This is a genomic window from Pseudomaricurvus alkylphenolicus, assembly GCF_011683955.1.
Classification (GTDB): Bacteria; Pseudomonadota; Gammaproteobacteria; order Pseudomonadales; family Cellvibrionaceae; genus Pseudomaricurvus; species Pseudomaricurvus alkylphenolicus.
This window is the reverse complement of record NZ_JAAQPI010000024.1, coordinates 1-57,671: the sequence shown is the minus strand read 5'-3', so window position 1 is coordinate 57,671 and position 57,671 is coordinate 1. Positions and strand designations below refer to the sequence as shown.

At 55.3% G+C, this 57,671-nt stretch carries 51 protein-coding genes and 1 pseudogene (1 of these 52 running past the window's edge); 25 read left to right on the top strand and 27 right to left on the bottom strand.

Annotation, left to right across the window (positions count from 1 at the left end):
- The 3 genes and pseudogenes from HBA55_RS33540 to HBA55_RS33530 form a co-directional block, all read left to right on the top strand.
- Nucleotides 1-3,116: the 3' portion of an NAD-glutamate dehydrogenase domain-containing protein gene (locus HBA55_RS33540; RefSeq protein WP_167000110.1), read on the top strand. It extends 1,798 nt beyond the left edge of the window; 3,116 of the gene's 4,914 nt are visible here — the last part of the coding sequence; its start codon lies off the left edge, out of view; its stop codon occupies nt 3,114-3,116.
- Between the two features lie 79 nt (nt 3,117-3,195).
- A complete protein-coding gene (locus HBA55_RS33535; RefSeq protein WP_167000109.1) occupies nt 3,196-3,414 on the top strand; it encodes a DUF2835 family protein in 219 nt (72 codons plus the stop codon).
- A gap of 102 nt (nt 3,415-3,516) precedes the next feature.
- Nucleotides 3,517-4,527, top strand: a pseudogene (locus HBA55_RS33530) (quinone-dependent dihydroorotate dehydrogenase); the annotation flags it as partial.
- 431 nt (nt 4,528-4,958) lie between these two features.
- Here HBA55_RS33530 and rmf read toward each other — a convergent pair.
- Complete coding sequence (gene rmf / locus HBA55_RS33525) at nt 4,959-5,162, bottom strand: ribosome modulation factor (protein WP_167000107.1); 204 nt, start codon at nt 5,160-5,162, stop codon at nt 4,959-4,961.
- Between the two features lie 317 nt (nt 5,163-5,479).
- Between rmf and rlmKL the strand changes: the two genes are divergently transcribed.
- Nucleotides 5,480-7,639 (top strand): bifunctional 23S rRNA (guanine(2069)-N(7))-methyltransferase RlmK/23S rRNA (guanine(2445)-N(2))-methyltransferase RlmL, encoded by a 2,160-nt coding sequence (gene rlmKL / locus HBA55_RS33520; protein ID WP_167000106.1) that lies wholly within the window; start codon nt 5,480-5,482, stop codon nt 7,637-7,639.
- Between the two features lie 81 nt (nt 7,640-7,720).
- Nucleotides 7,721-9,718, top strand: coding sequence for an excinuclease ABC subunit UvrB (gene uvrB, locus HBA55_RS33515; protein ID WP_167000105.1), 1,998 nt, complete (start codon nt 7,721-7,723; stop codon nt 9,716-9,718).
- A 16-nt stretch (nt 9,719-9,734) separates the two neighbouring features.
- Here the strand turns inward: uvrB and HBA55_RS33510 are convergent, their stop codons facing one another.
- The gene (locus HBA55_RS33510) at nt 9,735-12,083 is read right to left on the bottom strand and encodes a bifunctional serine/threonine-protein kinase/formylglycine-generating enzyme family protein (protein ID WP_167000104.1); all 2,349 of its coding nucleotides are present in this window, start codon (nt 12,081-12,083) and stop codon (nt 9,735-9,737) included.
- 28 nt (nt 12,084-12,111) lie between these two features.
- Nucleotides 12,112-12,966 carry a PP2C family protein-serine/threonine phosphatase gene (locus tag HBA55_RS33505; protein WP_167000103.1) on the bottom strand — a complete coding sequence of 285 codons (855 nt, stop codon included), beginning with the start codon at nt 12,964-12,966 and terminating at the stop codon, nt 12,112-12,114.
- A 325-nt stretch (nt 12,967-13,291) separates the two neighbouring features.
- Between HBA55_RS33505 and HBA55_RS33500 the strand changes: the two genes are divergently transcribed.
- From HBA55_RS33500 to fldB, 3 genes are all read left to right on the top strand, one after another.
- Complete coding sequence (locus HBA55_RS33500) at nt 13,292-14,215, top strand: FHA domain-containing protein (protein ID WP_167000102.1); 924 nt, start codon at nt 13,292-13,294, stop codon at nt 14,213-14,215.
- A 96-nt stretch (nt 14,216-14,311) separates the two neighbouring features.
- Nucleotides 14,312-15,541, top strand: coding sequence for a DUF5610 domain-containing protein (locus tag HBA55_RS33495; protein WP_167000101.1), 1,230 nt, complete (start codon nt 14,312-14,314; stop codon nt 15,539-15,541).
- Between the two features lie 76 nt (nt 15,542-15,617).
- Nucleotides 15,618-16,160, top strand: a complete 543-nt coding sequence (fldB, locus tag HBA55_RS33490; RefSeq protein WP_167000100.1) for a flavodoxin FldB — start codon at nt 15,618-15,620, stop codon at nt 16,158-16,160.
- A gap of 74 nt (nt 16,161-16,234) precedes the next feature.
- On the opposite strand, the gene HBA55_RS33485 is transcribed toward fldB, so the two are convergent.
- From HBA55_RS33485 to cmoA, 3 genes are all read right to left on the bottom strand, one after another.
- Nucleotides 16,235-18,166: a TonB-dependent receptor plug domain-containing protein gene (locus HBA55_RS33485; RefSeq protein WP_167000099.1), complete on the bottom strand. Its 1,932-nt coding sequence runs from the start codon at nt 18,164-18,166 to the stop codon at nt 16,235-16,237.
- 62 nt (nt 18,167-18,228) lie between these two features.
- Complete coding sequence (gene cmoB, locus HBA55_RS33480; RefSeq protein ID WP_167000098.1) at nt 18,229-19,215, bottom strand: tRNA 5-methoxyuridine(34)/uridine 5-oxyacetic acid(34) synthase CmoB; 987 nt, start codon at nt 19,213-19,215, stop codon at nt 18,229-18,231.
- Between the two features lie 5 nt (nt 19,216-19,220).
- Nucleotides 19,221-19,985 (bottom strand): carboxy-S-adenosyl-L-methionine synthase CmoA, encoded by a 765-nt coding sequence (gene cmoA / locus HBA55_RS33475; RefSeq protein ID WP_167000097.1) that lies wholly within the window; start codon nt 19,983-19,985, stop codon nt 19,221-19,223.
- Between the two features lie 226 nt (nt 19,986-20,211).
- Between cmoA and HBA55_RS33470 the strand changes: the two genes are divergently transcribed.
- Together HBA55_RS33470 and HBA55_RS33465 are read left to right on the top strand one after the other, a co-directional pair.
- On the top strand, nt 20,212-21,825 hold the full coding sequence (locus tag HBA55_RS33470) for a response regulator (RefSeq protein ID WP_167000096.1): 1,614 nt from the start codon (nt 20,212-20,214) through the stop codon (nt 21,823-21,825).
- A 14-nt stretch (nt 21,826-21,839) separates the two neighbouring features.
- Nucleotides 21,840-22,562 carry a sensor histidine kinase gene (locus HBA55_RS33465; RefSeq protein ID WP_167000095.1) on the top strand — a complete coding sequence of 241 codons (723 nt, stop codon included), beginning with the start codon at nt 21,840-21,842 and terminating at the stop codon, nt 22,560-22,562.
- 438 nt (nt 22,563-23,000) lie between these two features.
- Here HBA55_RS33465 and HBA55_RS33460 read toward each other — a convergent pair whose 3' ends face one another.
- Nucleotides 23,001-23,309: a nucleoside triphosphate pyrophosphohydrolase family protein gene (locus HBA55_RS33460; protein ID WP_167000094.1), complete on the bottom strand. Its 309-nt coding sequence runs from the start codon at nt 23,307-23,309 to the stop codon at nt 23,001-23,003.
- Between the two features lie 351 nt (nt 23,310-23,660).
- Between HBA55_RS33460 and arfB the strand changes: the two genes are divergently transcribed.
- A complete protein-coding gene (gene arfB, locus HBA55_RS33455; RefSeq protein ID WP_167000093.1) occupies nt 23,661-24,071 on the top strand; it encodes an alternative ribosome rescue aminoacyl-tRNA hydrolase ArfB in 411 nt (136 codons plus the stop codon).
- A gap of 51 nt (nt 24,072-24,122) precedes the next feature.
- Here arfB and HBA55_RS33450 read toward each other — a convergent pair whose 3' ends face one another.
- The 3 genes from HBA55_RS33450 to HBA55_RS33440 form a co-directional block, all read right to left on the bottom strand.
- The gene (locus tag HBA55_RS33450; RefSeq protein ID WP_167000092.1) at nt 24,123-27,038 is read right to left on the bottom strand and encodes an insulinase family protein; all 2,916 of its coding nucleotides are present in this window, start codon (nt 27,036-27,038) and stop codon (nt 24,123-24,125) included.
- A 102-nt stretch (nt 27,039-27,140) separates the two neighbouring features.
- Nucleotides 27,141-27,758, bottom strand: coding sequence for a tRNA-uridine aminocarboxypropyltransferase (locus HBA55_RS33445; protein ID WP_167000091.1), 618 nt, complete (start codon nt 27,756-27,758; stop codon nt 27,141-27,143).
- Between the two features lie 46 nt (nt 27,759-27,804).
- Entirely contained in the window at nt 27,805-28,149 is a 345-nt protein-coding gene (locus tag HBA55_RS33440) for a GIY-YIG nuclease family protein (protein WP_240946431.1), read from the bottom strand.
- Nucleotides 28,150-28,227: 78 nt separating this feature from the next.
- On the opposite strand from HBA55_RS33440, the gene HBA55_RS33435 reads away from it, so the two are divergent.
- The gene (locus HBA55_RS33435) at nt 28,228-28,530 is read left to right on the top strand and encodes a nucleoside triphosphate pyrophosphohydrolase family protein (RefSeq protein WP_206020108.1); all 303 of its coding nucleotides are present in this window, start codon (nt 28,228-28,230) and stop codon (nt 28,528-28,530) included.
- On the top strand, nt 28,531-29,316 hold the full coding sequence (locus HBA55_RS33430; protein WP_167000089.1) for a methyltransferase domain-containing protein: 786 nt from the start codon (nt 28,531-28,533) through the stop codon (nt 29,314-29,316).
- A 458-nt stretch (nt 29,317-29,774) separates the two neighbouring features.
- On the opposite strand, the gene HBA55_RS33425 is transcribed toward HBA55_RS33430, so the two are convergent.
- A complete protein-coding gene (locus tag HBA55_RS33425; RefSeq protein WP_167000088.1) occupies nt 29,775-30,485 on the bottom strand; it encodes a DnaJ domain-containing protein in 711 nt (236 codons plus the stop codon).
- A gap of 89 nt (nt 30,486-30,574) precedes the next feature.
- Nucleotides 30,575-30,964, bottom strand: coding sequence for a hypothetical protein (locus HBA55_RS33420; RefSeq protein ID WP_167000087.1), 390 nt, complete (start codon nt 30,962-30,964; stop codon nt 30,575-30,577).
- A 94-nt stretch (nt 30,965-31,058) separates the two neighbouring features.
- On the opposite strand from HBA55_RS33420, the gene HBA55_RS38120 reads away from it, so the two are divergent.
- The gene (locus HBA55_RS38120) at nt 31,059-31,493 is read left to right on the top strand and encodes a helix-turn-helix domain-containing protein (protein WP_167000086.1); all 435 of its coding nucleotides are present in this window, start codon (nt 31,059-31,061) and stop codon (nt 31,491-31,493) included.
- A gap of 4 nt (nt 31,494-31,497) precedes the next feature.
- Here the strand turns inward: HBA55_RS38120 and HBA55_RS33410 are convergent, their stop codons facing one another.
- The 4 genes from HBA55_RS33410 to HBA55_RS33395 form a co-directional block, all read right to left on the bottom strand.
- The gene (locus HBA55_RS33410; protein ID WP_167000085.1) at nt 31,498-32,568 is read right to left on the bottom strand and encodes a GGDEF domain-containing protein; all 1,071 of its coding nucleotides are present in this window, start codon (nt 32,566-32,568) and stop codon (nt 31,498-31,500) included.
- A gap of 146 nt (nt 32,569-32,714) precedes the next feature.
- Nucleotides 32,715-33,005, bottom strand: a complete 291-nt coding sequence (locus HBA55_RS33405) for a hypothetical protein (protein ID WP_167000084.1) — start codon at nt 33,003-33,005, stop codon at nt 32,715-32,717.
- A gap of 158 nt (nt 33,006-33,163) precedes the next feature.
- Nucleotides 33,164-33,652: an NADAR family protein gene (locus HBA55_RS33400; protein WP_167000083.1), complete on the bottom strand. Its 489-nt coding sequence runs from the start codon at nt 33,650-33,652 to the stop codon at nt 33,164-33,166.
- Nucleotides 33,649-34,596 carry a Ppx/GppA phosphatase family protein gene (locus HBA55_RS33395; protein ID WP_167000082.1) on the bottom strand — a complete coding sequence of 316 codons (948 nt, stop codon included), beginning with the start codon at nt 34,594-34,596 and terminating at the stop codon, nt 33,649-33,651. The genes HBA55_RS33400 and HBA55_RS33395 overlap by 4 nt, the downstream gene beginning before the upstream one ends.
- A 78-nt stretch (nt 34,597-34,674) precedes the next feature.
- On the opposite strand from HBA55_RS33395, the gene msrA reads away from it, so the two are divergent.
- Nucleotides 34,675-35,316 (top strand): peptide-methionine (S)-S-oxide reductase MsrA, encoded by a 642-nt coding sequence (gene msrA, locus HBA55_RS33390; protein ID WP_167000081.1) that lies wholly within the window; start codon nt 34,675-34,677, stop codon nt 35,314-35,316.
- A 5-nt stretch (nt 35,317-35,321) separates the two neighbouring features.
- Here msrA and HBA55_RS33385 read toward each other — a convergent pair whose 3' ends face one another.
- From HBA55_RS33385 to fliK, 5 genes are all read right to left on the bottom strand, one after another.
- On the bottom strand, nt 35,322-36,194 hold the full coding sequence (locus HBA55_RS33385) for an acyl-CoA thioesterase domain-containing protein (RefSeq protein ID WP_167000080.1): 873 nt from the start codon (nt 36,192-36,194) through the stop codon (nt 35,322-35,324).
- 115 nt (nt 36,195-36,309) lie between these two features.
- Nucleotides 36,310-37,146: a sulfurtransferase gene (locus HBA55_RS33380; RefSeq protein ID WP_167000079.1), complete on the bottom strand. Its 837-nt coding sequence runs from the start codon at nt 37,144-37,146 to the stop codon at nt 36,310-36,312.
- A 14-nt stretch (nt 37,147-37,160) separates the two neighbouring features.
- Complete coding sequence (locus HBA55_RS33375; protein ID WP_206020100.1) at nt 37,161-37,955, bottom strand: TIM barrel protein; 795 nt, start codon at nt 37,953-37,955, stop codon at nt 37,161-37,163.
- Between the two features lie 93 nt (nt 37,956-38,048).
- Nucleotides 38,049-38,366: an EscU/YscU/HrcU family type III secretion system export apparatus switch protein gene (locus tag HBA55_RS33370; protein WP_167000078.1), complete on the bottom strand. Its 318-nt coding sequence runs from the start codon at nt 38,364-38,366 to the stop codon at nt 38,049-38,051.
- Nucleotides 38,363-40,693, bottom strand: a complete 2,331-nt coding sequence (gene fliK / locus HBA55_RS33365; RefSeq protein ID WP_167000077.1) for a flagellar hook-length control protein FliK — start codon at nt 40,691-40,693, stop codon at nt 38,363-38,365. The genes HBA55_RS33370 and fliK overlap by 4 nt, the downstream gene beginning before the upstream one ends.
- Before the next feature lie 189 nt (nt 40,694-40,882).
- Between fliK and ccmA the strand changes: the two genes are divergently transcribed.
- From ccmA to HBA55_RS33315, 10 genes are all read left to right on the top strand, one after another.
- Nucleotides 40,883-41,554 carry a cytochrome c biogenesis heme-transporting ATPase CcmA gene (gene ccmA, locus HBA55_RS33360; protein ID WP_167000076.1) on the top strand — a complete coding sequence of 224 codons (672 nt, stop codon included), beginning with the start codon at nt 40,883-40,885 and terminating at the stop codon, nt 41,552-41,554.
- A 71-nt stretch (nt 41,555-41,625) separates the two neighbouring features.
- The gene (gene ccmB, locus HBA55_RS33355; protein WP_420821519.1) at nt 41,626-42,282 is read left to right on the top strand and encodes a heme exporter protein CcmB; all 657 of its coding nucleotides are present in this window, start codon (nt 41,626-41,628) and stop codon (nt 42,280-42,282) included.
- Between the two features lie 18 nt (nt 42,283-42,300).
- Nucleotides 42,301-43,059: a heme ABC transporter permease CcmC gene (locus HBA55_RS33350; protein ID WP_167000075.1), complete on the top strand. Its 759-nt coding sequence runs from the start codon at nt 42,301-42,303 to the stop codon at nt 43,057-43,059.
- The gene (ccmD, locus tag HBA55_RS33345) at nt 43,059-43,280 is read left to right on the top strand and encodes a heme exporter protein CcmD (protein ID WP_240946429.1); all 222 of its coding nucleotides are present in this window, start codon (nt 43,059-43,061) and stop codon (nt 43,278-43,280) included. The genes HBA55_RS33350 and ccmD overlap by 1 nt, the downstream gene beginning before the upstream one ends.
- A gap of 14 nt (nt 43,281-43,294) precedes the next feature.
- A complete protein-coding gene (ccmE, locus tag HBA55_RS33340) occupies nt 43,295-43,759 on the top strand; it encodes a cytochrome c maturation protein CcmE (protein ID WP_167000074.1) in 465 nt (154 codons plus the stop codon).
- On the top strand, nt 43,749-45,722 hold the full coding sequence (locus tag HBA55_RS33335) for a heme lyase CcmF/NrfE family subunit (RefSeq protein ID WP_167000073.1): 1,974 nt from the start codon (nt 43,749-43,751) through the stop codon (nt 45,720-45,722). Before ccmE ends, HBA55_RS33335 begins: the two co-directional genes overlap by 11 nt.
- Nucleotides 45,723-45,753: 31 nt before the next feature.
- Complete coding sequence (locus tag HBA55_RS33330) at nt 45,754-46,284, top strand: DsbE family thiol:disulfide interchange protein (protein ID WP_167000072.1); 531 nt, start codon at nt 45,754-45,756, stop codon at nt 46,282-46,284.
- Entirely contained in the window at nt 46,284-46,505 is a 222-nt protein-coding gene (locus HBA55_RS33325) for a cysteine-rich CWC family protein (protein ID WP_167000071.1), read from the top strand. Before HBA55_RS33330 ends, HBA55_RS33325 begins: the two co-directional genes overlap by 1 nt.
- Nucleotides 46,506-46,581: 76 nt before the next feature.
- The gene (locus HBA55_RS33320; protein WP_167000070.1) at nt 46,582-47,190 is read left to right on the top strand and encodes a TetR/AcrR family transcriptional regulator; all 609 of its coding nucleotides are present in this window, start codon (nt 46,582-46,584) and stop codon (nt 47,188-47,190) included.
- A gap of 120 nt (nt 47,191-47,310) precedes the next feature.
- The gene (locus tag HBA55_RS33315; protein WP_167000069.1) at nt 47,311-48,219 is read left to right on the top strand and encodes a haloalkane dehalogenase; all 909 of its coding nucleotides are present in this window, start codon (nt 47,311-47,313) and stop codon (nt 48,217-48,219) included.
- On the opposite strand, the gene HBA55_RS33310 is transcribed toward HBA55_RS33315, so the two are convergent.
- The 6 genes from HBA55_RS33310 to imuA form a co-directional block, all read right to left on the bottom strand.
- Entirely contained in the window at nt 48,216-49,283 is a 1,068-nt protein-coding gene (locus HBA55_RS33310; protein WP_167000068.1) for a hypothetical protein, read from the bottom strand. The two genes, HBA55_RS33315 and HBA55_RS33310, sit on opposite strands and share 4 nt — an antisense overlap.
- A gap of 158 nt (nt 49,284-49,441) precedes the next feature.
- Nucleotides 49,442-50,899: a sensor histidine kinase gene (locus HBA55_RS33305; RefSeq protein WP_167000067.1), complete on the bottom strand. Its 1,458-nt coding sequence runs from the start codon at nt 50,897-50,899 to the stop codon at nt 49,442-49,444.
- A gap of 20 nt (nt 50,900-50,919) precedes the next feature.
- Nucleotides 50,920-51,633, bottom strand: a complete 714-nt coding sequence (locus HBA55_RS33300) for a response regulator transcription factor (RefSeq protein ID WP_167000066.1) — start codon at nt 51,631-51,633, stop codon at nt 50,920-50,922.
- Nucleotides 51,634-51,713: 80 nt separating this feature from the next.
- On the bottom strand, nt 51,714-54,821 hold the full coding sequence (locus HBA55_RS33295; RefSeq protein WP_167000065.1) for an error-prone DNA polymerase: 3,108 nt from the start codon (nt 54,819-54,821) through the stop codon (nt 51,714-51,716).
- A 21-nt stretch (nt 54,822-54,842) separates the two neighbouring features.
- Complete coding sequence (locus tag HBA55_RS33290) at nt 54,843-56,438, bottom strand: Y-family DNA polymerase (protein ID WP_167000064.1); 1,596 nt, start codon at nt 56,436-56,438, stop codon at nt 54,843-54,845.
- An 11-nt stretch (nt 56,439-56,449) separates the two neighbouring features.
- Nucleotides 56,450-57,232, bottom strand: a complete 783-nt coding sequence (imuA, locus tag HBA55_RS33285) for a translesion DNA synthesis-associated protein ImuA (protein WP_167000063.1) — start codon at nt 57,230-57,232, stop codon at nt 56,450-56,452.
- Nucleotides 57,233-57,671 lie beyond the last annotated feature (439 nt).

Genomic DNA, 57,671 nt, shown 5'->3' with positions numbered 1-57,671 from the left:
GGGTGGTCGGAGAGCATCCCTACATGATCAAGGCCAGCGATGGCGCCAAGGTCTGGATGCATGATTTCGATCTGCGCTTCGGCCTTAATACTGAGATTGATGTCCACTCAGCGAGACATAACTTTCAGGATGCATTTGCGGCGATCTGGAACAAGCAGTCTCACAGCGACGCTTTTAATCGTCTGGTGCTGGGGGCCAGGTTGAGCTGGCGCGAAGTGGCGGTGTTGCGGGCCTATGCCTGCTACATGAAGCAGACCATGTTTAACTTCAGCCAGACTTATATTGCCAATACCCTGGCCAATCACCTGGACATCACCCGCAATCTGGTGGCGTTGTTCAAGTCGACGTTTGACCCCCGCCTTAATCAGGGGTCCGACAAAGATCAGGAGCGTATTGATCGTCTGTCTCAGAAAATTATCGACAGCCTGGAACGGGTTGATAATCTTAACGAAGACCGAATCATTCGCCGCTACCTGGATTTTATCCGCGGTACCTTGCGCACCAACTTCTTCCAGCCGGGCGCCAATGGCGAAGTCAAGAGTTACATTTCCTTTAAGTTCAGTCCTCAGTCCATCGAGGATATCCCTGAGCCCCGCCCAATGTACGAGATCTTTGTCTATTCCCCCCGTATGGAAGGTGTGCACTTGCGCGGTGGTGCCGTTGCCCGAGGTGGGTTGCGCTGGTCGGATCGGTTGCAGGACTACCGCACCGAAGTGCTGGGGCTGGTCAAGGCCCAGCAGGTAAAGAATGCGGTGATTGTGCCCAGTGGCGCCAAGGGTGGATTCGTGGCCAAGCAGCCACCCACCGAAGGTGGGCGTGAAGCCTTTATTAAAGAAGGCATCGCTTGCTACCAGACTTTTATCCGGGGGTTGCTGGATATCACTGACAATATTGTCGATGGGGAAATTGTCGTGCCGAAACAGGTGGTGCGACGGGACGGCGACGATCCCTACCTGGTGGTGGCGGCCGATAAAGGCACGGCGACGTTTTCCGATATCGCCAACGAGATTTCAGCGGAGTATGGCCACTGGCTCGGGGATGCTTTTGCCTCGGGAGGCAGTGTGGGTTACGACCACAAGGGCATGGGCATTACCGCGCGTGGTGCCTGGGTGTCGGTCCAGCGCCACTTTAAAGAGAAGGGGCTGGATGTCCAGAAACAAGACTTTACCGTCATCGGCGTTGGCGATATGGCGGGGGATGTGTTCGGTAACGGCATGCTGATGTCCGAGCACATTCGCTTGACCGCCGCCTTCAACCATCTGCACATATTTATTGACCCGGACCCCGACGCCGCCAGCAGCTTTGTTGAGCGTCAGCGGATGTTCACCACCCCCGGCGTCAGCTGGGAGGACTACGACAAGAAGCTGATTTCCAAAGGCGGGGGTGTGTTTTCCCGGGCGGCCAAGTCCATCACCATCTCGGCGGAGATGAAAAAACGTTTTGATATCAGCGCCAACAAGATGACGCCCAACGAGCTGATCAACGCACTGTTGAAAGCCCCGGTGGATCTGATCTGGAATGGGGGTATTGGCACCTACGTCAAGGCGGACGCAGAAACCCACAACGATGTCGGCGATAAGGCCAATGATGTGCTGCGGGTCAATGGCAAAGACTTGCGCTGTAAGGTCTTTGGCGAGGGCGGCAATCTCGGCATGACCCAACTGGGCCGTATCGAATTCTGTCTCAACGGCGGTGCCTGTAACACCGACTTTATTGATAATGCCGCTGGGGTCGACTGTTCGGACCACGAGGTCAATATCAAAATTCTGCTCGACGGTGTGGTGGGTAACGGCGATATGACCGGCAAGCAGCGTAACAAGTTGCTGGAAAAAATGACTGATACTGTGTCGGATCTGGTGTTGAGCAACAATTACAAACAAACCCAAGCCATATCGCTGGCGGAATATCAGGTATCTATCCGAGTGGGCGAATACAGGCGCTTTATTAACCACATGGTGGATAGCGGCCATCTGGATCGTGAGCTGGAATTCATTCCCGAGGACGACGAGCTGGCCGAACGTCAGCAGCAGGGCAAGTCCCTGACCCGTCCGGAACTGTCGGTACTGATCTCCTACGCCAAAGTGCAACTGAAAGAGGTACTCGCCGACGAGCAGCTGACTGATGATGTTTACATGGTGCAGTCTGTGGAGTCAGCGTTCCCTCCGGAGCTGAGAACCAGGTATCGCGAGCAAATTTACGACCACCGTCTGCGCAAGGAGATTGTCTCGACCCAGGTGGCCAATGACATGATCAACCACATGGGGATCAACTTTTCCCATCGTCTGGCCGAATCCACTGGCGCCAGTCCCGTTGATGTGGCCAAGGCGTATATTACGGCGAGGGATATTTACCAGATGCATGGCTTCTTTGAGGCCATCGAAGCCCTGGACTACCAAGTGGAATCGGAGCTTCAGTACAGCATGCTCTCCACCATGATGCGTCGCATGCGTCGGGCCACCCGTTGGTTCCTGCGCAATCGTCGTGGTTATCTGTCGCCACAGACAGAGGTGGAGGCGTTTGCCGATTCTGTGCAGGCCCTTTTGGCCAAGCTGCCGGATGTCATCTGTGGGGCCCCCCGTGAGGATTGGGAGCGCGGCCGCGACGAAATGATCGAGATGGGTATTCCGGAAGAAATCGCCAGTCAGGCAGCTCTGCCTGCTACACTTTATTCAGGTTTGAATATTGTTGAAGCGTCCAGGCTCACCAATGCGGATGCCCTTGATGTGGCTCGTGTCTATTTTGCTCTGGGCGATAAACTGGGACTGCATTGGTTTGCCTCTCAGGTGTCCGATGTCAAAGTCGGCAGCTATTGGCAGGCCATGGCTCGTGAAGCCTTTATGGATGATGTGGAATCCCAGATGAGAACGCTGGCGGTGTCCATTATCCGTCTGTCCGGCGGGGAATTGGGGCTGGAGGAAACCGTTGATCGCTGGATGAAACAGCATCAATTACTGGTGGGCCGCTGGCATACCATGATCACCGAACTCCAGAGTGCTGCCGGCACCGACTATGCGATGTTCTCCGTTGCGCTCAGGGAGTTGCTGGATCTCGCCCAGGCCAGCCAGCACTGCACGTCGCTGGACGACGACAGCAACCTCTGCGTGTTGGGAGGCTGACGATCAGAACGGAGGGAGCGATTGTTGATGTGTGGTGCGGTCAGTATAATCCCGGCTCGCCATTTTGGAGCTCCCTCTGGTGCAAGCCCTGGTCGTCAACCTGGTCATTTCTCCGGACGAATATCAACGCCTCTACGCCGGCACGGCCAAAAACGTGTCGGCAGTGGCCGTGGATGGGCGCCGTGTGCACTTCCCGGCCAATATATTGCGCCGCTTTGTCACCCGCGAGGGTATTCGCGGCCGCTTTATGATCCGCTTTACCGACGACAACCGTTTTCATTCAATCGAGCGGCTATAAACGCCCGTGCTCTGGGCGCCTCGCTTTCAAAGGGGCTTTCCAGTATCCTTGCGGCCTCGTTTTTAGCCGTCCCTCATACCGCTCACAGGGAAGACTCCTCTTATGTATGAATTGTTACGCAAGGCCTTGTTTTGCCTGGATGCCGAAACCTCTCACGAGTTGACGCTGGACCTGCTGGGTGCCGGCGAACGCCTGGGAATGATCAGACCCTTTGTTGACGCTATACCCGCCGACCCCGTTGAGGTTATGGGGCTGACCTTTCCCAACCCCGTAGGGATGGCTGCCGGCTTGGACAAGAACGGTGATTATTTCAATGCGCTCGGGCAGCTGGGATTTGGATCTGTAGAAATCGGCACTATCACGCCAAGACCGCAGCCGGGCAATCCGCAGCCACGACTGTTTCGCCTGCCAGGGCATCAAGCCATCATCAATCGTATGGGTTTTAATAACAAGGGTGTCGATCATATGGTGGCCCAAGTCAAACACCGTCGTTTCGACGGGGTTTTGGGTATCAATATCGGCAAGAACGTTGACACCGCCGTGGAAAATGCCGCAGACGATTACCGTCTGTGTATGGATGCGGTATACCCCTTCGCCGATTACATAACAGTCAATATTTCGTCGCCGAATACTCCGGGGCTGCGCGATCTGCAGTTTGGGGATTCGTTGCAAAAACTGTTGGAAGAACTCAAGCTCAAGCAGCTGGCGCTGGAATCCGAGCATGGCCGCTACGTGCCGGTTGCGGTAAAAATTGCGCCCGACATGGATGAGGTCGCGGTGGAGCAGGTGGCCGAAGTGCTCCTAAACAGTGGTTTGGACGGAGTGATCGCCACGAATACAACCATTGAACGGGGCGCGGTGATCGGTGCTCGCCATGCCAACGAAGCCGGCGGGCTGAGTGGTGCACCGGTCAGAGATGCCTCGACTCGTGTGATTGCCATGCTGGCAGACATGCTCAAGGGACAGCTGCCTATTATTGGGGTCGGCGGCATACTTAACGGAGCTGATGCCGCAGAGAAGATTCGTGCTGGCGCCAGCCTGGTACAGATATACAGCGGCTTCATATACCGGGGTCCGGCGTTGATATCTGAGGTTGCTCGAGCCACGGCGGCGGCACGACAGCAGCTGAACGCGGAGCGGCAAGCCGTAGAGGCGCGTGAAGCAGAATCTCCAACTGAGCAAAAAACTGAGCACACAGTGGCGGAGATCAATGGGCAATCGGAAGCTCCCAATGAGGCGCTTCAAACAGAAGAGACTCTCGAAGAAACTGTCCCGAAAGATAACGCCGCTGAGGAAGTGACAGAAAAGCCTGACGAGTCGATAGAGGCGTCTTTGGACGGAGAAACGGCAGCCAAAAAAGCCGAAGGGTGAATGGCTCTGGCCTCTCTGGGCGGCCCACTGATAAGGGCCGCCAGCCAAATAAGAGCTACTTGTGGTGTCTGGGGGCTGCCCAGATGGATTGCGCCATGGTCAAACGGGTATCCAGTGTCTGATCGGGTTGAGTTTCAAGCTCAGCCAGATGTGGCGCCAAATTGTGGAAATGATTACAGATTGCTCAGTTTTTGAGCTTGTGCGGCACGGTTATATCCGTCCCAGTGATCGGTTCTTCCTTCCCGCCAGCCACTCAGCCATGTTTCGCGAATGGAGCCGGTTTCGTGGGGGCAAAGACTTCGTGAACGGCCCTCGATACCTGCTTGATAGCCTTTGCTAAATGCGCGTTCGGATTGATTGCGTTTCTGTGTTTTCATTACGAGGAGTACCTCTCAGTGTGATTTTGTTGTCTACGCTTCTTGTATCGGCAAGGTCCCGCAGCCAATACGCTCCTGAAACGTCTGAGATGTAGAGGGTCGCGATTGTGAGTCGCGAAATCGCAGTACACCAAAACTGCTGTGGGTTTGTGAACAATTTATTTCTTATATGCTACGAAGCTTTTAAAGCCCATTGCTATAACCTGATGTACTCTGTGCCAACTCGCTTGCGATCTGACCTCGGGCATCACTTTAGGCTGGTTCTAGAAAGCTGCCTTAACACATTGATTTTAAGTAACTAACTGGACCAATAGACGGTGAATTTACAAGCCTTTTTTGCCACCTGCCCGAAGGGGCTCGAAAGCCTGTTAAAAGCTGAACTCGAGCAGATGGGGCTGCAGGATTTGAGAGAAACTGTTGCCGGTGTACATTTCAATGCCGATTTGACCGGTGCCTATCGCGCTTGTCTGTGGTCAAGGCTGGCCAACAAAATCTTCCTGCCGCTTGCAAAGTTGCCTGTGCAATCGGCAGAGGATCTGTATGAGGCTGCGCGCAGTATTCCCTGGCAGGATCACCTCAACCCCGGCGGCACGCTTCTGGTTGACTTTACCGGCACCAGCGGTGCCATCCGCAATACCCAATTTGGCGCTTTGAAGATCAAAGATGCCGTCGTGGACTGCCTCAGAGACTTTGCCGGCAGCCGCCCCAGCGTGGCGCGCAAGGACCCGGATCTGCGTATCAATGGGCGTCTCAGTCGCGGCCATGTGGCTCTGAGCATTGACCTGTGCGGCGACAGTTTGCACCGGCGTGGTTATCGTACCCGGCAGGGGGCTGCGCCGTTAAAGGAAAACCTGGCGGCGGCGGTGCTGTTGCGATCCAATTGGCCGCAGATCGCCGCCGAGGGCGGTAACCTGATTGATCCGATGTGCGGTTCAGGGACCCTGTTGATTGAAGCTGCCTTGATGGCTACTGATCGCGCTCCGGGGCTTGATCGGCCGGCATTCGGCTTTGAGCGTTGGCTGAATCACCAGAATGATATTTGGCTGGAACTGCGTCAGGAGGCACTGGCGCGCTACCGGGAGGGGCGTCGGCGTGAGCTGGGTGAGATTCGGGGGTATGACGCGGATCGCAAGGTGCTCTTAGCGGCGGAGTCAAATATCAAGATGGCGGGCGTTGAAGATCTGGTGCATGTCATGCACAAGCCTCTGGAGCAGTTGGTCAAACCGACTCATGCGCCGATGGAATCAGGCCTGGTTATCTGTAATCCGCCCTACGGTGAGCGCCTGGGGGAAAAAGAATCCCTGCGCGGCTTGTATCGACAGCTTGGCGACAAATGCCGTGAGCATTTCCAGGGATGGCATCTGGGGGTTTTTACCGGCAATCCCGAGTTAGGCAAGAGTCTCGGCTTGCGGGCTCACAAACGTTATAAGCTCTTTAATGGCTCTTTGCCCAGCGAGCTGCTGTTGGTTGACGTGCAAACCGAGCGTTTCGTGGATGCACCTCCGGCAGAACTGACCAAGGCTCCGGAGTTGACGGAAGGTGCGAAAATGCTGGTCAATCGGCTGCGCAAGAATCGCAAGCAACTGGCCAAGTGGGTAAAGCGCGAACAGATCGAGTGCTATCGACTCTACGATGCTGATATGCCCGAGTACGCTGCCGCCATTGACCTTTACGGCGACTATGTCCATGTTCAGGAATACGCCGCCCCCAAGAGTGTTGACGAAGAACGGGCGAAAGCGCGCTTTGAGGAAATCCGTGCAGCCGTTCCAGAAGCCTTGGAGATTGCGCCAGATCGTGTCAGTTTCAAGCAGCGCCGCCGCAATCGGGGCAAGGACCAATACGAGCGGCAGAGCGAGCAGACTCACGACAGTATCGAGGTGCGGGAAGGACAAGCAAGGTTGCTGGTAAACCTTTGGGAGTATCTCGACACCGGTCTGTTTCTGGATCATCGACCTGTGCGTCAGCGTATCGCCGCCATGGCCCGCGGCAAACGTTTTTTAAATCTGTTTTGTTATACCGCCACTGCTACGGTGCAGGCCGCTCTGGGTGGTGCCCGGGAGTCAGTGAGCGTGGATATGTCCCGAACATACCTGAATTGGGCCGAGCGCAACTTCCGCCTCAATAACCTCTCGCTGGATCGTCACCAGCTGGTGCAGGAGGATTGCCTGAAGTGGCTGCAGTCATGTCGTCAGGGTTTTGATCTGATCATGCTGGATCCCCCCAGCTTCTCCAACTCCAAACGTATGGAAGGAGTTTTGGATGTACAGCGGGACCACGTAGCGATGATCCAACGCTGCATGGAACTGTTGAGCCCGGAGGGGACTCTGGTGTTTTCCAACAATCTGCGCAGCTTTAAGTTGGATGAAGGGGCGTTACAGGCTTATAAAATTGACAATATCAGCCGTCAGAGCCTCGATCCGGACTTTCAGCGCAATCAGAAGATCCATCAGTGCTGGCTGCTTCAACACGCTTCCTGAGACCGGACACCCCGTATACACATTGCTGCGGAACATGCCATCATAGGCGGTTCCGCTCGCCTTGAAACAGTTGGTCAGTTTATGAGCAAAGCCTTTCACGTTGACAGTTCATTCAAGCCCTCGGGAGACCAGCCCACCGCCATCAAAGAGCTGGTGGCCGGCATTGAGGCTGGTTTGGCCCACCAGACCCTGCTCGGGGTAACCGGTTCCGGTAAGACATTCACCATTGCCAATGTGATCCAGCAGATTCAGAGGCCCACGATGATCATGGCGCCGAATAAAACCCTGGCGGCGCAGCTCTATGGCGAATTCAAGGAGTTCTTTCCGCACAACTCCGTCGAGTATTTTGTTTCCTACTACGACTACTACCAACCTGAGGCCTATGTGCCGTCCTCGGATACTTTTATCGAGAAGGACGCCTCCGTCAATGAACATATCGAGCAAATGCGGCTGTCGGCTACCAAGGCGCTTATGGAGCGCAAAGATGCCATTGTGGTGGCAACCGTATCGGCGATCTACGGTCTGGGCGATCCGGACGCTTACCTGAAAATGGTTCTGCACCTGGTGCGTGGTGACGAGATCGATCAGCGTCAGATTCTGCGGCGTCTGGCGGAGCTGCAATACACACGCAACGATGCTGATTTTCATCGCGCCACCTATCGCGTGAGGGGGGATGTGATTGATATCTTTCCCGCCGACTCGGAGCGAGAAGCGGTGCGGGTGGAGTTATTCGACGATGAGGTGGAAAACCTCTCCCTGTTCGATCCGCTCACTGGAGAAATCCTGCAGAAACTGGCCCGCATTACGGTTTATCCCAAATCTCACTATGTGACGCCGCGGCAGACGATTCTGGATGCCATCGACCAGATTAAGGATGAACTGCGGGAGCGGCTGCAGCAGTTGCGCGACAACGAAAAGCTGGTAGAGGCCCAGCGCCTGGAACAACGGGTCAAATACGACGTCGAAATGATGCAGGAGCTGGGTTATTGCACCGGCATTGAAAACTATTCCCGCTATCTTTCCGGGCGACCTGCCGGTGAGGCACCTCCCACGCTGTTCGATTATTTGCCGGATGACGCGCTCTTGGTCATTGACGAATCCCACGTGGGTGTCCCTCAGATTGGCGCCATGTACCGAGGTGACCGCTCACGCAAGGAAACCCTGGTGGAATACGGTTTCCGCTTGCCGTCAGCCCTGGATAACCGACCCATGCGCTTTGATGAATGGGAACGTCAGGCGCCGCAGACCATTTTTGTGTCGGCCACTCCGGGTCCCTATGAAGGTGAACATGCCGGACAGGTGGTGGAGCAGGTGGTGCGCCCAACCGGTTTGGTGGATCCGGAGGTCGAGGTGAGGCCTGCCACCACCCAGGTGGATGATTGTTTGTCTGAGATTCAGGCGAGAGTTGCTGCTGACGACCGGGTGCTGATTACCGTGCTCACCAAACGCATGGCGGAAGATCTGACGGATTATCTGCAGGAGCATGGCGTCAGGGTACGCTACCTGCATTCAGACATCGATACGGTGGAGAGGGTCGAGATTATTCGTGACTTGCGCATGGGAGAATTCGATGTGCTGGTGGGCATTAACCTGCTGCGTGAGGGGTTGGACATGCCTGAAGTGTCTCTGGTGGCGATCTTTGACGCCGACAAAGAAGGCTTTTTGCGCTCTGATCGTTCACTGATCCAGACCATCGGTCGGGCGGCACGTAACGTTAATGGTAAAGCCATCCTTTACGCCGACAGAATCACCGGGTCGATGCAGCGCTCAATCGACGAGACCGAGCGTCGACGGGCCAAACAAATGGCGCACAACGAAAAGCACGGCATCATTCCACAGGGTATCAAGAAAAACGTCACGGATATTCTTGAAGGGACCCACGTGCCTGGTGCGCGCGGCAAACGTCAGAAGGTGGCAGAGAAAAAAGGCAAATACGACGTGGAACTGGCCGGGGGCGATGTCTGGAAGCACGTTGCGCAGTTGGAAGAAGAGATGTTCCAGGCAGCCAAGAATCTCGAGTTCGAGAAGGCCGCGAGTTTGCGTGATCAAATTGCCCGACTCAAAGCTTCACAGGCCTGAGGCAGGCAATTTATTCTCAGTAGAGTTCAACCAATACACGGAAGCCCACGTCAGTGTATCCCTTGAGAGGATCTCGTTTATCCCGGGAATAGGTTTTTAGTTCCTCTAATGTGCTCTTCACCGAACCGCCTCGCACACTTTTCAGAGAACATGACGCCATCGGCCGGGCGGTCCCATCCCTGGGCAGATTGAGATAGTGGTCCTGGTAGCAGTCCCGGACCCACTCCGCAACGTTGCCCGCCGTATCGAACACCTTAAACGGGTTGCTTTGGTAGGTGCCTACCGGAGCCGTCTTGGTGCGGAACAGATTGCTGAACTTGCCATCGCAGCCGCGGCGGCAGTTTGCCGGCGCTTTTTCTGCCTTCTTGCCAGCACCCTGGTCACTATTACCTGGCCACCAATAGTCACCATTGGTGCCGGCACGCGCCACGTATTCCCACTCCGCCTCTGTCAGCAGGCGGTATTTGCGCCCGGTACTTTTTCGCAGCCAGTCGGTATAGGCTTGGGCATCCTGCCAGCTGATATTGATCACGGGCCGGCTACCGCGCCCCCAGCGGTTGTCTTTAGGAACAACACGATCCGTGGCTTTGGCAAACTTATCAAAATCAGCAAAGGTAATTTCGTATTGGCTGACGGCAAACGGGTAGCGAATTCTTATTTGTGTGGTTGGAGAGGTGGTGCTCGCTCCCTGGTGTCCCATGGTAAATTTGCCCGCAGGGATGATCACCATGGTCGGTCCCTGGGTACCGTCATTAAGCTGATTGCTGAAAGTGGCGCCCGGCACTGGTGTTTTCTTCAGCTCGTAGGCGAGTTGTAGATCCTGATCCGTAACAGTCACCCAGGTTTTGAAGGTGTCGTAACCCCTTTGGCTGACTTCAACATGATACTCACCCGGCAACAAGGGAATACCGGGGTAATATTTTTCGGTGATATTGAGTATGCGAATTCTTGCGCCCACCGGCTGCGCGCTGACGCCGAGTGCGTATCGAGGCGGAGGCGGTGGGGGTGGCGGTTCAGTCGGTTCCGGTTCTGACACAGGCTCCGGAGCTGTTTCTCCCACAGAAGTGGAGTCAATGATGATCAGCTCGTCCTCTTGCAGGGATTGATCGTCGGAATCCTCAACAATGGCATCAGGGGTCTTCGCCTCTGAGGTTGCCAATCCCCGCGGGTTATCAGTGTCAATCACCGCCTGTTGAGGTTCAGAGGTCTGTGCGTCGTCGTCGGCAAAGCCCAGCCAAAGGGTGGTGCCTACGGCAACCAGTGCTGTCAGCAACCAGGCCATACGTTTATTTCGTTCTGACTGCTGCGGGATTGCCTCCAGATCATAGCGGGACGCTGTGGCAATAACGGTTTCCCGATCCTGGTCAGCGTCCAGTGCGGGCTCTACGGAAGAGGGCGGGCGTTGATAAAATCCCTGTTCGCGGTCCCAGCGCCAGCGCAACAACCAGGTAATCGGGTTGCGAATCCGAATCGTCAGCACAGCCCAAGTGGTGGTCAGGAGTGCATTCAACAGAGACACGACCTGCACGGCTGAGGGTTCGGTCTCCGTCAGATAGCGGGGGTTGCCCGTGGTGCGGTTGCCTTGCAATGCATCGATGGCTGCAGCCACCTCGCTGCCCCGTTGAAAGCGGTCATCGGAGTCTTTGGCCAGCATCTTATTGAGCAGGGGCTGCAGAATGGATTGTTGCGGCGGTAATTTGGGTATCGGAGCGGTCAAGTGTTTGATGGCGATCGCCACCGCTTCTTCGGCTTGGAAGGGAACGCTGCCGGTCAGCATTTCGTAAAGCACAATACCCAGGCTATACAAGTCGGATCGACCATCGACCGGTTTTCCCCGCGCCTGTTCGGGGCTCATATAATGAGGCGTCCCAACCACAGTGCCGGCATTGGTCATTTTCGAAGCGCCGGTTAGCGTCTTGGCGACACCAAAGTCGGACAGTATTGCCGTACCATCCTCTCGAAACAGAATGTTCTCGGGTTTAATGTCGCGATGGATATAGCCTTTTTCATGGGCGTGGTCGAGGGCATTGGCGATCTCGCGGGTAATGCGCAAGGCTTCGGTGGTGCTCAATCCGGAGGACATTTTGTCGTGGACTGACCCGCCCGCCAGGTAATCCATGGCGATATAGTTCAGGTTTTTGTGCTGCCCAATGTCGTATATCGAAACAATATGGGGGTGTGACAGTTGGCCGACGATCGTGGCTTCACGTTGAAAACGTTCACTGAAGACCGGGTCGGCATTCAGCGCGGGAGACATGATCTTGAGAGCGACTTCGCGATTGACGCTGGTCTGGATGGCGAGATACACCGTGGCCATGCCGCCCTGGTTGATCTTGCGAATGATTCGATAGCCTGGAATTTGCATAGAAATATGTAGTGGCCTTGGCTCTGTTCTACAGCAATGTCCAGTAACAGATCAACATGACGCTCAACAGCGCCAGGCTGTAAAGCGTAACATCCACCCAGTGATGTCCGGTGACGCCCGGCACCCATTGCGGCAGTGGTCCATCGCCGGCACGGGTGAACAGGGGCGATTCTACAACCTGAACCGTGACATTGTCCCGGCCGCCGTTGTTGAGGGCTTCTTGCAGCAGCAATTGGCCGGCTTCGCGAGGATTCTCCGCCCGGCAGAGAATCTGGGCCATGGCACCGTTGTCCACTTCGTCAGTCAACCCGTCGCTGCATAGAATCAGCCATTGCTGTTTTTGCCACTGGCCTTTGATGCTATCGACGGTGATTTCGGCATTTTCTGTGGAGCCGATGCACTGGGTAATGATGTTCTTGTCGGGATGGGTTTCCATTTCCTCCGCGGTAATCGCGCCGGACGCCAATAGCAGTTGCACATAGGAATGATCGGTGGTCAGCAACTCCAGGCGGCCGCCATCACCTTCGGCCGTCCACAGGTAGGCGCGGCTGTCGCCCACCCAGGAAACCTGATAATCCATACCCTGGCTGCAGAGTGCGACCACCGTTGAACCCATGCCTTTTGCGCCTTCACCTCGGTCAACCGCCTTAAGCACTTCGCGATGGGAGCGCAAGATCGCTTTTTCAAGGCTCTCGCTATTGTGGGCGTGGCGTTGCAGGGTTTCGCGAACAATGGCACTGGCGACCTCGCCGGCCTCGTGGCCCCCCATTCCATCGGCGACTGCCCAGAGTCCTGCACCCGGAACGCTCAGATAACAATCTTCATTGTTGTCCCGGAGCAGACCTTTGTCGGTGATGGAATAGGATTGCAGAGACGTGGGCATAGGCGGTCCAATTGTGTGAAGTCCGTCACATATACAGGTTTCGACAGTTGAATGACTTATCTCAATCTGTTTAGCGTTTTCGCCGTTCGCGTCCAATCGCGCGGCGCATGTCCTGTTTGCGCTTAATCAGTCCTGATCTTGCATGATTTGAGCAGTTTTTCAAGGACTTATGCGTCAGTGTGGCGGCTGTATTCACAAATCTGTCTAACAGTGCCAAATATGAACCACACAAATTAATATTTTTGCCTAAGCTATTGATCAGCCTTGGGGATTTATGCATCATCGAGACACTAATTGAGCGACTCAACTTAAGGACCAAGGATCTATGCTCAAGCTTCGCTTCTCAAACAATAAACACAACGAGGTGTGGCTGGTCGAACCCAAAGTGGTGTTGGGCTCGAGTCAAGAGTGCGATGTGGTTCTCAAGGGTGAGGCTGTCCATCCCCGACACATCGAAATCAAAGTAGAGCATGAAGTTCTCACGCTCTCCCTGCTCAAAGAATCGAATCAAACCCGGGTGAATAATAAACCGGTAAAACCTGGTCAGCCCATCTCCCTCAATCCCGCTGACACTCTATCGATTGCCGGCAATGAGATTGTGGTGGTAGACCCGAAGCAGGAAGCGCGACCTGCGCCCAAGGCGGCACCTGTAGCGGCGGCCGCTGCGCCTGCGGCTCCCAAGCCACAAAAAGCTGAAAATACTGGCTGGTCTCTCAAGGCCAATCACGCAGCTCTGGCCAACAAAGTGTTCAACCTTGGCACAGATACCACAGTAGGGCGTTCCAATGATTGCGACATCACTCTGGCGGCAGCCCATTTGTCGCGCCGGCATGCCCAACTGACGGTTAAAGACGGTGTGCTTTATGTGAAGGATCTCGGCTCTGCCAATGGCACCTATGTTAATGGCAACAAAATCACCGAAAGCAGAGTCAAGCGGGGCGACGATCTTCGTTTCGATACGCTCAGCTTTGGTGTCATGGGCCCGGCCGATGACCTCGATAAAACTACGGTGCGCGGTGCTTCGCTGGATGCCACTGCGGTCAGGCCCGCGGCGGCAATCAGTTCCGCCACTGGTGTGCGTGCCTCTGTCAAGGCGCCTCAGGCTGCCACCCAGGCAAAAGCTGCCAAGCCGGTGGAAACGGTTGAGCCTACCAAAAGTGGCAACAGTAAGGGGCTGTGGATCGGTCTCGTGCTGGTGGCGATAATTGGCGCGGGTGTTTTTGCAGCCATCCAAGGTGGTTGGTTATAACCTATACTTATTCTTAGAATAAATCGTTACTACAGAATTCCATTCGTCAGTCGATAACAAGGCATTAACCTCAGTATGACCCTGGGGAGGGTGCTTGTGTTATCTCCAGCTCTGTTCAGTCATCCGGGCTTCTCCAACCATCCGGTTTTTACCGGCGCTACGCCATCAACCGCTTCGGCACAAGCGCCATCGGATTCCGAACCGAAACCCTCCGCTTCACCGTCGACGCTGGTGATGCTGTCCGAGCGTTATCAATCCGTGCGCAGTTCTTTCAGCCTGGTACAGAATGGCAATACCGGCATCGCTGATAACACGGGTGTTGAGGCCAGTGACGCGGTACAAGAGCCCTCCACTGGCGCGCTCAAGGCCTCTGGCAATATCCTGTCATTTATTGAAGCTCAGCTTAAACGCGACCTCGCCGATGGTGCTGACGCGGAAGCATTGGCCTCCCGCCTGGAGGCCGGACTGGAGGGTTTCAAAAAAGGATTTGGCGAAGCCGCTGAACAGCTTGAGGAAATGGGGCTACTCTCCGAGGAGATGGAGGCAGAGATCGGTCAGACTTATGATCTGGTGCTGGCCGGCGTGGAGAAGCTTCGTGAACGGTTTGTTGAGGGGATTAGTTCCGGCGCTGATAATGATGGCGCGCAGGCAGCAGCACCTGTAGCTAATGTGGATATGCCAGCGCCTGCCTCGATCGAGCAGAGCTTTGGTCGCTACGAAAGTGCTCAGAGGAATGAGTTCAGTTTCAGTCTGACAACGGCGGATGGGGACAGGGTGACGATCAGTGCCAGTTCTTTGCGAGCCAGTATCACACAGCAATACGCGGCCCAGGTCCAGGGGCTGGAAACCCTGCTGCAGTATCAGCGCAGCAGTACCGCGGAAGACCGCTTTGCTTTTACTGTGGAAGGCGAATTGGACGCCGATGAGCTGGAAGCCATCAATGAGCTGCTGGGTCAGGTAAATGACTTGGCGGCTACCTTCTATAGCGGCGATGTTGAAGCGGCATTCGAAGAAGCCCTGGAACTGGGCTATGACAGCAGCGAAATCACCGCTTTTTCTCTGAATATGACTCAAACTTCGGTGCAGCGAGTGACTGAGGTATATGAGCGCGTCGGCCAGGGCAACCGAGCTGATGGGCTCGCAGGTCGCCTGGCGCCACTCGGTAATTTTGTGCGGGAGTTAATGGATGCTCAGCAGACGGCGTCCCGCTTTGGGCAGCCGCTTGAGCTGCTCAGCGCTTTGCTGGAGGGAGTCGACGCGTCTGCAGGGTCTCGCCTGCAGAACTTTGTGGAGCGCCTGAGCGAAGGTTTTTCTCGCGCCGCCTAACCCTGGCTCCACCTTGCTTCCTGACGCCATAACTGGGAAAATCGCCCGCGAAATTTCTGGATGATGAGGCGTACCAGTGGCAACGATTGGGCTGTTTTTCGGCAGCGATGAGGGTAATACCGAAGGGGTTGCCCAGCGCATTCAGCAGCGTTTTGGTGAGGAGTTGGTGGATGTTCACGATATCGCCGATGTAACTCAGTTGGAGTTTGCCGATTACCCTTTGATTATCCTGGGGATACCCACCTGGGACTTTGGTCAGATCCAGTCGGACTGGGAGGAGTTCTGGGAGGACGTCAGTGCCATTGATTTCGATGACAAGACGGTGGCTCTGTTTGGTTTGGGGGATCAGTTTGGTTACGGAGATTATTTTCTCGATGCCATGGGCATGCTCTATGACGTGCTGGTCGCTCAGGGTGCAACGGTGGTGGGTTTTTGGCCCACAGAAGGGTACGACTTTGATGCATCAAAAGCACTGTCCAGCGATGGCAAGCACTTTGTGGGCCTGGCGATCGACGAGGATCAGCAAGAGGAGCAGACGGCTTCCCGGTTGAATCAGTGGTGCCAGCAGGTGGCCGGGGAGTTTGGATTGTCGATAGAGACTCAGGTACTGGATGACTGATGGGCATAAGCTTGGAAGAAACCCTGTCCAAGATGATTGCCTTTGTGTCGGCTCTCAAATTCAAGTACAGGGGGTCAGAACTTCATCGCCAGTTTGGCCGTTAGAGTTCGGGGGCCGAATTTGGGCCAGGCGTTAACGTTAGGGCGGGAGATATCGGGTTCATAAACGCTGTCGGATTGCAGCAAGTTATCCGCAAACAGTGAAATCTTTGCCCCCTGCCAATTCACCTCCGGCCAAAAAAGCTTCAATGGCAGCTTCAGGTTAAGTGTCATGTGATGGTAGGCCTCGTCATTGGGATTGCGTTCTTGCGAGAACCCACTCAGCTTGTTCCAATCGCCGGGGTCGCCAAAGTAATTGTTAAACAGCCCCAAGGTGATACCGTTTTCCCATTCGTAGCTGGCACCAAACTTGACCAGGGTGTTGGGATCGATCTGGGTATCGTGTACCCCGTTTTCATCGGTATTTTGCTGGTGGCTGTAGGAACCTTCGAGTAACCAGCCGTTACCCAGCTGCACCCGACCTTCGAGTTCCACCCCCTCGACATCCAGTTCTCCGCCATTTTCGAACCGAAACCCCGCGACAGGATCCGGGCTCAGGCCAATGGCATCCCGAAGGCGGGAATCAAACAGAGTCAACTCGACGCGCTGACGGACATCGTGGTAGAAGAGTTGCCCGCTTATGGTCTCGACCTTCTCGGAATTGAGGCTCGGATTGCCGAGCAAAGAACCGGGGAAGAAGGAGCTGAGTTCCGCCATATAGGGAGATCGGAAGGCTTCGCCGTAGAGTAGTTTGGCCCCCCAATGTGGAGAAAATCGCCAGTTGGCGCCGGCGCGAATACTGGTATCCTGTTCGATGCCGCTGTCGTTGTACTGAACCCCCAGGGTGAGTTTCAACTGCTCGAACCAGCGGGTTTCCGCCTGTACATAGGCGCTTTTCCAGGTGTCGTGATAGGTGTCGGTGTTGTTATAGAGATCTTTGCCTCTCAGGGTCAGGTAGGTGATACCCGACAGCAGATGCATCTTATTGCCGATGGGTCCTTGTAGCGAAAGTTCGTAGAGGCTGTTGCTGCTTTCCACATCCACTCCACCTCTGTCTGTGGCGCGATTGTTGCGGTTATAGGTAATGTTGAAGTCCGCTTGCCAGGCTTGTCCCAGTGAGTGGTGATAATGCAGATCGACAAATTGGGACTGGCGCTCATAGTGATCGGCGGGCCAGCGTTGATCAGAGCCAAGGAAGTCCTGTTCGAGGTTGCCTTCGAAAGCGCTCAGACTTAAGCTGCCAAAGTTTGCGCTCAGGTGAACCCCCAATTCCCTGTGGTCCAGGTATTGCTCGTCGTAGGCCCCACCGGCATCAGTGGCTTTGAACTCCCAGCCGTTGGAACCCATGGATTTAACGCTCACTGCGACCTGTCCCTGGTCCCACTGTTGGGTGTGGCGCCCGTCCAGCCTCTGGGTGTCCTGAGTGCCTGCACTCAATGTGACCTGAGAGTGGCTGTCGGTGCGGGTGATGACATTGATGACGCCGGAGACGGCATTGGTGCCATAGAGGACCGAGCCAGGACCTCTCACCACTTCGATTCGCTCAATTGTCGATAGGGGCAGGGATTTGTAGAAGGTGGCGTTGGAGCCACCGCTCTGGGTGTCGCGAATGGGGCGGCCATCAAGCAACAATAAGGTGCGGCGGTCTATGACTGAGCTGTGCATGCCGCGAATGGACACCAGGTTGTCGGGAAAGACAATGCTGTTTTGGGCAATCAGGCCGGGTACCCGACGCAACAAATCAAACAAGTCGTTACTGCCATAGCGCTCGATGTCGTCGCGGGTGATAACACTGACAATACCTGTGGCATCGGCAATGGGCTCGGGGTGTTTGGCAACGGTCTCAATTTCCAGTTTCAGCAATTCGGCCAAAGGCAGCTGGTGCAAATCCCCGGTCAGTGCCATACCCGGAGATGAACCAAGCAGTGACAGGACTGCCATTATCCGCAGGGCCGCGATGTCGTCCATATCAATTTCCTCGTTAATGGCAAACTTAGACCATAGCGGGTTTGCTGTCGAAATCAGATCCGTTAACCCGGACATTCTGCCACGAATACCCCTCGCAATGGCGCCGGGTGTCCCTCGGCGGTCAGCTCTGGATTGTCGGGATCCAGGAACTGAGCCAACGAGTGAAATCGCATCCACTCGGTAGAGCGCTGTTCTTCTAGCGTGGTGCGATTAAGATCCACGAGACGGGGGTTTTTGAATCCACACTTTCGCAGCCAGGACACCAGTGTGTCTGGGGAGGGCAGAAACCAGACGTTGTTCATTTTGGCGTAGCGCCCCTCGGGCACCAGCACATCTCCGAGTTTGCCGTTGATCAGCAAGGTTTCCAGTACCAGTTGCCCACCCGGTCGTAGGGTGGCCTTGAGTTCTCGCAAGTGGTCCATAGGCGAACGGCGGTGGTAGAGCACCCCCATCGAGAAGGTGGTATCAAATGCCTGCAGGTTTGGCGGCAATGCTTCGATCCCCACGGGGAGCAGATCCACCGGTACTTCCCCCAGAAAGTGTTTGACCATATAAAACTGGACCACAAATCGTGGAGAGGGATCGATACCGATGACCTGTTTGGCCCCAGCACCCAGCATTCGCCAGCAGTGGTAACCATTGCCACAGCCGACGTCGAGAATGGTGCGATGTTCCATAGGCGCCAGATGGGGTAAAACCCGGTCCCACTTCCAGTCGGAGCGCCATTCGGTGTCGATATGGGTGCCGTGAATGGAATAGGGGCCTTTGCGCCAGGGAATCAGTTTTTCCAGGCAGTTGCGAATCTCGCGTTGCTGAGCTGGCTGCAAAGGCGGCTCACTATCCAGATTGACCTCGGTTCCGAGTTCTACGCGATTGGTGCGGACCTCTGGCAGATCCTCCAGGGCATCGAGCCAGTCGGGCAGGTCACCAAAACGACTGCTGCTGAGCCCCTGCTGAATCTGATCTGGCAGAGTCTGTAACCAGGGCTCCAGAGCGGTTCCCTGGAATGATTGCAGCAATTTGTCGTAGCGAATACGGGGATGCGGCATGGGCGTTATTTAATGGCGATCAGGGAGGCGAAGTTAAAACACTGGAACCAAACGTCGGTACTGGCGAAGCCGACATCTTTTAGTCTCTGTCGGTGGGTGTCCAGGGTCTCGGGAATCAGCACATTCTCCAGTGCGGAGCGTTTTTGCGCGATCTCCAGATCGCTGTAGCCATTGGCGCTCTTAAAGTTGTGATGCAGTTCAATCATCAGCTCATCGTGGGGCTGATCGCCAAAGGTCACTTTTTCAGACAGGATCAAGACGCCACCCGGATTGAGTCCCTGGTAAATGTTGGCCAGTATGTCCTGGCGTTGCTCGGGGTGAATAAATTGCAGGGTGAAGTTCAGCACGACCACCGAGGCATTGCTGATGGCCACCTGTTGCAGGTCAGAGCACACCAATTGCACAGGTACTTCTCCGCTGTCGGCATCAATAACCGTCTGGCAACGCTGGATCATGGCTTCTGAGTTGTCCACTGCGATAATCTCGCAGTCACTGGCCAGAATACGGTGGCGCATGGCCAGGGTTGCAGCGCCGAGGGAGCATCCCAGGTCATAGCAGTGGCTATTGCTGCTGGCGTAGCGTTCGGCGAGGTTACCGATCATGCTGATAATGGTGGCGTAGCCCGGTACTGAGCGCTTGATCATGTCCGGGAATACCTCCACCACGCTTTGGTCGAAGCGAAAACCCGTTACTTCGCCCAGAGGCGAGGCGAAAAGCTTATCTTCGCCATTCTTGTGTGTGCCATCTGAGGCAGAATTATCAAAACTCATCGGTTCACCGGGCTGATCCACGGAAAAAAGCGGAATTCTAGCGTTTTTTGGTGCCACTGAACAGATCGAAACCGGCACTCAAAATTCGTTAACCCACTGTATTTATACGAGAAAGTCGGTAAACTGGATTGTGAATAGCGGGGATTGAGTGCGCCAGGAGGGATCGAATTGACGTACCTGAACCGCAATCCGGAAGTTTGACAAAACCAAGGAGTTTGAACGGACTATGGCCTTTACGGGTTACGGCTCCCTGAAAGTGCTGGTTATAGACGATTTCGACAGTTTTCGGGCGACTGTTGGTCGCATGCTGGATGATTTTGGCTGCAGGGACGTCAAGTCCGTCACCAGCGGCAATAAGGCGCTGGAAGCTTGCAACAGAACCCGTTTTGACCTGATTTTGTGCGATTACAACCTGGGTGATGGGCCCAATGGGCAGCAGGTGCTGGAGCAGCTGCGGGCCAATGGACAACTGACCCGTCAATCCCTGTTCCTCATGATTACGGCGGAGTCGAGCAAACAAATAGTGTTGTCGGCTTACGACTACGCACCTGATGCCTACCTCACCAAGCCCATCACCAGCCAGACTCTGCGACAGCGACTGGATCGGCTACTGGCCCAACGTCAGCAGATGTTGCCTTTCTACCACCATCTGGAAAACTTTAATCTGCGCGAGGCGGTCGACATTGCGGTAGATGCCGTTGCCGCCGGCAGCCGCTACGCCACCATTTATCAGCGGCAGCTGGCCGATGTGTATCTGCAGCAAGGTATGCTGGATGAGGCAGAGGATCTCTACACCCGCGCGTTGGAGGTGAGGCCGCTGGATTGGGCCAAGGTGGGTATGTCGCGGGTCAAACGGCTGCGTGGTGATCTGGAAATGTCGAATCAGTGGCTGCACCAAATCGTCGAGAGCAATCCATTTTGCATGCAGGCTTACGATGTGATGGTGGAAAACTACCAGGATCTGGGCTTGCCGGAGAAGGCTCAGGAGGTGCTGCAAACGGCCGTGGATATTTCGCCCATGTCCATACTGCGCCAGACCAATCTGGGGCAGATTGCGGACACCAACAATGATATTGAGGTGGCGACTCGCGCGTTTGGCAATTGTGTGAAGCTCGGCGAGTACTCCTGCCATGACCGGCTGGAGAACCATATGCAGTTTGGGCGCAGCGCCGCCGCCTGGGTAAGGGAGGCAGAGCCACCACCGCTGGAGATCGCGCGAGAGGGCTTGCAGGTAATCGAAAAGGTGCCCCGGCGGTTTGAACTGCTCGGCGAATCCCGATTACAGGCACAGCTGCTGGAATCCCAGCTGAATGCGGGCTTGGAGGACACTGCCAAAGCCTGGGAGAAGCTCCAGGAGGCGGAAGAGAAAATGCTGGGGCAGTCGCTCAGTCTGGATGTGCAGTTGGATCGCGTTTCGACTTATTTGGCGTTGGGAAGGAAGGATCGCGCCAATGATCTGCTCAATGAGTTGATTGAGCAGTATCACGATGATCAGGATGCCTTGCAACGTATCGATCGCTGGCTGGAGGAGCCGGTCAGTGAGCGTAACCGTCGTTTGGTGGCAAAAATCAACAACGAGGGTATCCACCACTATCAGGAGCGGGACTACGGTAAAGCGCTTGACAGTTTCAAACGTGCGCGCCGGCTGTTTCCAAATCATTTGGGTGTGCATCTTAACCTGGCTCAGGCGCTGATTGCGGAGATGAAGGAGTTTGGGCGCAATGAGGAGCATATGGAGTTGTGCCTGTCATCACTGCAGAAGGTGGCTGTGGCGGTGGAGCCGGGGCATACGCAGTTTGAACGCTATCGGCAGTTGCAACAGATGGCCAAGGGGCTTTAAGCAGGAGTCATGAGATGACGGATACGAATGAACAGGTCACGATTGCCGAGGGGCTGAAGACAGCGGATTTTTCGCTGATATTAGCTTCCAGCGTGCACGATATGAAGAATTCACTGGGAATGTTGCTTAATTCCCTGGATACCGTGATGCGGGCAATGCCGCCTCAGAATGAGGAGCAGGAGCAGCAGTTTTCGACGCTGCATTATGAGGCGTCGCGAATCAATACGGAGTTGATTCAATTGCTGTCGATTTACCGGATGCAGAATGATCGTTTGCCGGTTCAGATTGATGAGTGTTATTTGATCGATGTGTTGGAGGAGCAGGTCGCTCGTAATGACCTTTTGTTTCAGTCTCGCGGGTTGGATGTGCAGATTGACTGTGATGAGGATCTGGTGTGGTATTTCGATGGGGAGTTGATCGGTGGAGTGGTGCACAATGTGTTGGTGAATGCCGCTCGTTATACCAAGAAGACGATTCGCTTGTCGGCCCGTTTGGAAGATGAGTTGTTGGAGATTGCTGTCGCCGATGATGGCATCGGCTATCCTGACGCGATGATGCGGGCGCCGGAGGAGGGCAGTATGGGCCCTGTTGATTTCCAAAAGGGAAATACGCATCTTGGGCTGTATTTTGCTCAGCAGGTGGCGTCTTTGCATCGGCGCAATGACCGCAATGGTCAGATTGAGTTAAGTAATGGTGGAGACTTGGGCGGAGGCATTTTTAAGATATTTCTGCCTTGATACGTCCAGGTCTTTATTGACGTTTTTTTGGATTTAGGATTTGCAGAATTCGTCTCTTTCGTGCCATAACCGGTCTTAGAAACTCGCAGGATTGGTACTCTGACGGCGTTGTTTATGCGTAGGGCGGATTAGGCGCTTGCGCCGTAATCCGCCGGTTCTGCCGGAGATGTTCGTTGGCTGCGGCCCGGTTTTTAACACCCTTGAATGTTCCTGCAACAGGTGATTTATACACGGCCGCCACCAATTTAAACCTTCGGCGGATCGGTGGATTACGAAGCGCAAAGCGCTTCTAATCCACCCTACGTCGTGCGGCCGTTGCGGACATCATCGAAGGCCCATGGTGCCCTGAACCAGGATTATGAACTTCCGGTTATGGCACTTTGCTGAATATCAGATTCCGTCTAAAACAAGATCGAATTAACCGATCCCCCGTGATTATCAGCTGTGTCGCTTGGGCCGGCTGTGGCCACTGCGCTTGGGGGGCTCCGGTACGCGACAATCTATCTCCAGCTGTCGCGCCAGGTCCATCAGGTGGGACAAGGTGGTGTTGATGTCGTCCCGTATCTGGTCTTTCTGGTGGGGAATTTCACCAAAACTGCGTGATTCCTCATCGGTCAGCCACTGAAACTGGCCCAGGATACGCGAAGAATCCACGCTGAGCGCGGACGCCAGGCTCTTTGGGGATTGTCGAGCGGGGCCTCGACCGCGTCTGCCGGGCTTGGGTGAGTGGATGGAATGTAGATCCATGGTCGGCTCCTGATCATTTTGCATACAGTATAGCCGAATAAAGAAGAGTGACAGATTAATCTGCCACCCTTTACATTCCAAAGCTTTAGTAACTCCAAGTTTCCAACGTGCTGGCTTTAAAAGCTATAAATTGTAGAGATACTGAAGTTTCGACCAGCCTGTCTGTAGCGATCGCGGTAAGAGGTATAGCCAGGGGAGGAAATGGTTTTCTTGCTCATGAGTCTACCTGCGGTTATCAATCTGCCAATTGTGATGATAATGAGTATCAAACGCAGCAAGTTGCGTGGGTTATTTGAGGTGAGGTTCGTGGTAGGCTTGCTCGCCTACAGAGTCAGCCAGTGATGCAGAAAAATGTTTATTTCCCAGCAAGTGACTTTGCCGGATTCGGAAATTGAAATGACGGCGATCCGTTCCCAGGGGGCAGGAGGGCAGAATGTGAACAAGGTGTCGACCGCCATTCACTTGCGCTTTGATATCGAGCAGTCGTCCTTGCCGGATTTTTATAAACAGCGCTTGTTGGCATTGTCTGACAGTCGTATCAGTGCCGATGGGGTGGTGGTGATTAAGGCACAGCAGTTTCGTACCCAGGAGAAAAACCGTCTGGATGCTCTGGAGCGATTGCAGAAGCTGATTCAGTCTGTAGCCGTGGTACGAAAAAAACGCCGGCCTACCAAACCTTCGAAGTCATCACAGAAAAAGCGTATGGACAAGAAAACACAACGCGGGAAGGTAAAAAAAATGCGAGGGCGGGTGGACTACTAAGGCCTTAACCGTGCCAATAAAGACTGGCACGGTCAGTCGGTCCGCCGGGATTTAGAGAGTGATTGCCTCCAGCCCCAACTCCGACACCTTGTCAGAATTGGCAGCTCCGGTTACCACCGCAATGCTGGCCTTGTCAGCCTGAAGATAAGTACTGGCTACGCGCTTCAGATCCTCGATGGTGACCTCCAATATCCGTTTGCGGAACACCTCACGTTTCTCACGGCTGCGTCCAAACAATTCCGCGTGGAATGTCTGCTTCGCCTCGCCCGCCGGAGAACTGGGTTTGTCCAGCGAACTGATCACTCCGAGAATAGCCTCTTCGAGTGGTTGATATTCGTGATCGGTATTTAATAGCCACTCAATCGAGGCATCAAAGTCCGCCAGGGTCTCCTCCAGACGCGGGTCGCGATAGGAGAACATACGGAAAGCGGCAATATTACTGTCCTGACTGGCTCCGCCACCGTAGGCTCCCCCTTGTTCACGGATTACGCGATGGAGGAAGCCGTTGCGCAGAAAACCGCCCAAAACCGTCAGTGGGGCTGCATCGGGGTGCTCGGTGGGAACTGTTGGATAGGCTTTGGCGCAGAAATTTACCTGTGAATTGGCAATCCATCCTTGCTTGAGCTGCTCTTTTACCGGTTCCAATGCAAAGGCCGGCTGTTCTGATGCCTCATGAGTTGGCCAGGAGTTGCTGATTGATTTCCGGTAGTCCGCCAGATATTCGGTTTCGCCCACCAACAGGTACTGCCGCGGGGCCTTCAGGATCATGTCGTGCAAATCCTGCAGTTGCTGACAGAACTGTTGCAGTTTGGTTTCATCCTGCAGGTCATCGTCCAGCTGCTTGATTGTCTTGATGCCCGCCAGGCCGTTCAGCTCATGAGATACCTTGGCGGAGGGGCTCATGCCGGCACTGGCCGCCGCCATTGCCAGGCTGTGGCCGTTACCCGTGACGCTCTGTTCACGGCGGGCACGACTCTGCGCCACCAGTTCACGCAGACGACCGCCTTCGTCAAAACGGACTTCATTCAGCGTTGCCCACATCAATTCACACAAAGCGTCTTGCTCAGATTTCAGCGATTTGGCTGAAAGCGTCAGATTGGCTTGCACTTTTTGTACGTCATCGCTGGCGCCGCGAATGGTGGTATAGGCAGAGATGGCGCCGGCCACCTGTGCCTGCCAGCGCTGGGCATCCAGGTAGTCTTTGTCGCCGATACCCAGCTCGGTCATAAACATGCCGTAGTAGGAAAGCGTTTGCAGCTGCTGCGCAGTCAGCTCTGGCAGTTCCACGATGATCTGCTGATACACAAGGCCGTTGGTACCCGCCGCGTAGCTGGTGAGCCGGGTCGGCAGTTCTTCCACGCTGTGATGAGGCGTGTAATGCATGTCGGTCGGAATGTCCTGCAGCCCCACCTTCGGCAGTACGGTTTCATCATCCTGCTGCAGTTGCCTTTCCTGGAGTGCTTCGGCCTGCGTGATAATGTTCTGCTTGTCTGCGTCACTCAGCGCCGCTTTGATGCTGGCGAGCTTGTCGACTTCTGCCTGGTTTTTACGATCTGCCAGGTCGGCATCCGGGCGCATGGTCAGGCGTACGCGGTGCTGGTTGTTGAGGAGCAGGTCGCGGGCCAGGCCCTTGATAAAGTCAGGGCTCTTGATGTCTTCGTGCAGTTTTTCCAGTGCCGGGTCGAGATTCAGCAGACCAATGGGGTCGCCTCGATGGGTGGTGGAAGTCAGGGCGGTCATAATGATCTGCAGACCGTAGGGGTAGGAATCTCCACCCACCTCGCGCTGGTGCAGTTCCAGCTGCTGCAGTGCCGCCTTCAACTCTTCATAGGGTACGCCTTCGGCGGCCACTTTGGCGACCACGTCCATAATCAGGGTTTCTACCTGTTCGGCCTTGCTCACATCGCTGCCTTCCAGACCGCAGACGAAAGTCAGTTCCTTCTGGGAATCATCAAGGCCACAGAGCGGTGAGGGAGCGGTACCCAGGTCAGTGGTTTCCAGCGCGTGCTGCAGGGGAGAGGCACTGTTGTCCAGCAGGATGCTGGCCAGCAGCTGGGCTTCCAGGCTTTCCTGCAGATCGGTGGCCTTGCCCAGTAGCCACGCCAGCACCACGTGGGTTTTGTTGCTGAGTTCGCCTTCTTCGGTCAGTGGGTAGGCTTCTTCCACCCGAATTGGGGCCAGATAGCGTTTTTCATCAGGGACCGAGATCACCTCGTCAAGCTTTTCAAAACGACTGAGTGCCTGGTCTTCAAACTTGTTCTGATGCTCCACCGCAGGGATATCGCCGTAGGTCATAAAGACAGCGTTGCTGGGGTGGTAATGGGTTTCGTAGAAGCTCTTCAGTTGCTCGTAGCTCAAATCCGGAATGGCTTCCGGATCACCGCCGCTATTAAAGTGGTAGGTGTTGGAGGGAAACAGGTACTTGCATAATGTCTGCCAGAGCTGTGAAGGTACCGAGCTCATGGCGCCTTTCATCTCGTTGAAGACCACACCCTTGTAGACCAGATCGGACTCGGCATTGCCCGTCTCTGCAAAGTCGAATCGGTGGCCTTCCTGGGCGAAGTCCAGTGGATCGAGGCGGGAGAAGAACACCGCATCCAGATACACATCCAGCAGGTTGTTAAAGTCTTTGCGGTTTTGGCTGGCAAAAGGGTAAGCGGTCCAGTCAGAGCTGGTAAAGGCGTTCATAAAGGTGTTGAGCGAACGCCGGATCATCATAAAAAAGGGGTCGCGCACAGGATACTTTTCACTGCCGCACAGGGCTGTGTGCTCAAGGATATGGGCGACGCCGGTGGAATCTTCCGGCACGGTGCGCAGGGCCACCAGAAACACGTTTTCGTTATTATCGGCAGAGATGTGGATATGCTGGGCACCGGTGTTGGTGTGGCGGTATTCTTCAACGGTAACTTGCAGAGAATCGATGGTCTGGCTGCGCAGTTTTTCAAAAGCAGGATGGGCTGCTGTCATTCGTAACCTCGGAAAGCATCTGGTATGCGATTCGCTGGGTATCAGCGGAATAAACGCTAAGTGTAACGCGATGGCGATGGCGGGTCACTGACCCCCGTCCTTTTAGGTGCCATGATTGGGGCGGAATTGCTCCAATTGCTGCATATAGGCCTCAAATGCCGTCAAGATGGGGTCGAACTTGCCGGTGTTTTGCTCCATTTGTGCGAGAGCCATACAGCAGGATTCCAGGGTGGAGAGTTGGCCCGGTTTTTCTGCTTTTCGGACTCGGTAGTTTCCCGTCACTTGAGTGTCGAGATCGTCCAGTGACAGCCGTGGCAGCTCCAGTAACCAGGGATTCAGGTACAGTAGCTTGCGGGCTTTTCGCCAGGTACCGTCGAGTGCCAACAGCGCCGCAGGGGACTCCTGGTTTGAGACCGGTTTCGGTTGATGGTTGTCGCTGGGAAACAGAAGAACAGGCTGAACCTCCCGGGACAGACCCACCTGCTTCAAAAGCACCTCCCGATTCAGTTGTTCAGAAACCACCAATTGGCTGTTTGGCAGGCAGGCGTGGAGCAGTGATGCAGTACCTTTAGGGTGATTCTCCTCACTGGGGTGTTGCCAGATCACAAGTCTCACTTTGCTGGGGATCCGTATCACCAATGAGCAGTAGCATCGAGCTGTGGGGCGACCACAGGTGGGGCATAGTCTCCGCCCGCAAACAACTCGTCCGGATTCGGTCATGTGTTACACTGCCGCCGCTTTGGTTTGAGGTAAGCATATCTGACAATCACAGATTCAGCTTCCGGTGCCAGTCGATATCCGCCTGGGGCTCAATCAATCGTAACTTTTGGGGTCGGGTCAGTTTTTTGATCTCAGCCTCGCGACGGCTGGCCTCGGCGCGATCCTCCTGAGGCTCCAGATAAAGCAACCGGCTCGGCAGTCGACCTCTGAAAAATTTTGCTCCCTGTTTACCATGGTGGGCATGCCAGCGTTTGACCATATTGTTGGTGATGCCGGTATAGAGGCGATTGTCGCTACTGAGGATAATGTATACACACCAGCCTTGCGGGCAATGGTTTTCTGGACAATCGTTGTCTGGAGAATGGGCTTCTGGCGAGCAATTTGGGGACAAGGGAAAGCCTGGTTGTGTCTTGGAGAGTTGGCAGTGTGCCAAGTCCCCGTTGGAGTGGCAAGTGGAGGAGTGGAGAGTGTGGCTGATTCGGATCTGAGGCCTGAGCGAATACTGGCGCAGTTTAATGACATTGCGGAAGCCAACAATTGGAGGGCACTGCATACTCCCTTGAATCTGGCGCAAGCTATCAGTGTTGAGGCTGGTGAGTTGTTGGCGGAGTTTCAGTGCGAGGGAGAGCCTGACCGCAGCTGCGTGGCCGCTGAGGTTGCAGATCTGCAGATGTATATTCTGGCCCTGTGCCAGAAGCTGGATATCGATTTGGCCGCGGCTGTTGAACAAAAGCAGCACTACAATCGTGAACGATTTTTGACCGGTAAATGAATGAGTAACGAGCAAGACCGCAATTTTGATGATCTGGCGCGCCGTTTTAAGCGCAATGTTTACGACCGCTTAAAAGGCGATATTCGTCTGGCGGTTTTGGAGCGGGATTTGGACGAACACGCTCATGAATTGCTGGTGCGAGGAGATCGCCCCTGGCGCATTCTGGATGCGGGAGGAGGGCAGGGCCAGTTCAGCCTGGCGTTGGCGAAACGCGGACACCAGGTTACCTTGTGCGACCACTCAGAGGAAATGCTAAAGCTGGCGCAAGCCCGGGCAGAGGAAGAGGGGCTGGGGTCCAAAGTTGATTTTCGCCACTGTAGTATCCAGTCGCTTGTTGAAGAGCGGTTACAGCCCTTTGATTTGATTTTATGCCATGCGGTGTTGGAGTGGGTGGCGAATCCTGAACAGTTGTTGCAGTGTTTAATGGGCGTGCTCGCCCCCAAGGGATTGTTGTCATTGACGTTCTACAACGTTAACAGTATCAAAATGAAAAACCTGCTGCGCACCAATTTTAAGAAGGTGATCGAGGACGACTACCGGGGCTATCGTGGCAGCCTCACACCCACGTGGCCCAGACAACCGGAAGAGGTTTATGGCTGGTTGGCGCAACTGCCCCTAACAGAGCTTTGCCATAGCGGCATTCGGTGTTTTCACGACTATATCTTAGAGCCGGAGCACCGTACCCGAGAACCGCAGCAGCAGTTGCAGCTGGAACTGCGTTTATCTCGTGAGGAACCTTGGCGTTCGCTTGGGCGTTATATTCACGTACTGAGCCGAAAACACTAGGATCTTCTCAATAGCTTGGGAACTGGGGTTGGTTTTGGCGTTGATTACGAGGTTCAGTTTGTGCCATAACCGGAAATTCATAATCCTGGTTCAGGGCACCATGGGCGTCCGACAATGTCCGCAACGACCGCACGACGTAGGGTGGATTAGAAGCGCTGCGCGCTTCGTAATCCACCGATCCGCCGAAGGTTTAAATTGGCGGCGGCCGTGTATAAATCACCTGTTGCAGGCACATTCAAGGGTGTTAAAAACCGGGCCGAAGCCAACGAACATCTCCGGCAGAACCGGCGGATTACGGCGCAAGCGCCTAATCCGCCCTACGCATAAACAACGCCGTCAGAGTACCAATCCTGCGAATTTCTAAGACCGGTTATGGCACTTTGCTGACGGCGGATACTGTTTATCTCTTCATCTAACCAAAGAGATAAAGTGGATCTATATAATGCAGCAGAACAACTTTAGGCTTTCAGCAAGAAATCCTTGGCTTGGTTGATTTTTGCCGCCAGGTAATCGCTGCCGCCGCGATCGGGGTGAACTTTCTGCATTAATTTGCGGTGGGCGGCAATGATATCTTTTTCAGTCGCGGTCTCTTCCAATCCCAGAATCTGGAGCGCTTCGCTACGATCCATTGGCGTATTGCCACTGTTCGCACCGCCACCGGAGGACTGCTGCTGATAAGCCCCCTGTTGAAAGCGTCGCTGCAGATAGGCCATTAACAGCCTTGCTGATTCGGGATCTTGCTGTTGGTATTCCTGCAGTAGCTCTTGCAGCTGTTCCTGGGAGAGATCATCCAGACTGCTGCCGGCAAAGCGACCCGACAGTATTGCGCCGCTGATTGAACCCGTGCTGACGTTCACCACCAGGCGCAACAGGCGTGTAGACATGACAGAGTTGGCGAACTTCTGCTTGCGCAACCAATTGATTACTGGAAGGAAGCGCATGCCCATGTTGAACAATCCCTTCAGGAAGGGGATAGCGGCCGCAATCACTGCCCCGATCCAATGCAGGCGACCGGTAGCCGCAAGCAGGATAACCGCGATGATCAGTGCATAACTTCCGTACTGGATAATCAGGGCTTTGCGTTTGGCTGGCTCCTGGCGGCGCACGTAGCTCAGCAGATTGAGGGCCACAAAAATCAATACGGCCAGTAGAATAACGCGAACAAACATGAGGGCTCCGGCGATAACAATGGCGCCCATTATAGGAGTGGGGCGGTAGCAGTGGCCAGCCCCCGGTGGGTAAAGATAAGTGACCTTGCTCAGTGAGTGCTGTGCGCGGTCAGTTCACCTTGCCAGGACTCGTTTTCCCGGCGGTACTGATAGCGCAGATCGAAGATCAGTTTCTGCTGTTGTAACCATTCGATCATGGCATTGACGGCCGCAATCGGCGGCGTATTTTCGCTTTCAAATTCAATGGTCAGTACCTGGTCGGGTTTTTGCCAGTGACGTTCTATCCAATTGGTCCAGATGGATTCCAGAGCTCGCTGCAGATCCTGGTCGGATTTGTCGGCAACGAACGGAAGAAAGCTGAATGCCTGAGGGCTCATGCCCCAATCATCAAAATCGCTGGATTCGAAGGCTTTGGCCAGTAGTCGATTGGCCGTGGTTTCAGGGGCGGTAACCTGTATAGAGTTGAAACAAATACTCATGGCGACTCCATCAATGACAAGTCTCACTGTAAGTGTAGCCTAGGACTGGTATCATGCCGCCCATTGATAATGGGTACAGATTCGAGGTAATGCAGTGAATGTCCAAGTGATAATGAAAGACGGTCGTCCGGAATGGGCGGTACTTCCCTACAGTGAATACGAGGCGTTACTGCAGAAGTTGGAGCAGTTAGAGGGCAAACCGTCGCAGCAGGCGGTTGAGCCGGCTCCGAAACCCTCGCCGACTGCTTCCCCGACCCCAAGACGAGCGTCAAACGCCAGTGGCGGATTGATGGCGCAGTTGGAACAGGTCGGTGATTCCCCGGAGGGGCACTTCAGTGCCGATAAAATGCAACAACTGCGGCAGGGCAAGGGCCTGGACCAGGCTGCGGTGGCTCGCGAGGTGGGTATCAGTCCAGTGTATCTGAAGCAGATTGAATCCGGTGAGAGGGAGCCAGGAGAGCCGGTGATACGCAATATCGCCCGGGCATTGCAGGTAGAAATGTCCCAGTTGATGGATAATGGAGACTGAATTGTCAGGCGATCAGTTCCGAGTCGCTGTTTTGTTCCGCTGTTTCTGACGCCGCTTCGGTATCCAGCCGTTCGCTGATTTTGCCAGTGGCTCCCTTGGGAGTCACTTGTTCGATCAATTCGGCCTGGTGGCAGCCGTTACGGCCATTGCGCTTGACATGATAGAGCGCCTGATCTGTCGCATGCAGTAGCCCCAGGGGTTCGTGGCCGGGCTTGGGAACAAGGCCGCCGACTCCAAAGCTGGCGGTAATCGGCAGTACCTTGTCGTCGTAGATAAATGGTGTCATCTCGATGGCATTGCGGACTTTTTCCGCTCGGATCATGGCCTGCGCGGGTGGAGTATTGGGTAACAGGATCACAAATTCCTCGCCTCCATAGCGGCAGACCACATCGCTGCCTCGCTGGAAGCCCTTTTTCAGCAATTTGGTAACGAACTTGAGCGCGTTATCTCCCACCAGATGGCCGTTGTCGTCATTGAGCTCCTTAAAGTGGTCGATATCCACCAGAATCATGGACAGAGGCTCTTTTTCCCTTCTCGCGCGCTGCCATTCGGTGAGGAACTGCCGGTCAAAATACAGTCGATTAAAAGCACCGGTCAGAGCGTCGGTGAACGACAGTGTCTTCAGCTCCAGATTGGCTATCCGAAGTGCGCGTTGTGCGCTTCGCAACTGGCGGTTCTTATCTTCCAGAGTTGCGGTTTTACTGGCTACTTCGTTCAACAGTTCCTTGCGCAGGGCTTCTTCCTGATCTTTATGGCCTAAATCAAAGAGACTGGCGCTGTAAAGTACCAGAACGATGGTCTGTGTGGTGACCATCCAGTCTGTGGCGCCGGGAGGCAATTGGGTTAAGGCGAGAATAGCGCCGACAGCTCCCGCAAGGGTCAGAATAGGAGTGCGTTGCAGCAAACAACGTCTTACTGGCCCCAGTTTAACGGCTTTGACGGCGAGCAGCATGACTGTACCGGCGAGTGCCAACAGTGTTGGCGACGGGCTGATCGCAATGGCGTCGGTGGAATGGGCGAGCAGGGCAGGCGCCTGCACGAGGCCGATCAGCCCCAGCAGAAGTCTCCAGTTCAACGTACCATCCCCGCAATCCACTCCCAATTCTTCAGTAGCGTAGTCCCTCGCTACCTTTAATGGGGGCGATCCCCCTGATTAGCGGCTCAATATGGCACCCAAATCGTTATTAATCAAGTCCGTTGAGTCTGATTTTTTGTGAACTCTTAGTGAAAGGGCTGGGATTGTATGCGTCGAATCCAGTTGTCCGGCAGGTTCTGGAGGATATCCTGCTTAAAGTCGCCTTTCATCATATCCATCTGGCTGAATTGGTTTTGTTCGTCCACTTCAAAGTAGATGGTGCTGTCCTCAGGGGGGTAAACCTTCAGTTGCGGCGGGTTGGCCAGAGGTTTTTGGCTCTGACAGAGATCCTTGAACTTGAGATAGGCCTCTTCATATGAGCGACCTTCAAACGTCAGTTCACATTCGGTGGTAAAGCGGAATGTCATGGAAGGCATGGCGTTCTCCTGTCCTGAAAAAACGTGTCATGTAATTTCAGTATAGGGTGCAGTTGGCCGTTTTACCGGTATTTGCGGCTGATTTGTCGCTTTTTTCCGGTGCACTTCTGAGCCGAGGGCTGTTATTTAGCTGAAGGCAATCATTTGGCCCAGGAATATCATTCGACGGAGGGTTCTTGGCCAGCTTCCTCTCGCAATTTGGCCCTCACCTGCATTAACACTTTGCCGTAATGGTTGTTTCCCCGGCGATCTCTACCGCAGCCCCAGAAGTAGTCGTAACTGCTGTTTTCCACCAGTCGCAGGTCGTTGGTGTCGAGCAGTACTTTGGCCAACGACGAATGTGTCTTGCAGCGAATGTAAATGCCACGGGTCATAACAGTAGTGCGTACCTGGCGCCAATCCGACCGTACCCGCTTGAGCCGAGTGCGGCCAAGTTTACGGGCCTTCTGTGGCGTTGGCGCCAAGCGGATGCGTTCGCGATAGGCCGGGTCCTCAAACTTCATGGCCTGGAAGTAGTGTTCGACGGTCGGCCAGTCGGCATGATCCAGAAAGAAAGGCGAAGGGATATGGGTGCCCAGGGGTTCATCAATATCGGCGCGGGACAGATATTGGGCATCGGTATCTTCTTCGGCAAAGAGTCCGCTCATGGGGTTAGCCCCTTGCTGTTGCTTGTTGAGAGTTGAGGATTTTCCATAGATTCCAGCATCAGTCCTTCCTTGATACTGGTGTTGGAAATCAGCATATCCGGCAGTTGGAGATGAGTGTAGATGGCATCCAGAATTGCCAGCGCGGCGGGAATGACATCCCAGCGCAGATGCTCACCCAAATGAGCCGGCAGTTCACCCTTTTCAAGCATAGCCTGAATATATTCACTGAGATGCGCCTGTTGAATGGTTGCCGTGTCGCTTCCGATCAAATCCAGAATGATACGCATGCTGCCGGAAGCCCCCAGCGCCTGCTGCCAGGCTGAGACCTGTCGGAATGGCTCAGGCAGTCTCGACAGGGTTTCGAGAGTGCAAGACTTGGCATCTTCGAATGCCTGCGCACTGATACGCTCACGGCTCTGAAAGTGTTGATCTGCCAATGTAACGCATCCCATCGCCATACTGACGGTGTGCAGCAGTTGCCCGTCCTGCCCCAGAACAAATTCCGTACTGGCACCACCGATATCGATCACCATCTTGCGTCGGATTTGCGGATGAGAAAAATCCACGCCCCGGTAGGACAAACGGGCCTCTTCGTCACCGCTGATCAACCGAATGGGCAGCCCCAGCGCTTGCTCGGCCTGGCTGAGAAAGTTCTGATGGCCATTGGCTCGCCGGAATACCTCGGTAGCAATGACCGATACTCTGGCGCCGGAAAATTGTTGCCATTGTTGCTGAAAGCTCTGCAGACAGGTCAGAGCTCGCTGGCGGGCCTCCGGGCACAGGTTGCCGTGTTGATCCAGTCCCCTTGCCAGTTGCACCATCTGTTTGTCACGAGCGATTTCCAACAATTGGCCGTCCTGCCAGCGGCAGGCCAGCAGATGAAAGCTATTTGATCCCAGGTCAATGGCGACCAGGATCGGGGCGGGAGAGATTGGGCGAGACAAGGGCTTATTGGTATCCTACGGCTTTTACTGGCGCTGCATTGTAAACCTGCGTCAGCAATCTGGAAAAGGAGAATACGCATGAATTTCGGACGCAAGGCCGCTGTAATGCCCAGCCCGGAGCAAGCACTGCCAGGGCGAGCAGAGGCTATGACCCTTCAAAATCGCCACGCCGTATCGGGGAATCCCTTATTGCCTCCTTTTCCGGCAGGCTTGCAGCAGGCAATGTTCGGGTTGGGATGTTTTTGGGGGGCGGAACGTCGTTTTTGGCAACAACAGGGCGTTTTCACCACGGCGGTGGGATACAGTGCGGGAATGACTCCCAATCCCAGCTACGAAGAAGTCTGCACGGGGTTGACGGGCCACAATGAGGTGGTGTTGGTGGTCTTTGATCCCGAGCTGATCAGCTATGAGCAGTTGCTGCAGGTCTTTTGGGAGGCCCATAACCCCACCCAGGGCATGCGCCAGGGCAACGACATTGGTACCCAATACCGCTCAGGGATCTATACCTCTGACGCTGAGCAGCAGGATCTGGCAATGGCCAGCAGGGTGCGTTACGGCGAGCAGCTGCAGGCCGGTGGTTTTGACCCGATTACCACAGAAGTACAGCCCGCCGGGGAATTCTATTACGCAGAGGACTATCACCAGCAGTACCTGCACAAGAACCCCAATGGCTACTGTGGGCTCGGGGGTACCGGGGTCAGGTTTGACTGCAGTGGCTAGGAGAACTAGTCTCGCCAGCGGATTAGCCCCTCTTGGGTGGCCGAGGCTACCAGGCGCCCGTCACGGGTATAGAAGCGGCCGTGGTTCAGGTCCCGGCCGCCACCGGAGACCGGGCTTTCCATATAGTAATAAATCCACTCATCGACTCTGAATTCGTCGTGAATCCAGAGGGCGTGGTCAAGGCTGGCTGCCTGTAACTTGCTGCTTTCAAATTTCACACCGTGTGGAAGCATCCCGGTGGACATCAGTCGGAAGTCAGATGCGTAGGCCAGCAACACCTGATGCATTGCAAAGGGTTCATCCACCGCATCCCGGGTTTTAAACCACATACCCTGCACCGGTTCCGCCGTATCCTTGACCAGCATGGGTAAGGTGCCGGGGGTACGGGTTTCGAAGGCCCGAAATGTGTCCGGTTCTCCACCTGGGCGTTTGCTCAGGCCCCGCTCCTTCATGATTTGTTCGTAAATTTCCTGGTCAGGTGTCAAATTGTCCGGGTCACCGGCATCAATGGGCAGGTCCATTTGATGTCTTAGCCCTTCTTCGGGGGTTTTAAACGATATTGAGGTGTTAAAAATAGCCCTGCCATCTTGTTTGGCCACTACCCGGCGGGTGGTAAAGCTGCCTCCGTCGCGGATCGGGTCAACCTCCAGAATGATAGGGAGGTTCAAGTCACCTGGTCGCAGAAAGTAGGCGTGCATGGAGTGCATCAGGCGGCCTTGGTCGACCGTGCGAATGGCCGCATTCAGGCACTGGGCCAGGACTTGGCCGCCATATACACGGGGCAGGGACACTCCAGGAGGTGATTCGGCCCGGAACAGCAGGCGATCGAGTTGTTCCGGTTGCAGGTATTGGCAAAGATTGGTGGTGGCGTTGGTCACAGTTACCTCAGTATCGAACCCAGGACAACACTATAAATCAGGCAATACGTGGTAACGATGACCAAAGCGGTCTTAAAGATTGACCTGAATGATCAATTACGCAAGTCAATTATCATCAGGGGCCTGTGGCCACCGGTGCATCAGGCCGATTGCACCAGTCGCTCCAGCTGCCGGGGTAGAGGGTGGCCTGTTTACCCGCGATCGCTGCAGACAGCATATTCACACAGGCTGTGACACCGGAGCCACAGTAAATAACCGGCTGAATTTCCCCGCAAAGTGCATCCCAACGCTGGTGATGAAAGGCGAGAGGATGGGCAAATCCCTGCTCATCGGTGATGTCCTGCCAGGGAAGATTGAGAGCGCCGGGAATGTGACCAGCCACAGGATCAATGGGCTCCTCCTCTCCGCGGAATCGACGGGATTCGCGACTGTCGATGATGGTCAATTCCTGTTTTTCCAGACGCTGGCGCAGCTCACTGTAATCAAGGGTGGGCAGCTGCTCAAAGGCGGCATCAGGCAGTGAGTCGGCGGCATGGAACTGACGCGCCGGCTCCGTTTCCACCGCCTGCCCGGCGGCCTGCCAGGCACCATACCCACCGTCGAGCACTCTGACGTGGTCGTACCCAAAAGCACGCAATAACCACCAGGCGCGTGAGGCATAGGCAAATCGCTGTGCGTCGTAGACAACAACCGGTACATCCTCACGAATGCCCCAAATCTGCAGTTGCCGAGCAAAATCTCCGGCATTGGGCAGCGGATGGCGACCACCCTCTGCACCTGCTTTGGAACTCAAGTGTTGATCAAGATCGCAGTAGTGAGCCCCGGGGATATGGCCCTCGCGGTAATGGCGTTCACCTTCGCCGGTATCGGCAAGATTAAAGCGACAGTCCAGGATCACAACCTGTTCCAGGTTAGCCGCGAGTTCAGGGACGGTAATTAACGGTGAGGTCATAGGAGTACCACGGCTTACGAGTGATATTCAGGGAAATGTGTTTTCATCCAGCCCAGGCTGTTGTCGGTATTGTCGCTGGGATTGTACTCGGCGCCAATCCAGCCCCTGTATTCTTTTTCCCGCAGCAGCCCGATTATCTCAGTGAAGGCTAAATCACCTGTACCGGGTTCGTTACGGTCTGGTGTGTCCGCAAACTGGATATGGCCAATATCGGATAACAGTTCAGGCAATTGTTCAAGCACCGGTTCGTTCATTCGGCTCATGTGGTAAACATCATACTGCATCGCCAGATTGGAGTGATTGATATTTCTCAAAATTTCCCGGGATTGCTCGACGGAGTGAACCAGGAAACCGGGCATGTCGTGTGTATTGATGGCTTCAAACACGGTTTTGACACCCAGGGATTTCATTTGGTCAGCGCAATAATCCAGGTTGTGCATAAACTGATCGAGGTGGTGCAGTCGGCGCTTGTCGTTGAGGCAACGACCAGCCAGTACATTGACGCAATCCACCTTCAAACCTTCTGCGAACTCGGCACAGCTATCAACGGCGCGGCGGAAGTCATCGCGCTTCTGGGGAACGCTGGCCAGGCCCTCGCCACCGGCCATCAAATCCCCGGCAGGCACGTTGATCAACGGGACTCTGATGTCCGTGCTGGATTGCCTTTGTTGCCATTCGTCCAGTGACTGTTCATAGGGGAACTGGATTTCCACCGCCTCAAACCCGCTCGCACGGGCGGCGTCCATACGCTGCAAGGGTTCAACTTCACGAAAAAGAAGGGATATATTGGCGCAGAGTTTCAGGGGCACGGATGGACCTTGGTTTTATTTTCAAACAGTGAGTGGAATCAGCGTGTGGATTATAAACACTTCTGCCGCAGATTACCGGGTTGGCCCCCGAATTTACCGCGCCGTTGGTTGAAATCCGTCGGGCACTTTTCCCTGGAGTTCATAGGCAAAGGCGATGATGTGCGCGACGGCGATATAGAGTGCTTCGGGGATGCTTTCGCCAAGTTCCAGGGTTACCAGCAGGTCCACCAGCGCTTCGTTATCGCACAGGGGGATCTCGTGCTCGCGGGCAACCTCAAGAATACGTTCAGCTTCTTCACCCAGTCCTTTCGCCGTTACTGTAGGAGCCTGCTTGCCGTCATAAAACAAGGCGACGGCCTTGCGCAATTGTTCGTCGCTAAAGTCAGTACCGTCTGCAAAGGATTCGCTCATGTGCGTATGTCCACCAGGGAATAGTTAAGTCGAGTCTGATCTTCGCTGGGTCTGCCGGGCAGGCATTCGAGCTTGGTCACGGCGACGCCGTCTTCCTCCAATCGATGTTTAAGCTGTTCCAGGCGTTGTTTCGCCTGGGCCAGAGTCCAGGGTTTTTCCGCCCATAAACTGGCGCCTACACGGTCTTCAATGACGTTGAGATGGGCGTGTATCGCTCCGGCATCCGGCAAGTCAAAGGCAAGCTTAACCTGCCACTGCCTGACCTTGCGGACCTCCCGCTGAGATTGCTCCTTTGGGTCAGGAAGCCACTGTTCTTCCAGTCGCAGTTGCAACTGCTGTGTTTCGGCCCCGTAGCGAATGGGAATCTCCAGTTGCCAGTTATGGGTAGCCTCCGGTGAGGCTTGCCGGCTCTGCAGCGCCTGCAATTGCTGCAACAGCAATTTGTTCAGGCTCAGGCTCACCAATTGCTGCAGCTGTTGTGGAATATTTTGATTGGCCTCAGGTTTCAACGTGGGGCGATCACCAGGGGCTTGTTTGGGGGCTAGTAACTGTCTCAGTAGTGGCAGCAGGTCACCGACCGGGGTTCCCGGTACCAAGGGATGCTGTGGCGCGGGAAGCCCATGAAGCAGGTTCAGCAGTGCGGCCTTCAGATCCAGTTGTGGTAAAGACGGTTGTGAAGATGGCGGCAATAATCTCTTCGCACCGGATGAAGAGGAATCCTGTCGCACCAGTTGCGCCAGCTGATGTTCCAGCTGCATACCGGTGCCTTTGAGAGCCTGCCTGAACTCCGTCGGATTGCTCAGTTGCTGATAAGTGCGCAAATGCGAAGCCAGGGTTTGCAACTGTCCGCGCACACTCTGTAAAGCCACACGATCTTCGCGGGGCAGGGGAACGCTGGTGGATGGCTGCTGCAGGATTTGCAGTATTTCCTGTGATACCTGCAGGACCCGACTGAGACTGCCATTCAGCTGTTGTTGTTGAGGAAGAAGCTGGCGCAGCGCAGTCTGCAATGTCGTTAATTGCTGAGCGTCTAATTTTGCCGCTGTGGGTGATGCTGGCGATTTGGCGTCGACCGCTCGTGTATCGATGGCAGATGCGGACCCGGGTTCAACAGGCAGGGCTGTTCGATGACCGGAAAAAGCTGATGAGGTCGATGATGACGCTGTTGGCGCAGTTTGTGGAGTTGTCGTAGTCGGGTTTACCGGAGGCGAATTTACGGAAGGCGGATTGGTCGCAGAAGGTGAAGTTTGAACTCCTGTGGGCTGTGTATTGGCGCGGCCGGCGCGCACCGGCGCAGGCCAGTTCAGGGCGACTTTGGCATCGGCCACTCGCAGGGCCACCTCCTGGCCCGGTTGAAGCGGGGGCTGTTGCGGCGGGGGCACTACCGGCAGCAACACTGGCCGATTTTTCACGGCCAAAACCGCCAATTGCAGTTGTGGCTGACTCAGCAGCCCCTGTAATTGGGAGGTTCCTTGCCGGGACATCCCGTGTTCCCGACTGATGGCAGCGGCCAGTTGCTGTCGCAGGTTTTCACTAACCCCCACAGCAGCCAACACGCGGGCATTGGCCCCACGATTGCCCAATAGCTGATGCAGGTCCAGGGCGGATTGTGGCGTTGTCTGTGCGCTGGTGGCTTTGAGAGCATTTGTCAGCGGCTGAAATTCGGCACTGGTAAGTACTGAGGTCAGTGACTTCTGGAGGCTTGCCAATTGGGTGATTGGGACCCGCGGATCTGTCTGAGGCACGGATACATTGCCCGAGGGAGGGGAGGAGGGCGTTGAGCCGGCAGTTTGGGACCGAGACTGCTGTTGAGCAACGGTATCGTTTTGCCGTACGGAGACACGGTCGGCCGCACCGCTTGTTTCTGATACAGAAGGTTGCGGTGCTGCAAGCACCAGGCGCCCGGCCTCCACACTCACCTTAAGCTGCTGATTGGCCTTCAGAGCCTGATCGGAAAACACCAGCTGAGTAAGGGTTGGGTTTTGGCTGCCGGGCCTGGCATCACTGCGGGACAGCTCCAGCTGTACCAGCTTCAATCCGGCGGTTTTGAGCAGGGAGGCCAGCTCAGTAGAAGCCGTACTGCGACGTGTGGCTTGAGAATCACTGCTTTCCGATACCGGCGTGGTCAGCTGGATAAGACGTGCCCTGAGGGCTTCATTAACCGGGGTCACCGCTTTGACCAGTGCGGTAAAGGTGTCTCCGGCCCTCAGATTCAGAGCCTTGAGAGCCACTTGCAGGGCGTCCTGGCGTTGATTGAGCACCTGTGTGGTGGGGTTGAGGTTGCCTCTCAGGCTGCTTTGGCTGCTCGACGGCAGATCAATCACCATAAAATACCAATGAAATTTGTTGCTTTTGCCAGTAATATCCGCTTCTGCTAATCGGCGAGATGACTAAGGCCTTGATTTAGCTTGAATTTGCCCGCCGGCAGCCACCTGATTAAGGTCGTTGCCGACGATACCTTTATCCATTATAGCGGCAGCAATGGCTGAAACTTGCCTGCCGGCTATGGGAAGAGCATGACACAACCCCTGATCAAACTGACGGACCTTAGCTGTGAGCGGGACGAACGAGTACTGTTCGAGGCGCTCAATCTGTCTATTGACGCCGGCGATCTGGTTCAGATTGAGGGGCCTAACGGCTGTGGCAAGACAACTCTGCTGCGGCTACTGACCACCACGTCCACGGATTACAGCGGTAATATCCTTTGGCAGGGAGAGCCGATAGACCGAGTCCGATTGGATTACCTCAACCAACTGTTGTATGTGGGCCATCTGCCCGGTGTAAAAAAAGCTCTGACACCCAGGGAAAACCTGGGTTGGTTCTGTGGCATGTTTCAGGGGCATCAGCGTTGCAGTGTGGAAGAGGCGCTTGAGCAGGTCGGCTTGTTCGGATTTGAGGATGTGCCCTGTTATCACTTGTCCGCCGGTCAGCTGCGACGGGTGGCTTTGGCGCGTCTGTTCCTGACCCCGGCGCGGGTGTGGGTACTGGACGAGCCCTTTACCGCGATCGACAAGCAGGGAGTAGCCAATCTGGAGCGGTTAATGGCGGAGCATGCCAGTGGCGGCGGCTGTGTGATTTTAACGACCCACCAGGACATGATGAGCGAGGGTGTGAGACGGATAAATCTGCGTGATTTTGCCCCCATCAATACCGGTGCAGCGGTACAATACCATATGGAGGGCTCATGACCCGGGGCGAAATTCCAATGGGGTCCGCAGGAGGCGTTACCGACAATGTCCCGAGCATAGGCGCAGGATTTATGGCGACCCTGCGTCGCGATCTGTTAATCGCCGTGCGTCACCGGGGGGAACTGGCCAATCCGCTGATGTTCTTCCTGATGGTGATTACCATGGTGCCTCTGGGCATCAGTCCCGAGGCGGCCGTTCTCTCAGCTCTGGCCCCGGGTATGATCTGGGTGGTGGCACTGCTGGCGACCCTGTTGTCTCTCGACAGCCTGTTTCGCAGCGATTTTGAGGACGGTGCGCTGGAACAGCTGCTGATGTCGCCACAGCCGTTGTATTTTCAGGTATTGGCCAAGGTATTTGTGCACTGGCTCATAACCGGGGTACCGCTGACGTTGATGGCGCCGGTATTGGGTGTGATGCTGTCGCTGCCCTCCGCAGGTTACTGGCCCTTGATCCTGTCGTTGTTGATTGGTACGGCAACCCTAAGTCTGATTGGGGCAATTGGCGCGGCATTAACGGTGGCGCTTCGTAAAGGTGGCCTGCTGTTATCGCTGATTATCATGCCGCTGTATGTGCCGGTGTTGATTTTCGGCGCCAGCGGCGTTCGCAGCGCGATCGAGGGTTTTCCCTATTTGGGCACTATGGCGGTTCTTGGCGCGTTTTTGGCATTAGCCATTGTGCTCGCGCCTCTGGCGGCAGCGGGCGCTTTACGCATCAGCATTAACGGCTAGATAAATTTAGGAGTGTTTGTGGGTTGGCAGTGGTTTCATCGATTAGGATCACCGCGTTGGTTTTATGAAAAAACCGATGCCTGGATTCCCTGGCTGGCGGTCGTCAGCTTCGCGCTACTGGCGGTGGGGGCGATTTGGGGCCTGGCATTTGCGCCGGCGGATATGAAGCAGGGCAACAGCTATCGCATCATCTATATTCACGTGCCGGCAGCATTTCTGTCCCTGGCGGGTTACTACATCATGGCGATCAGTGGTGCTATTGGCCTGATCTGGAAGATGAAACTCGCCGATATGGTGATGAAATGCGCCGCACCTATCGGTGCCGTGTTCACATTTATCTCACTGGTGACCGGCGCCATCTGGGGCAAGCCCACCTGGGGCACCTGGTGGGTCTGGGATGCGCGGATCACTTCCATGTTGGTGCTGCTGTTCTTGTACCTCGGAGTGATTGCGTTGCAGCAGGCGTATCAGCATCAGGACACCGCTAACAAGGCCAGTGCGATTCTGGCATTGGTCGGAACCGTCAATATTCCCATCATCTACAAGTCGGTAGATTGGTGGTACACCCTGCATCAGCCGGCCACCATCAAGTTCACCTCTGAGTCCACCATTCATCCCTCCATGCTCTATCCGCTGTTGACCATGGTTATTGGTTTTTATTGTTTTTATGCCTTGGTCCTGTTGATCAGCACCCGCACGGAAGTGTTAGAGCGAGAGAAGAAAACCCGTTGGGTGAATGAGCTGGCGGCGGCCAAAGCCGCTGGGGGTAAGGTGTGATGATGAAGTTTCAGTTTGAAAGCCTGACCGAGTTGATGGCCATGTCAGGTCATGGTCCCTACGTTTGGGCCTGTTACGGCATCACTCTGGTGGCGCTGTTGTATCTGGTGATATCGCCACTGAGGCGCCGCAAGCTATTGTTTGAACAGTTAAAGCGCCAGCAACGTATCGCAGCCCATGAACGTGCGGGTCAGAATACTGTCGAAAATCAAGAGAGTTAAAGAGAGCTAAATACATGCACCCTGTTCGTAAACAGCGCCTCATTATGGTGATTTTTATTGTCGTATTTGCCAGTGTTGCCGTGGGATTGATGGCGTATGCCCTGCGCGAAAACATCAATCTGTTTTATCCGCCAGCCAAGATTGTTTCCGGCGAAGCTCCGGTGGATAAACGTATTCGTGCCGGTGGCTGCGTGCTGCCGGGGCAGGTCAAGCGCGCTTCAGACAGTCTCGACGTGAGTTTTCTGATCACCGATGGTGCGGCCAATGTGGAAGTGCACTTTACCGGAATCCTGCCTGACCTGTTTGCCGAGGGCGAGGCCGTGGTAGTCAATGGCCGCCTGAATGGCGACGGCGTGTTTATGGCCACCGAAGTGCTGGCCAAGCACGATGAAAACTATACGCCCCCGGAAGTGGCGGAATCCATGCAGGGTACCGACGAGCACCAGAACACTTGCGAGGGCATGAGCTATGGTGCCTGAGTTTGGTCACTTCGCCCTGATACTGGCGATGATGTTGTCGGTGTGCCTGTCGCTGCTGCCCCTGTATGGTGCGCAGACCGGCAACACGCTGCTGATGGCCACGGGGCGCAGTCTGTCGGTGGGGGTGTTTGTGTTTGTGGCGGTGGCTTTCGCCTGCCTGACCTACGCCTTCCTGGTGGATGACTTTTCGGTGGTTTATGTGTCCAAACAGTCGAATACGTTGCTGCCCATACAGTACAAAATCAGCGCTGTGTGGGGTGGCCACGAGGGTTCGCTACTGTTATGGGTGTTGATTTTGGCGGGCTGGACCCTGGCGGTGGCGCTGTTCAGTCGCGACATGCCCCTGGATATGGTGGCGCGGGTACTGGCCGTTATGGGGATGATCTCTGTGGGTTTCTACAGCTTTGTGCTGCTGACATCCAATCCTTTTGATCGCTACCTGCCCAATCCGCCTGCGGAGGGCGGTGACCTCAACCCTCTGTTGCAGGACCCGGGACTGATCATTCATCCGCCCATGCTGTATATGGGCTATGTGGGCTTTTCGGTGGTATTCGCCTTCGCCATTGCCGCATTGCTGTCCGGCCGCCTGGACAGTGCCTGGGCGCGCTGGTCCCGTCCCTGGACAACAGTGGCCTGGGGCTTTTTGACCCTGGGTATCGCGCTGGGCAGCTGGTGGGCCTACTACGAGTTGGGCTGGGGCGGCTGGTGGTTCTGGGATCCGGTGGAAAACGCTTCCTTTATGCCGTGGCTGGTAGGAACCGCGCTGGTGCACTCTCTGGCGGTGACCGAAAAGCGTGGTGTCTTTAAAAGTTGGACGTTGCTATTGGCCATCTTTGCCTTTTCCCTGAGTTTGCTCGGAACCTTCCTGGTGCGCTCGGGGGTGCTGACATCCGTGCACGCATTTGCTGCCGACCCCGAGCGCGGTGTTTTTATTCTCGCCTTCCTGGCTCTGGTGGTGGGTGGTTCGCTGACGCTCTATGCCCTGCGGGCCCCAACCGTCAAAGCCTCGGCCAGTTTTGGCTGGCTCTCCCGCGAGACATTTCTTTTAGGCAATAACCTGGTATTGGTGGTTGCTACCGGCACGATCTTGCTCGGGACACTTTACCCGCTGATTGCCGACGCCCTGGACTGGGGCAAGATCTCCGTGGGGCCTCCGTACTTTAACTTCTTCTTTGTGCCGCTGATGGCATTACTGGCGCTGTTGATGGGTGTTGGTGCGCTGATGAACTGGAAGCAGGGTAACCTCAATGTTCTCAAACGCTGGCTGTCTCCCGCTGTCGTGGCCAGTCTGTTGCTGGGTGCACTGATGCCTGTTTTGATGGGTGGTGATTATCAGTTCACGGCCGCCATCGCCACCGCCGTAGGCAGTTGGGTGGTGCTGTCAATGCTGGCCGATCTTCTGTATCGGGTGCGCAACCACGGTCTGCTGAAAGGCTGGGGTAAACTGCCATTGAGCTACAAGGGCATGCTGGTTGCACACGTTGGTGTGGCGTTCACAATCATGGGTGCTGCTCTTAATACGATCTACAGTGACCACCGGGATCTGCGTATGGAACCGGGACAGCGGATCGAGCAGGGCGGCTACGAATATCACTTTCGCGGTGCCGAAAAGTACCGTGGGCCCAACTATGTGTCCGACAAGGGCGTCATTGAGGTTTACCGCAATGGCAAGCTGTACGACACACTCACACCGGAAAAACGCCGTTACCTGTCCGGGGGTAACCTGATGACCGAGGTGGGTATCAACCCTGGCTTTTGGCGCGACCTCTACGTGGCACTGGGAGAACCGGTGGGTGAAGGTGCCTGGGCGGTACGGGTGCACTACAAGCCGTTTGTTCGCTGGATATGGCTGGGCGCTATCCTTATGGCAGTGGGTGGTTTCCTGGCTATTTTGGACAAGCGTTACCGTCGCCAGCGGGTGACCCGAGAAAATACCGCTGCAGTGGCCGCCGAAGCGGGCTGAGCCGGTAACCGATCAGGAATTCAACAATATTATGTCCCGTATCAAACTGTTTATACCTTTAATTATCTTTCTGGTTCTGGCGGTGTTTTTCTGGCGCGGCCTGAGCCTGGACCCCACCGCCATGCCCTCGGCACTGATCGACAAACCCTTGCCTCAGTTCAGTTTGGGCACTGTGCACCAGCCGGATCGTAAAGTGACTCAGGATGATCTCAAGGGCGAGGTGGCACTGCTTAATGTCTGGGCCACTTGGTGCGTGTCCTGCCGCGTGGAACACCCGGTATTGATCGATCTGGCGCGCCAGGGAGTCAAAATCTACGGAGTTAATTACAAGGACGATGTACCGGCCGCGGTCAAATGGCTCAAGGATCTGGAGAATCCCTACGTACTCAGTGTTGTGGATGCCGACGGCCGTCTGGGCATCGATCTTGGTGTATTTGGTGCACCGGAAACCTATGTGTTGGATAAACAGGGCGTGATTCGCTACAAGCATGTGGGTGTGGTGACCGAAGAGGTCTGGGCTCAAACCCTGGAACCCATCGTTCGGGCCCTGGAACAAAGCTGATGAACGAGCCCAAAGCCAAAGCCTCCTCATGCCCTCTGTGCGGGGGTGACAATGAATGCGGCAATCTGGCGCCCACAGCCGGAGATGCCGACTTTTATTGCTGGTGCATGGATGAATCCATTGATCCGGCCATGTTGGAAAACCTTCCCCCCGAATCCCGGGGCAAGCGCTGTGTGTGCCGGGCCTGCGTTTTGAGTTATACCCCAGTCAAGTCCTGTTGATCTGATGTTGGCTGTTGACGGTTTCCCGCAGGTAGTTATATAGTGATTGCTCCAAAACAAAATGTGAGCGATAAACTTGGCTCGACCCCGTAAATTCGACCAGGAGCGTGTACTGGAGCAAGCGATGAATTGCTTCTGGGAGCGGGGCTATACCGCCACCAGTATGAAGCACCTGGAAGCCAGTACCGGCCTTGTGCCCAGCAGTCTCTACAATGGCTTCGGCTCCAAAGACGGACTCTTTGCGGCCTCGGTTGAACACTATATTGACCGAGTGGTGAGACAGCGTGTGGCCTTTTATCTGCAAGGACCTTATCTCTCTGGTAAGAACAAAGGCCAGGACGATCCCCTGGCGGGAATCGAGGCGTTCTACTATGACTGCTTTGAAGGCCCCGAAGGCCGAATTGGCAGTGGTTGTCTGCTGATCAATATATCCACCGAGCTGGGGCCGCGTGACAAGGCAATTCGTAAGGTGGTGGTTTCCGGTATGAGACTGGTAGAGCGATCCCTTTCAGAGGCATTGACGAGGGCGCAACAACTGGGTCTGTTGGATGCTTCTGTGGACACCAAGGCCCGTGCGCAGCATCTAGGATTGTTGCTAAACGGCATGCTGGTGCAGGCCAGGGTCTCGGAAAACAATCGCTGGCTGAATGTGGCGATGGACAACGTTCGTAGCCTGCTTCACTGAATAGTGATTTAAAACGGCTTGTCAGATGAATGGCGGCCGTTTTTTAGAATTGGTTTTGGAGTAATCGCTTCAAAACTAAAAGGAAATTCGATAGAAACCACAGACAGAGAGAAGAAAACGATGAAAGCATTGAGAACCCCAGAAGAGCGCTTTGACAACCTTCCCGGATATCCCTTTGCGCCTAATTACGTTCAAGTAAGCGACACTGAAGGCGGTGAATTGAGAGTCCACTATCTGGATGAGGGGCCACGTGATGCAGCACCGGTGCTGCTGATGCATGGCGAACCTTCGTGGAGTTATCTGTACCGTAAAATGATTCCGGTTCTGGTGGCAGCCGGGCATCGTGTGATTGCGCCCGATCTTGTTGGTTTTGGTCGTTCAGACAAACCGGCTGACCGTAACGACTACACCTACCAGCGTCATGTTGATTGGATGCAGTCGGTTCTCGATCAACTGCAACTGCAAGACGTGACACTGGTGTGTCAGGACTGGGGTGGACTGATTGGGTTGCGGCTGGTCGCGGACAACCCCGACTCTTTTGCAAGAGTGGTAGCAGCCAATACCATGCTTCCTACCGGAGACCAGGATCCGGGTGAGGCCTTTAAGAATTGGCAAAAGTTTTCCCAAGAGGTCCCCGAGTTTCCCACCGGTGGTATTATCGATGGAGCAACCACTACAGAGCTCAAACCAGATGTGATTGCAGCTTACGATGCTCCCTATCCGGATGAGTCTTATAAAGAAGGCGCCCGCCAGTTTCCGCTGCTGGTGCCTGTGTCTCCGGACAATCCAGCCAGTGAAGCCAATCGTGCTGCCTGGAAAGTACTCTCCCAGTGGAGCAAGCCATTCCTGACAGCCTTTAGTGATTCTGATCCGATTACTGCCGGTGGCGACAAGATAATGCAGAAAATGATTCCCGGCTGCGAAGGACAGAACCACACCACCATTGTCAATGGCGGCCATTTCCTGCAGGAAGATCAGGGTGAGGCGTTGGCCAAGGTTGTGGTTGAATTTATCTCCGCCAACGCCTAGACCTTCGTTTTGGCCAGCAGAGCAACTCCCTGACGATACCCCAGCCCGCCATTGCCGTGAATCATGCCGTAGGTCTCCTCGCCATCGAGGAGGCGATGGTGCATCGTGATCAGGGCGTTGAGGGCGGGATTGTTCCAGGGCGCCCTGGCCAGATTCATACCGCCGGTGACAGTAATGCTATGGCGTTGCAGAAATTCCGGGATCTGTTCCAATACATCCACCAGGCCGCTGGCGAGCAAAAATGCCATGGGCACTACCGGGTAGCAGGTGTAGGCTTCCAGCAAGCCTTTGCCCTGGCGAAATTCATCGGCGAATTCGATGCCGGCCTGCTTACAGCAATCCAGATAGGCGAGCCGCAAATGGTCGTAGTCGGCGATTTGATGTAAATAATCACGACCGTCACCTTCCAGACGATTAATACCCACCCCTCTGATTTCGATGCGTTCTTGTGGCTCAACTCCCAGCGTGTCCGCCAGTGAAGCCTCGACGATCAGTAGCCGACCGGAAAAATCCACTACCGGATTAGCGCAGTCCACGCCTCGAAACAGGGAGGTAACCGGTTGGTACCATTTTTCGCCGGGCAGCAGTGTCGGGCAGAAATCATCATTAAGTACATTGCGGTAACTGAGCTTGTGATTTTCAAACAGTTGCGCGGCCAGTGACCGAAATTGTGCTTCATCAATACTGTGCTGCACAATAAAGCGTCGCGCCAGATCGTCATAGGCCTCGGTCAAGGGATAGTCCTCACCGTAGATCGCCATGCGTTGCGAGCGCTCATGGCGAGGGTAATCACTTTTGATATTGTCCTCGCCGTGAATCAATACAGCGCTACTGCCGCCGTGAATCAGTTCCCGGGCCCTGGCCAAGGCTTCGATTGGCGCACAACCGCTGCGAAAGTGGCCTTCGGCTTCTGGACTGTGCCAGTCGCCGCTGAGGGGCTCGATGGTCAGATAGTCAATGTCATGGCCATCGTGTTGAATCCGGGCTTCCAGATCCAGGCAGTGCTGCAGGCAACCGGTCTGGTCGACGGTCTTGGCGGCGGAAATAATAACGGCTTGGGGCATAGACGGAGACCAATAATGTGATCGCTGTATTGTAGCAAATAGCGGATTGGCGGACAGTTACAAAAACGTCACCAAGAGTTCAGCAATCGCCCTTATGAAAAACAGCTGATGCAAAACAATGTATGGTGAATGGTCTGTTTTGAAGACAGAGCGGCTGTCTAACTCGCCTGCTTTTGCAGCGGCAAATCGAATTCAAAACGGGTACCCTGATTCACCAGGCTGCTGACCTCAATGCGACAGCCGTGTAAATCCAAAATCCGTTTGACGATCGCCAGCCCCAGTCCACTGGAACCGCTCTGGCGCTGGGGTTGCTCGGAGGATTGATAAAAACGATCGAAAATATGGGGGATATCCCGGTCGGTAATACCGGTGCCGCTGTCGGCAACGGTGACCTGCACCCGTTGCGGTGTTTCCTCAAAGTTCATCTCAATGGTGCCACTCTCCGGAGTGTGTGCAATGGCATTGCGAATCAGGTTTTCAAAAACCCGTTGGATCAGTCCAATATCGGCATAGACTTGAGTATTGTGCTGGGGGATCTGCAATTTCAGGTCGAGCTGTTTCTGCTTCAATTCCAAAGAAAATTCCTGTGCGGTGTCGTGCATCAACTCCGCAATGGAGAACTGCTCAAACTCGGGCTGTGTGCTGCCGGATTCCAGTTTCGATAATTCAAACAAATCCGCAATCAGGCGAGCCAGACGCATGCAACTGCGTTCAGCGGTTCGAAGATATTCAGCTCTCTGTTGTTCTTCAAGGGTATCGTTCTTAATCAACAGTGTCTCCAGATAACCCTGGATTGTGGCTAACGGTGTACGCAGATCGTGTGAGACATTTGAGATCAGTTCCCGTCGCAAGCGATCAGATTCGCGCAGTTGATCAAATTGTTCGCTGATTTTGTCAGCCATGGCATCGAACAACTGATGTAAGCGTTCAATATCGTTATTGTCCGGGGGAACATCCAGTTCATTGTTGGCAAAATCATTGATTTTTGCTGTTAGCTTCGATAAGGGGCGAGTCAGCTGCTGGAACAAAAGCACGCCGATCAGCACGCTGGCCGCAACAATCAGCGCAATCGCCCAAGAGGTCTGCTGGCGGATATAGCTCCACTCCAGATTGCTTTGGGTGTCGTCATAGAGTTTGCCGCCCAGAATCACGTACAGGTAGCCTTGCAGATCCTCCGGGGTGCCAATGGTTGACACAGAAAAAATTTTGTCACGATCCAGATGGCGGGGATCATTGCCGCGCAGGGGAAAGCTTGCCTTACCCGAAAGAAACTGATGTACGGGATCCAAATCCACGTGCGTGCGTTTAACGGCACCTTGTTCCAGGGCATGGGAGAGAATACGTCCGTCAGGTGCCAGTAGATAAACTTCAACCACCGGATTGATCACCATGGCCTGGTGGGCCAGCTGCTCGATGGTGGCGCGGCTGCCGAGTTTCTTCTCCAGCAGTTTGTGCTCCGCTGTTACGTACATGGCGATGCTTTGGTTGAGTTTTTGTGTCAGCTCCTCGTAGTAAAGTCGCATGCCCACCTGGCCCACCCACAGCGAGGCACCTCCGACGATAAACAGAATCACCAGCAAGGCCAGAGTGAGGCGGTTTTTGAGCGTGCTGAGCATGGCGGCTTCCGTGGTTTGGCCTAGTGCAGGTTGGTGGCGTCGAGTTTGTAGCCGACGCCCCAAACGGTGACGATGTACTGTGGGTTTTTGGGATCAACTTCCATTTTTGATCTCAGGCGGTTGATGTGGGAATTAACGGTATGTTCGTAGCCGTCGTGGCCATAACCCCAGACGCTGTCGAGCAGCTCGGAGCGCTGGAATACCCTCCCCGGTTTGCGGCAAAAATGCAGCAGCAGATTGAACTCTTTGGCGGTAAGATCGAGAATTTTGCCGTTCAGCTGGGCTTCTCTGGATTGTTCGTCGATCTGCAGTTCACCGAAGGAGAGGATGTCGCCATTGGGTGCCGGCTGGGTCTGGTTGAGGGCGTCAACACGGCGGAAGATGGCTTTGACCCGTGCGATCAACTCCATGACGCTGAAGGGTTTGGTGAGGTAATCGTCGGCACCGATGTCGAGCCCCAGTACCCGGTCGAGCTCGGTGGAGCGGGAGGTAAGCAGGAGGATGGGGACGTAGTTTTCGTTTTGGCGGACTTTACGGAGGATTTCGAGTCCGCTGGGGCCGGGCAGCTGGATGTCGAGCAGGATCAGGTCCCATTGGCGGGCACAGGCCTGGCGCAGACCCTCGTGACCATCGGCGGCGCAGGTAGTGTCGGCTCCCAGGTCCTGGAAGTGCAGGCTTAGCAAGCCGGCCAAGTCGGCTTGGTCTTCGACGATCAGGATTTTTTTGTTTTCCATAGGTGCCACCCGGATTGTTGGTCCTAGTGTAGACAACAAAAATCACAGAATTCTCACAAAAGTACTCTTTATAAGGAGTACTAGTGAAAATCCCGCGATTTAACCCCAAACCCCGGCATCCGCGCGCTCATATCCTCAATATCTCCGGCCACCACATGCATCACATTGTCTTTGGTTTCCAGCACTCCCTTGATCAGGGCAATGCGACTCTTCAGTACGGCCTGGCGGCAACGTTGTTGCAAATGTTTCCAGACCACCACATTGATATTGCCGGTTTCGTCTTCCAGGGTCATAAACAGCACGCCGCTGGCGGTGCCCGGACGCTGGCGGCCGGTAACGACGCCGGCCAGACGCACAAAGCGGCCGCTGCGCAGTCCGAACAGGTCGCTGGCACGCAGGCAGCGGTTAAAAGGTTCCTGGTGGCGCAGCAGGCTCATAGGGTGTTGATTAATACTCAGGCCCGTGTGGCGATAGTCCTCCAGGGTAGTATCGAGGGCGGAGGGGGCATTGATGCCCACGCCTTCGGGGTGGGGCCGGTGATCAAACAGGGGGGTGTCGGCTTCCAGTGCCTGCACTTGCCAATGGGCATCGCGTCGGTGTTGGCTCAGTGGACCGAGGGCATTGGCGCTGGCCAGACATTCCATTTCCCGTCGGTCGAGGCCGGCGCGTCGGGCGAGGTCAGCGAGGTCGACAAAGGGACGTATTTCGTTGGCGAGTACGACCCGTTGGGCCGCGGTTTCATTAAAGCCTTTGATCAGGCGCATGCCCAGACGCAGTTGTGGCAGGGGCTCGGCGGTGATGGTTTCTTCGGGATTGAGCGGTGGGAATTCCAGGCGGTGGTCCCAGTGGCTGTGGAAGACGTCGATGGGCAGTATACCGACCCGGTGCCGGCGCGCGTCCTGGATCAGTTGTGAGGCAGAGTAGAATCCCATGGGCAGACTGTTAAGCAAGCCGGCGTAGAAGGCTGCCGGGTAGTGGCATTTGAGCCAGGCGGAGGTATAGACCAGCAGGGCAAAGCTGGCGGCGTGGGATTCCGGGAAACCGTATTCACCAAAGCCCTGCATCTGGCGGAACAGTCGCTCGGCAAAGTCGAGGCTGTGACCGCGGGCCAGCATGCCGTCGGTAAGGCGCTGTTTAAACGTGTAGAGGTTACCGTTACGCCCCCAGCTGGCCATGGCGCGGCGCAGTTGGTCGGCCTCACCGCCGCTGAAGCCGGCAGCCACCATGGCCAGTTTGATCACCTGTTCCTGAAAGATGGGCACACCCAAGGTGCGTTTCAACACCGCTTCGATTTCGGGGTTGGGATAGGTTATATCTTCTTCGCCGTTACGGCGCTTGAGGTAGGGGTGCACCATATCACCCTGGATAGGGCCCGGGCGCACAATGGCGACTTCGATCACCAGGTCGTAATAACACTGGGGGCGAAGCCTGGGCAGCATGGCCATCTGGGCCCGGGATTCCACCTGAAACACGCCGACGCTGTCACCGCGGCAGAGCATGGCATAGGTGCGGGGGTCTTCTTTGGGAATGTCGGCGAGGCTCATAGGCACGGGACTGTAGCTGTTGATCATGGCCAGGGCTTTGCGAATGGCGGTGAGCATGCCCAGGGCCAGTACGTCCACTTTGAGCAGTTGCAGGTTTTCGATGTCTTCTTTGTCCCATTGAATAATGGTGCGCTCTTCCATGGCAGCATTTTCCACGGGTACCAGATTACTGATGGGGGTTTGGGTAATCAGAAAGCCGCCAACATGCTGAGACAAATGGCGGGGAAAACCGAGAATCTGTTTAACAAGGCTCATAAATTGCCGAGCTACCTGGGCGTCCAGTTGCAGACCACCGGCTTCCAGGCGGGTTTGCAGCTGGTCGCTTTTTTCCCACCAGGTGAGGTCTTTGGCCAGGCGTTCGATCAAAATATTGTCGAAACCCATGGCTTTGCCCACATCGCGAATGGCACTGCGCATGCGGTAGGTAATGATGGTGGCGGTAAGGGCAGCGCGCTTGCGGGTGTATTTGCGGTAGATGTACTGAATCACTTCTTCGCGCCGCTCGTGTTCGAAATCCACATCGATATCGGGCGGTTCGTTACGTTCTTTGGAAATAAAACGTTCGAACAGCAAGGAACTCTGGGAGGGATCCACCTCGGTGATAAACAGGCTGTAACAAACGACGGAGTTGGCGGCGGAGCCGCGACCCTGGCAGAGAATGTCCTGTTGGCGGGCGAAACGAACAATGTCTTCCACCGTCAAAAAATAGTGTTCATAACGCAGTTCAGCAATTACCCGCAGTTCGTAGTCCAGTTGTTGTTGTACCTGTGGCGGAATGCCCCCGGGCCAACGCTGGGCAGCACCCCTTTGGCTCAGTTCGCGTAAATGGTCAGAGGCGGAAATACCCTTGGGCACCAGCTCCTCGGGGTAGTCGTGGCGGAGTTCATCGAGGCTGAACTGACACAGGTCTGCAAGCTGCAGGGTTTCGTTGAGCAGGGCTTCCGGGTAGATATCGCGCAGTTGTGACAGTGGCCGCAGGTGACGTTCGCTGTTGCTGTAACGGCGTCTGCCCAATTGTTTAATGCTGGTGTTATGGCGAATGGCGGTCAGGGTGTCCTGCAAAGGTTGGCGTTCACGGTTGTGCATATGCACGTTATTGCAGGCCAGCATGGAGATGTCCAGCTCGCGGGCCAGTTGATGGCAGTATTGGTAGTGGCGGCGGTCGTCGGTTTCCTGTAGCAGAGTGACACCGAGCCACAGGCGTTGTTTAAAAAAACGCTTGAGGGTTGCGCCATGTTGCCGGTCTTTGGAGTCGCCGCCGGGCAACCAGATGGCCAGACAGTGGCGGGTACCAAACTGCAGTTCGCTCAGGCTAAGCTGGTATTGACCTTTGGGGCTGCGTCGGCGGGCTTTGCTGATTAACAGAGAGATTTCGCTGTAGCCGCTGCGGTTACTTGCCAGTAACACCAGCTGAAGGTTTTTTTCCGCATGTTCATCATCGGCAAAAAACTCGCTGCCGACGATCAGTTTAATACTTTCTTTTTTAGCGGCGACATGGGCCTTGACGATACCCGCCAGTGAACATTCATCGGTAATGGCGATGGCTTCGTAGTCCAGTTCACGGGCGCGCTGTACCAGCTCCTCGGGGCGGGAGGCGCCGCGTAAAAAAGTAAAGTGGGTAACACAGTGCAGTTCGGCAAACATAACAACCTACAGAACCGGCTTTTAGCCGAAGTGCCCGTGCAAAAACCATTGCTGGCGACGGCCGTCAAAGTAAATCCAGTGCAGGCCTTGAGGGTCGCGGGCGATAAAGTAGCGCCGCCGTTGGCGCTGTTGCCACCAGTGGCTGTCAATGCGACGGGCGGCACTGATGATTTCCAGTTCGCCACTGCTCTCCGGTAATAGCAGCGCCTGGCCCCGTTGGCGCAGAGGCTGGGGTTGGGGCAGTAGCCACAGGGGGTCTTCGCTCGGGGTTTCCTTACGAGATTCAAGCCGCTGTAGGCTTGTTTTTTCAGACCGCTGTAGACTTGTTTTTTCAGACCGCTGTAGGCACTTAACAACTTCAACCCGCTGTCGGCACTCAGGCAGATGATCATCCACGGCGCTGATTTGGTTGATGCGTTCTTTGCCCAGTTTGGCCCGCAGTTTGTCGAGCAGTTCGGACTGTACCTGTTGATCGGATTCGAACCCCAGTTCGTGGAACAGGGGCTGGCTGCGAGCTTCACTGGCTTGCAGGGCGTCGCTGTGCAGGGCGATGGTTTCGATGGGGGCGTCGATGCGGTGTTGATGCAAACGCAGTCGTGTCAGCTCCAAAAAATTGTCGCTCTGGCTTTGAGCGTTGGACAGTTCGATGGTGACCTGTGAACGCTGTTTGTCAAAATGGTAAAACCGCCATTCGAAACCTCGGCATTGTAATTGTCGGTGCAGCAAAAATTGTCGTAGTTCCCGAAGCATTTCCTCGGCGGGTTTGAGCAGCATATCCACACTGCTGAGGCCGCTGAGAAAGTGGCGTTCGATAAAAAATACCTGGGTGGGTTCGATAAAGGTCTGTGGGTCCGGTGCCAGCCCCAGCAGTTTGTCCAGTTGCGAGCCCAGTTCCTGTCCGTAGCGGCGGTTGAGGCTGGCTCGGGGTAAGGCGAACAGATCCCCCAGGTTGCCCAGGCCGATACTGTGCAGCTGCTGTTGCAACTTGTCATCAGCGCTGCTCAGGTAATGCAGGGGCAGGGGATGCAAGCGCTGGATAAACCAATCCGGGGTCAGGGTGGTGAGATCGAGCCCGGCCTTGAGTTGTCCGCGCAGGTCCAGGGGATTTTGTTCCCCCTGCGATCCCAGCAGCCAGGCGCTCATGGGCGTATGGCCAAGGCTGCTGACCACTTGCAGTTGTTGATGGCGCAAGCCCTCGTTGATTCGGTGCAACAGTTTATCCAGACCGTGAAACAGCTGCAGGCAACCGCCGATCTCCAGTAGCAGACCGGCGGCTGGCTGGTGCTTTTTTTCCTGAAGACTGACTTCCCGCACGCTGACATGGGGGGTGAACTGGTAGCACCACTGGGCCAGTTGGTGGAGGCTGCGCTGGCTGCGCAAAGCATCGAATTCAGTGATGTGCAATGGTTCCAGCAGGGCCATGGCGGTGCTCAGGGTCATACCGGCACTGATACCGGCGGCGCGGGCACAGACAGACGCAAACAGTACCCGTTGCTGGTGTGCGATAACCAGCCCCACCTCTTCATCGCAGCCCCGTTGCACGATATCCAGGGGTAACTGGGGCAGACGCAGGCTTAACCACAGCGCTTTTATACCCGCGTTCATGTCCGCTTGCATGCCTGACTCCATCAACCCTGGACGCTACCCCGAAGGGCGGTGACGCGGGCCGATAAAGGGGCGTGACGCCAAGCCCCATCGCTGGATATTTGTGGCAGGGCGCCGAGGTGGCTGGGCAGTTGTTCGGCGCGGCGCTGAACATCATAGTCAACGGGCAGGGGTTGTGGTTGCCCCCATAGTGCCAGTTGCAGATTCTGGCCGCTCCAGCCGCCCCGTTGTTTGATAATGTTCAGTTGCAGTTGCCCCTCAGGAGCCGGTAGCAGGCCGAGGCGCAGGGCGGAAGGGGAGGCCTGTTGTAGTTCCTTGTGGTGTCGCATCAGCCAATGCAGCGAGTTGCCGGCGGTGGCGGCCTGCTGCAGGCGCCGCAGATCCCGGTCGAGAAGGGCTTGACGGTGGCACCAGGTGAGTACAGCGCTGCAGCCACTGGAGCGCAGGCATTGGTCGGCACTCCACAGCAGTTCTTTGTGGTTGCGGGGTTGCAGGATCAGTAGCCGTTGCAGATCGATACCGGCCTGTTGCCAGGCCGGGGCGTAGGGCAGCCAGGGGGGATCAATCAGGGCCAGCCATGGGGCCCGCTGTTGTTGTGCCAGCAGCCCTGGCAGCAGCAGGCGCAGTTCTCCCATGCCGGGGCGTTCTAACAGTAGTTCGGTAGTAGCTCCGGGAGGCCAGCCGCCGAGGTGCAGGGCCTGGTCGAGCTCGGCATAACCGGTAGGCACACCCTGGCGCTGGCGAGGGCCCTGAGAGGCCTGCCAGGTATTGGGCAGCTGCAGCAGTTGGTCAAGTTTGGTTTTCATACCTTTATTTATACTGTATATTTATACAGTTATCAACCGAAGGTTTGGGTTTTTGAGGCTGCAGGCTGGGTGCCTCAAGTGGCGGTTGGAGGGTAAGAGTTTCAAGTTGAGCGCCACAAACGTTGGGCCTGATCGAATAGGCAGCAAAGTGCCATAACCGGTCTTAGAAATTCGCAGGATTGGTACTCTGACGGCGTTGTTTATGCGTAGGGCGGATTAGGCGCTTGCGCCGTAATCCGCCGGTTCTGCCGGAGATGTTCGTTGGCTTCGGCCCGGTTTTTAACACCCTTGAATGTGCCTGCAACAGGTGATTTGTACACGGCCGCCGCCAATTTAAACCTTCGGCGGATCGGTGGATTACGAAGCGCAAAGCGCTTCTAATCCACCCTACGTCGTGCGGCCGTTGCGGACATTATCGAACGCCCATGGTGCCCTGAAC

Coding starts and splice junctions, on each gene's coding strand:
- rmf (WP_167000107.1), bottom strand. CDS start 5,162: ATGAAAACACAGAAACGCAATCAATCCGAACGCGCATTTAGCAAAGGC.
- uvrB (WP_167000105.1), top strand. CDS start 7,721: ATGAGCAAAGCCTTTCACGTTGACAGTTCATTCAAGCCCTCGGGAGAC.
- HBA55_RS33510 (WP_167000104.1), bottom strand. CDS start 12,083: ATGCAAATTCCAGGCTATCGAATCATTCGCAAGATCAACCAGGGCGGC.
- HBA55_RS33505 (WP_167000103.1), bottom strand. CDS start 12,966: ATGCCCACGTCTCTGCAATCCTATTCCATCACCGACAAAGGTCTGCTC.
- HBA55_RS33500 (WP_167000102.1), top strand. CDS start 13,292: ATGCTCAAGCTTCGCTTCTCAAACAATAAACACAACGAGGTGTGGCTG.
- HBA55_RS33485 (WP_167000099.1), bottom strand. CDS start 18,166: ATGGACGACATCGCGGCCCTGCGGATAATGGCAGTCCTGTCACTGCTT.
- cmoB (WP_167000098.1), bottom strand. CDS start 19,215: ATGCCGCATCCCCGTATTCGCTACGACAAATTGCTGCAATCATTCCAG.
- cmoA (WP_167000097.1), bottom strand. CDS start 19,985: ATGAGTTTTGATAATTCTGCCTCAGATGGCACACACAAGAATGGCGAA.
- HBA55_RS33470 (WP_167000096.1), top strand. CDS start 20,212: ATGGCCTTTACGGGTTACGGCTCCCTGAAAGTGCTGGTTATAGACGAT.
- HBA55_RS33465 (WP_167000095.1), top strand. CDS start 21,840: ATGACGGATACGAATGAACAGGTCACGATTGCCGAGGGGCTGAAGACA.
- HBA55_RS33460 (WP_167000094.1), bottom strand. CDS start 23,309: ATGGATCTACATTCCATCCACTCACCCAAGCCCGGCAGACGCGGTCGA.
- arfB (WP_167000093.1), top strand. CDS start 23,661: ATGTTTATTTCCCAGCAAGTGACTTTGCCGGATTCGGAAATTGAAATG.
- HBA55_RS33450 (WP_167000092.1), bottom strand. CDS start 27,038: ATGACAGCAGCCCATCCTGCTTTTGAAAAACTGCGCAGCCAGACCATC.
- HBA55_RS33445 (WP_167000091.1), bottom strand. CDS start 27,758: ATGACCGAATCCGGACGAGTTGTTTGCGGGCGGAGACTATGCCCCACC.
- HBA55_RS33430 (WP_167000089.1), top strand. CDS start 28,531: ATGAGTAACGAGCAAGACCGCAATTTTGATGATCTGGCGCGCCGTTTT.
- HBA55_RS33425 (WP_167000088.1), bottom strand. CDS start 30,485: ATGTTTGTTCGCGTTATTCTACTGGCCGTATTGATTTTTGTGGCCCTC.
- HBA55_RS33420 (WP_167000087.1), bottom strand. CDS start 30,964: ATGAGTATTTGTTTCAACTCTATACAGGTTACCGCCCCTGAAACCACG.
- HBA55_RS33405 (WP_167000084.1), bottom strand. CDS start 33,005: ATGCCTTCCATGACATTCCGCTTTACCACCGAATGTGAACTGACGTTT.
- HBA55_RS33400 (WP_167000083.1), bottom strand. CDS start 33,652: ATGAGCGGACTCTTTGCCGAAGAAGATACCGATGCCCAATATCTGTCC.
- msrA (WP_167000081.1), top strand. CDS start 34,675: ATGAATTTCGGACGCAAGGCCGCTGTAATGCCCAGCCCGGAGCAAGCA.
- HBA55_RS33380 (WP_167000079.1), bottom strand. CDS start 37,146: ATGACCTCACCGTTAATTACCGTCCCTGAACTCGCGGCTAACCTGGAA.
- HBA55_RS33370 (WP_167000078.1), bottom strand. CDS start 38,366: ATGAGCGAATCCTTTGCAGACGGTACTGACTTTAGCGACGAACAATTG.
- fliK (WP_167000077.1), bottom strand. CDS start 40,693: ATGGTGATTGATCTGCCGTCGAGCAGCCAAAGCAGCCTGAGAGGCAAC.
- ccmA (WP_167000076.1), top strand. CDS start 40,883: ATGACACAACCCCTGATCAAACTGACGGACCTTAGCTGTGAGCGGGAC.
- ccmB (WP_420821519.1), top strand. CDS start 41,626: ATGGCGACCCTGCGTCGCGATCTGTTAATCGCCGTGCGTCACCGGGGG.
- ccmD (WP_240946429.1), top strand. CDS start 43,059: ATGATGAAGTTTCAGTTTGAAAGCCTGACCGAGTTGATGGCCATGTCA.
- ccmE (WP_167000074.1), top strand. CDS start 43,295: ATGCACCCTGTTCGTAAACAGCGCCTCATTATGGTGATTTTTATTGTC.
- HBA55_RS33335 (WP_167000073.1), top strand. CDS start 43,749: ATGGTGCCTGAGTTTGGTCACTTCGCCCTGATACTGGCGATGATGTTG.
- HBA55_RS33330 (WP_167000072.1), top strand. CDS start 45,754: ATGTCCCGTATCAAACTGTTTATACCTTTAATTATCTTTCTGGTTCTG.
- HBA55_RS33325 (WP_167000071.1), top strand. CDS start 46,284: ATGAACGAGCCCAAAGCCAAAGCCTCCTCATGCCCTCTGTGCGGGGGT.
- HBA55_RS33315 (WP_167000069.1), top strand. CDS start 47,311: ATGAAAGCATTGAGAACCCCAGAAGAGCGCTTTGACAACCTTCCCGGA.
- HBA55_RS33310 (WP_167000068.1), bottom strand. CDS start 49,283: ATGCCCCAAGCCGTTATTATTTCCGCCGCCAAGACCGTCGACCAGACC.
- HBA55_RS33305 (WP_167000067.1), bottom strand. CDS start 50,899: ATGCTCAGCACGCTCAAAAACCGCCTCACTCTGGCCTTGCTGGTGATT.
- HBA55_RS33300 (WP_167000066.1), bottom strand. CDS start 51,633: ATGGAAAACAAAAAAATCCTGATCGTCGAAGACCAAGCCGACTTGGCC.
- HBA55_RS33295 (WP_167000065.1), bottom strand. CDS start 54,821: ATGTTTGCCGAACTGCACTGTGTTACCCACTTTACTTTTTTACGCGGC.
- HBA55_RS33290 (WP_167000064.1), bottom strand. CDS start 56,438: ATGCAAGCGGACATGAACGCGGGTATAAAAGCGCTGTGGTTAAGCCTG.
- imuA (WP_167000063.1), bottom strand. CDS start 57,232: ATGAAAACCAAACTTGACCAACTGCTGCAGCTGCCCAATACCTGGCAG.